The following is a 57,671-nucleotide window of genomic DNA, read 5'->3' as shown; positions in this document are numbered from 1 at the left end:
ACCCAGCTCGTACCCGTCGACCTCATACCCCTCCGCCTTCTTCACCACATACTGCGTCCCCGTCCGCTCCGGCCGCACCCACGCCGAGACGGTGAACGCCTCGGAGACGTCCAGCTGGTCCTCGGGGGCGACGGTCACCCGGCCCCCGGCACCATCGAGCCGCACCGCTCCTCCCTGGAAACCGGCACCCCACGAAGCGCCAGCGGTCAGCTCGGCGTGCGCACCGTGACCAGACCCGTCGTGCGCCGTCGTCCCCGATGACTCGTCGAGGCTCCAGTAGCCACGGACATCGGCGGCCATCAGCACCTCGATCGTGACGGTGGCGGGCGCGGACCAGGCACCGCCGAGCCCGGCACGGTAGGTGAACGCCGCCGTCCCGACGGCGCCCTCGTCCGGCGTGTACCGGAACTCGCCCTGGGACGGGTCCAGCAGCTCGACGGTCCCGGTGCTCGGGTCGTCGAGCACCTCGATCTGGACCTCGGCACCCCCGGGTTCGACCGGGAGCGTGCCGTCGACCGGCGTCCCTGCGAACGTGCTGAACTCCGCGTCCGACGCCGTGGGGGCCACGGGCCCCGGCGACGGCGTGGGCGTCGGTTCCGGCGACGGCGTGGGCGTCGGCGTCGGTTCAGGGGTCGGTTCCGGAGTGGGCGTGGGCGACGGCTCCGGCGACGGCTCCGGCGTGGGCGACGGCTCCGGCGACGGCTCCGGGGCGGAAGCCCCCTCGGTGAGGGCGGTGACCTCCTGCGCGCTCAACGCCCGGTCGTACAACCTCACCCCGTCGACCGCCCCACGCAACGGATACCCCCCACCAGGCTGATCACCCATCACCAACGGCAACCCGTTCGTCGCCACCTCCGACGGCCCCGCCAACGACGCGACCTGCACCCCGTCGACGAACAACCGCACCCGGTCACCGTCGAACGTGCCCACCAGATGAGACCACCTCTGACCGTCCGCCGGCACCGCCGCCACCCCATCCGCCCGGTAGTCGTTGCCCGACGTCGCCTGGTTCACCCGGAAGAACGGCCGACCCGAGCTCGCCAGACCCAGCTCGTACCCATCGACCTCATACCCCTCCGCCTTCTTCACCACATACTGCGTCCCCGTCCGCTCCGGCCGCACCCACGCCGCCAACGTCATCTCCCCCGACACGTCCAACGCCACCGAGTCCGCCACCGACACCCGACCCGACACCCCGTCGAACCGCACCGCCGAACCATCCACCCCCGACACCCCCGACACCCACGACGCCCCACCCGAGACCACACCCCCGGACTCCCAGCCCGAACCATCACCCACCACCAGACCAGACCCCTCGTCCAGACCCCACAACCCCCGCACACCCGGCTCCGCCACCACCGCCACGCTCACCCGGGCGACGTTCGACCACACGCCCTCGGAGCCGACTCGGAACGTGAAGGAGTCACCTGTGACCCCACCGGTGGAGGGGGTGTAGGTGAAGGTCCCCGCCGCGTCGTCGAGCATCTCGAGAGCACCCGACGAGGGTGGGGACACGATCTCGAAGCGGTCCTCCTGTCGCGCTCCCTCGGCCTCGAGCATCCCCGAGACGGGCGTGCCGACGACCGTCGCGACCGCTCCGTCGACCGCCGTCGGTGCACCGGGCCGGGTCCACGCCAGGCGTGCCGTCCCCGTCGTGCTGCTCGACGCCGCCATCGCGAGCACCTCGCCCGACACGTTCGCCTTGGCGCTGGTCACGTTGTTGTAGGCGCCGTCGAGCACGACGTCCGCACCGTTGGAGAAGTCGATGTCGTCCAGCGGCACGACCTTCTCCAGGATGTCGTCGAGCTGTTCGCTCGCCGTGTAGAGGACTCGGAGCGCCGCCACCTCCTCGTCGAGCACGACGACGGGCCGGGTGCCCCGCCGGTCCACCTCGTACAGCGGGTCCCACGAGCCGGACGGACGGCGGACGAGCAGCCCGATCGTGGTCGCCGACGAGGAGTCGTAGGACGTCTTCACCGCGGCGTACAGCGTCCCGTCCGCACCGACGGCCACGTTGAGGTGATCGTCCGCCATCCCGTCGCCGACGGCGAGCGCCGAGTCCTCGGCGGGTCGCTCGTCAGCGGTCCACGACTGCGGGTTCGTCCCGTCGACATGCGTCCTGAACCCGAAGCGCTCCGTGCTCTGGTTCGACCAGAGCACACCGATCCGCCCACTTGGCATCGCGGTGACCACCGCGAGGTCGTCGTCGGTGATCCCGGACGCGATGGTGATCGGTGCGGAGAAGGTCTCGTAGGGCGCGTCGGACCACCGGACCTGGACGGTGCTGGTGGTGTCCGAGGCCAGCCACAGACGTCCGGCGGAGTCGACGTCGATCGTCGCTGTCTCGCTGGTGGGCAGCGACAGTTGCGTCGCGTCGGGCCGCTGCGACCAGGGCACGTAGGTGTTCGACGAGGCGTCGTGCTCCAAGGACACGAGCGAGCTGGACGGACCATGAAGGACGGCGTGGACGACGTCGCCGACCTTCTTGACGTCGGCGCGAACGTCCGAGCGCGAGGCGACCAGGGTGACGTTCGTCCAGGTCCCGTGGTCGTAGCGCCATACCCAGGTGCCGGCCGGTGTGGTGCTCGCGGACGCCAGCACCGCCCACCAGGTTCCGTGGGCGTACCAGAGCTTGGACTGCGGCTTCTCCCCGGTGTTGCCCGTGATCGGGACCTCCTGGACCTCCAGGGCGGTCGCGCCCGGGGGGGCCTCCGGCTCGACGTCCGGCTCGGCGTCGGGCAGCGTGCTCGGCGACGACGGCTGCCACGACAGCGTGACGGAACCGTCCGTGTCCTGCGGCGCCTCGACCTCGACGAGGTAGCGGCGGCCGTCCTCGGCCTCGAGGGTGGCAGCCGACGTCGTCACGTCGCCGTCGTCGTCGTTCGATGCGACGACGCTGCCCTGGGCGGAGCCTGCACGGATCCGTAGAACGGTGTCCAGCTCGCTCCCTGCGGTCGAGAACCTGACGGGACCCGACTCGGGTGCGGTCCACGACCACCACAACGACGTCGCGACGGCGTCCGGTTCCTCCGGTCCCCGGTGGGAGGACGGGAAGTTGGCCGCGACGTCCTGCCCGACGGCGCCGCCGATCTCCCGCGCCTCGTCCGGGACGTCTCCGACCACGTCCGGCACGGCGGCGACGGCGGTCCTGGGATCGGGCCCGACCCCGGGACCGGAGGACGTCACCAGGAAGCAGGTCGCCAGCACCGTCACGACCAGGCTCGCGGCGAGGCGGGTCAGCGGGCGGCGACGTTCCGGGCTGTTCATCGTCGGCCACCTCGGCAGGTCGGGGAATCAGGGCGTGGTGCCCGACGGGCACCGCTCCTTTGATCGAACCACCAGACGGGCCCCAGGACGACGCTCCTGGTGAAGATTCACCCTCACGAACGGACTCGGCGGGCGGTTCCTCGCCGTAGGTTTGATGTCTGCTGGTACCGACCGAGCCGACCCCGGTCGCTGGAGGATGAACGATGACCGAACGTCAGGTGCTGGACCGCCCTGCCACGGGCACGGTCCCGGTCACGGAGTTCGACCCGGCACAGCTCCGGTTCGCCTGGAGCCACGACCGGGAGGCGTTCGTGCATCAGTACGACCGCGACCTGCAGCTCCTCGTCGTCTGGTCCCGGGGACGGCAGCACGAAGAAGCGGTCCTGGAGCTCTTGCGCCGCGAGTTCCGGGTCCTCGCGCAGATCGAGGTCACGTGGTCCGCGGCCGAGGTCGTCACGAACTTCGAACGCCTCTACGGCCAGGGCCTCTACGGCACCTCGCCCAAGCCGCAGGAGGTCGGCGACGAGCCGTTCCTCCTGGTCGTCGTCGAGGACCTCGCACCGCGGTACGGGTACCGGCAGAACGTCTCGGGCTACGTCGAGCTGACCAACCTGCACATCGCCGAGGTGAAGTCCGCGGCCCGTGCCCTCACCGGGGGCTACCGCGTCCACTCGAGCAACAACCTGCGGGAGTTCTTCCGTGACGGGACGCTCCTGCTGGGCCCGGGCCGGCTGCGTGCGGTGGTCGCCCGCTCCGGGGCCGAGCCCGCCCGCGAGGAGCTCTGCGACGACATCGTGGGGAGCGCGGGGTGGCGCGACCTGTCCGAGCTGTTCGACACCCTCCGCCTCACGAGCGAGTACCTGGTTTTGCGCAACTTCGAGCTCCTGCCCGACGAGCTCGAGGACGACCGCGAGATCGACCTCCTCGCAGGTGACCAGACCGACCTCGCCGCGGTCGCGAACGCCCGCCCGCTCGACCCGGGGGGCGACGGCGCCCAGTTCGGCTGCACGGTGGCGGGGCAGGCCGTCGTCCTCGACGTCCGCAGCATCGGCGACGGGTACCTGGATCGGCGATGGCAGGACGCGGCGCTGGAGCGTCGTGCGTGGCGCGGAGGGGTGGCCGTACCCCGCGCGGACGACCACTTCTTCTCCCTGCTCTACCACGCGAAAGTCCAGAAGCCGCAGGTGAAGCCCCGGTACATACCTCGTCTGGGTGCCCTGGGCAGCGCCGTCGGCCTACCGGGCGGGACGGCTTCGCGGGTCACCGACGACGACGTCGCGGCCTCGGTCCTCGACGGCTTCCTGTCCGCCCACGGCTACGGACTGCCACGTCCCAGCGACGCCGGCGTGCACCGCAACGAGGCGTTCGTCTCCCGGCTGCGTCTGACTCCGGCGGAGCCGACGAGCATCGCTGCTGCCCGTGCCGACCTGTGGCACTCCGTCCGCGGTTCCTGGCCCGCCCGGCTCGCCGCCCGTTCGACGCTGCTGCGCGGGGTGTACCGACGGGCCCGGGACAGGTTCAGGACGTCGACCGGGAGGTCCGCGTGACGGCCGAGCAGCACACAGGTGCGCCCGTGGGCCGGGACGTGCACGCCGGTGCGGGGGTGCGGCGTACGGTCGCCAGCCGGCTGACCGGACGCGTCAAGCTCGTCTACCTCTACGGTTGCCCGCCGCGCGCGACCTACGTGAAGAACACTGCCTATGCTGTCACGGTCTTCTCGCACACCCGAGGGCAGGAGACCGTCGGCAAGTACTTCTCCCGAGGCGACCTCGGTCGTCGAGGGTTCGCCGCCGAACGGCTCAGCAGCGAGTTGTTCGGCGACCGGCCGTGGCGGATGCCCGTGACCCGGTGGCACCGTCGCGGGTTCTCCGTCCCCCGCCTCCCCGACGCAGCGCGGCTCGACCTGGCGTGCCGCTCGATGACCTCGGCCGAGCGGGGACGGATGGGCGCGTGGGCGCTCGACGTGCTGCTCGAGATCTACCTCGCCGGGTACCTGCACGGTGACCTGCAGCCGCACAACGTCTGGTTCCTCGACGGGCGGCCGGTGGTCACGGACTTCGAGACGTTCGGCCGCCGGACACCCGGCATCCCGTTCCTCGCCTCGGGGGACATCACCGGCGACGACCCGGCGCCGCGCGACCGGCCCCTCGACCCGGCCTTCGACCCGGACGACGACTGGTCGTTCCACCATGTCCTGGGCGTCACCCTCGACGATGCCGTGCAGCTGCTGCGCCGCGACCTGGCTGCGTCCTCCTCGGCTGCGGACCGCCGCAAGCTCGACGCGCTGGAAGGACGCCTGACGTGACACCTCTCGTCGTCCGTCGACGCGACATCGAGCAGGACGTGCCGCCCGCCGGGGCGTTCCGCGGCGTCGCCTACGCACGCGGCCGTGTCCCGGCGGCCCTCACCCGCGCTCTAGGCACCTTCTGCGTCGACACCGACGACAAGGTCTTCGCCCTGACGTACGACGACGGTCCGGACCCGCGCTCGACGCCGGCCGTCCTGGACACCTTGGCCCGGCACGGTGCCCGCGCCACCTTCTACGTGCTCTCCGCCGCGGTGCGGAGCCACCCCGGGCTGTTGCGACGCATCGTCGACGAGGGGCACGAGATCGCGCTGCACGGGCGGGACCACCGCTCCCTGCTGACGCTGTCCGACCGTGACGCGGTCTCCATGATCCGGGACGCCCGCGCCGAGGTCGAGGACGTCGCCGGCCGCGCCGTGCGGTCATACCGCCCGCCCTACGGGGAGCACACCTGGGGCCAGGCCCGCGGCGTCCGCGGGCTCGGGCTCGAGCTCGTGATCTGGTCCGGCGACGCCTTTGACTGGGTCGACGACGCGGCCAGCGCCGTCGCCGACCGGGCCCTGGCCGCCGTCTTCCCCGGAGCGATCCTGCTCCTGCACGACACCCGGGCGGACCCCGAGACGCTCGGTCCCGGTGAGCGTCTCCCGGCGTTCGACCGTGGGGAGGTCCTCGACAGGATCCTCACCGCGACCCGGGCCGACGGCTACACCGGGACCACGACCAACGCCCTGACCTCCCGCCACCGGGTCGTGAAGAGCGTCGCGCGCGAACGGATGGTGCGCCGATGACCGGAGGCGTGGACACGGTCCCCGAGCTGGCCGTCGTCATCCCCGCCTACGACGCCCGGACCACTCTGCCCACCCAGCTCGCGGCCCTGCTGGCTCAACGGCCCCCGTGGCCCTGGGAGGTGCTGGTGTGCGACAACGGCTCGACGGACGGCACCGCCGCCCTGGTGGACGACTGGGCGGCGACGCGCATGCCCGAGCTGCGGCTGGTCGACGCCTCGGCTCGGTGCGGGCCCAGCGCGGCCCGCAACATCGGGGTCGGGGAGGCGCGCGCCCCCCGGATCGCCTTCTGCGACGCGGACGACCAGGTCGGCGACGGGTGGGTCCTCGCCGTGCGGCACGCGCTCGACGAGCACGAGTTCGTCGCGGGCCCCTTCGAGGGCTCGGTGCTCAACGAGGGCGCCGGGTCCGCGGTGAGCTGGACCGCCCAGACGGAGGCGCTCACGGTCAAGCCGTTCCTGCCGCAGTTCGTCACGGCGGGGTCCGGAAACATGGGGGTGCTCCGCGCCGTCTTCGAGGAGGTGGGCGGCTTCGACGAGGGTGCCCGCACCGCCGAGGACGACGACTTCTGCCTGCGTGTCCAGCTCTGCGGGCACGAGCTCGTGTTCGTGCCGGAGATCCTCCTGCACGTGCGTCGCCGCGACGGGCTGTGGCGGGTGTGCCGGCAGGCCTACGCCTACGGCGCCGGTGAACGTCGTCTGCTGCACCGCTACCAGGAGTTCGTCGAGCAGGGAGCAGGGCAGGCCCCGACGACCGTGGCGGCGGACGGGGCGGCAGCCGTCGGTTCCGACCCTGTGCGGCGGGCTGCCCGCCGCCTGGCCCAGGTGCTGTCGCGAGGGGCCCGCCGGATCGGCCGTGCTCTGCGCAGGGCGGTCCGGGTACGGCGGCCCGGCGACCTCGCCGACGTCGGCTGGCGGGTCAGCTGGTCGCTGGGGTGGCGCCTGACGCGCATCGACCCGGCTCTGCCGCGGGTGAGCTCGACGGACCCGCGGACGTTGCACGCCGGCGCCGGTCGCTGACCTGCGCTAGCGGCGCACGAGACGTGCACGCAGCCACCACCAGGGTCCCCGCGGGGCGAAACCCACCGCCCACCCGAGGTCGGAGCGCGCAGCTCCCGGTCGATGCTCGCGCAGCGCCGCGCGTGCCGCCCGCGCCGCGCTCCACCAGGCGAACCGGTCGTTCGCCCGGAGCCGTTCGTCGTAGGCCTCGACGACATCGGCACGGGAGGCGTCGAGCGCCGACGCCCGGTGCCGCCGCAGGATCGTGCGGATGCTCATCGCAAGATCCCGGTACGAGCGCGTCGTGTTCGTGGCGTGGTACCGGTAGTCCACGAGCGTCTCCGGGACGAAGGTGAACGGCCCGAGCGCCGCTGCCCTGAGCACGAGGTCGAGGTCCTCGCCCTGCCGGTACGCCGGGTCGAAGCCGCCGACGGCGTCGAACGCCGCACGCCTCACCATCAGGTTCGGGAGCATGACGCCCGGCCCCCGGACGACGGCGGCCTCGTCGGTCGCGGGCCGCTGGTCGGCGGCGACGAGCTCGGCTCCGTCGGCGTCGACGGTCCGCATCCCGCAGTAGCTCACGACGGCGTCCGGTCGCGCGAGCATCGCGGCGACGGCCCGCTCGACGCGCTCGGGGTGCCACCGGTCGTCGTCGTCGAGGAACCCCAGCACCTCACCGCTCGTCGCCGCGACACCGTGGTTGCGGGCTGCGGAGACGCCCGAGGCCGCGATCCGGACCAGCCGAGCCCGCGGGACCTCGGAGACGATCGCCTCCAGGGCGTCCGGGTCGGGCGACCCGTCGTCGACCACGACCAGCTCGGCGACCGGCAGCGACTGTGCCGCGACCGAGGCGAGCGCCTCAGCGAGGAACGGACCACCCCGGTTGGTCGCCACGACCACGCTCACCCGCGGTGCCGACGAGGACTCGTCGTCGCTGCGCTGCACGGTGACCTCCGTCGTCGACCCACTGGTACGGCCGGGTGAGCGTGGGGTGAAATCGGCGCGATCCCGCAGGATTCGGGGGCCGCTGCGGGACAATCTTCCACATGAAGGTCCTCCGCGTCTCGCACAGCGCCGTCGTCGACGCGTGGCGCGAGCGCGAGCGCGAGCTGCGCGCGCGTGGGTTGGACGTCCGGCTGCTGGCGGCACGCTCCTGGGACGAGGGCGGGGCCGTCGTGCCGCTCGTCCCCCGGCCCGGCGAGCCGGTGCGCGGCGTGCGGACCTTCGGCGGGCACCCCGCGCTGTTCGTCTACGACCCCGTCGCGTTGTGGAGGGCACTGGGCGACGACTGGGACCTGATCGACGTCCACGAGGAGCCGTTCGCGCTGGCGACCGCCGAGGTCCTCGCCCTGCGCCGGCTGCGAGCGCTGCTGGGACGTCGTCCGGCGCCACCGTTCGTGCTCTACTCGGCGCAGAACCTGCGCAAGCGGTACCCGTGGCCGTTCCGGTGGTTCGAGCGACGCGCGCTGCGGGAGGCGGCGGGCGTCTCGGTCTGCAACGAGCAGGCCGGACGGATCTGCGCCGACAAGGGCGCGGCCGGACGCGTCGAGGTCATCCCGCTCGGGGTCGATCTCGAGCGCTTCTCCCCCGGCCCGGACGGCTCAGGGGGCCTGCGGCACGGTCGCCCGTGGCGCGTCGGCTACGCGGGCCGCCTCGCCGACCACAAGGGCGTCGACGTCCTGCTCCGCGCGGTCGCCGCCGAGCCGGGCCTGCAGCTCGACCTCGCGGGTGACGGCCCGGCCCGTCGACGACTCGAGGCCGAGGCGCGCGGGGCAGGGAGCTCCGTCCGTTTCGTCGGCGCCCTCGGTGATGACGCCCTCGTGGCGTTCTACCGCTCGCTCGACGTCCTCGCGGTCCCGTCCCGGGCAACACCAGGGTGGGTCGAGCAGTTCGGCCGGGTCGCCGTCGAAGCCATGGCGTGCGGTGTGCCGGTCGTCGCCACGGACACCGGGGCCCTGCCCGACGTCGTCGGCGGCGCCGGGCTCCTCGTCCCGGCCGACGACCCCGCCGCCCTGCGCGACGCCCTCCTGCGGGTGCGTGACGAGCCCGGGCTCGCCGAGCGGCTCCGTGACGCCGGCGCTGCCCGCGCGGCGTCGTGCTCGTGGCAGGCGGTGGCCCGTCGGCACCACGAGCTGTACACGTCCGCGCTCGGACTCTTGACGCCGGCGCCGCCCATCGCGCCCGCCCCCGCGCTGCCGGAGGTGGTCATGGTCGCCTACGGTGCGCCCGACCTCGTGCGGGCGGCGCTCGAGCCGCTGTCCGGGAAGTTCACGCTCACCGTCGTCGACAACTCCTCGATGCCACAGATCCGGGAGATCACCGAGCATGCCGGCGGGCGCTACCTCGATCCCGGGCGCAACGGCGGTTTCGCCGCGGGGGTCAACCACGCTCTCGCTCACCGGCAGGAGCCGGGCGCCGACGTGCTCCTGCTCAACCCGGATGCCGTGGTCAGCCCCGACGATGTCGTCACGCTGCAGACGGCGCTGCACGCTCGGCCACGGACGGCGAGCGTCGGCCCGTCGCAGGTGGACGACGACGGCACCCCGGCCCGCGTCGTCTGGCCGTACCCGTCACCGGCTGCGACCTGGGTCGAGGCCCTCGGTCTCGGAGCCTTGCGGCGCGTGCCGGCCACGCGGTCGTTCGTCGTGGGATCGGTGCTCCTGCTCCGTGCCGAGGCGCTGGCCGAGGTGGGGGGATTCGACGAACGGTTCTTCCTTTACGCCGAGGAGACCGACTGGGCGTTCCGGGCCAACCGTGCCGGATGGCGGCACGTCGTCGTGCCGGAGGCGCGGGCGGTGCACGCCGGTGGTGCCACGAGCACGGACCCAGGGCGCCGCGACGTGCACTTCCACGCGTCGCAGGAGCACTTCCTGCGCAAGCATCACGGCAGCCTCGGTTGGCGGATCGCTCGGGTCGGCGCCGTCGTGGGCGCCGCGCCGCGCACGCTGCTGCTGCGCGGTGCGCGTGGCGCCGCCGCGCAGCGCAGGCTGCGGTCCTACCTGCGCGGCCCGGCACGCACCGAGGCGAGGCTCCGCGCGTCGTCGCACCCGACGGTCAGGGCCTCGTGATCCGGCGTTCCGCGGCGTGGCTCGCCGGCGTCCTCGTGGTCGCGGGGGTGCTCGCCCTGATCGGGTACCTCGTGCCCGGCTACACGCTGTTCGCCGTGGCCGGGGCGGCGCTGGTGCTCGTCGTCGGCCTGACCGTCTACGAACCCGTGGCGCTCCCCGTCCTCGCGATGCCCGCACTCGTCGTCGTCGAGCGGGTCGGCGGGGGCGGGCTCGACCTGTCGATGTCCGACTTCGCCCTCTTCGGCGCCTTCTGGCTCGCCCTGGTCCTCGCACCGCGCCCCTACTCGCGGCCCATGCGCTCCATGCTGTGGCTGGCAGCCGCCTACCAGGTCGCGACGCTCTTCACCGTGCTGGTCAACCCGTACCTCGCCAACACGGTCGAATGGTTCCACGCCTGGCTGTCGGTCGGTGGCGCGCTGGTGGTCGGCTGGGCCGTGGGGCGAGCGGGGCGAGCGCGCATCGGGCTGACCCTCTTCCTCGCGGTGTGCCTCGCCATCTCGGTGCTGACCTGCCTCACCGCGCTGCAACAGCTCGCCGCGGGCCAGACGGGACCGGTCTACCTCGAGTGGCCCTACGCCATGCACAAGAACCTCATCGGGTCGGTGGTGGCCTTTGCGGCGCTCGTGGCCTACGCCCGACCCTGGTGGGTGGGTTGGCCGCCGTGGTTCGCCCAGGCCTCCTTCTGGATCTGTGCGCTGGCGGTGCTCGCGTCCCAGGCACGGCAGGCGCTGGTCGGGCTCGCCGTGGGTGTCATCCTCATCACGTTGCGGGCCGACCCGGACCGCCGACGGTCCAAGATCATCCTGCTCGCGGCGATCCCGGCGATCTACTTCGTGTGGGGCGCCGTCCAGGAGCAGCTCTCCGAGGACAACGAGTTCAACTCCGCCAACCAACGGCTGACCTGGTACGAGGACGCGATCGACGTCTGGCAGCGCAGCCCCTGGTTCGGCATGGGACTGCGCTGGTGGACGACAGATCGGACCGAGTTCGTCTTCCAGCCCCCCAACGCCGAGCTCGAGATGCTCTCGTCAGCAGGCGTCGTCGGTCTCGCCGGCTTCCTGGTGCTGTTCCTCGGCGGTCTCGTCGTGCTGTGGCGGATCGACCCGCGGTTCGGCACGCTGGCGTTCTCGATCCTGCTCATGCGGTTGATCCAGGGACAGTTCGACCTGTTCTGGGCCGCCGTGGTCGTCTCGGTCCCGTTCGCCGTGATCGGGGTGTGCCTCGGGGCCGAGGACTACGCCCGCGCCCGGCAGGAGGCACGGCAGCGGACCGGCACGTCCTTGCCCGTCGACGAGCTCCGCTCGGTGCAGGAGATGGTGGCCCGATGAAGATCCTCCAGATCGTCCCGACGATCGGCCCGGGGACGGGCGTCGCCGCGGTGGCCCACCACCTGGAGCAGGAGTGGCGTGCAGCGGGCGTCGACGTCGGACAGTTCACCCTGGACGACGCGCACGGCGGCTGGCTGCCGGAGCCGGGACCCGGCGTGCTCGGCAAGCTGACCCTGCTCGCCCGCGTGGTCTGGTTCTCGACCGTCGGATCGGTGCTGGCCCGTCGGAGGCTCGCCGAGGAGCCGGGCACCGTGGGGGTGTGCCACAACGACGCGCTGGCCGGGGACGTCTACGTCAACCACGGGATCCTCCGCGTCGCCATGGCCTCACGGGGAGGCTACGTCTGGCGCATGCTCCGCAACCCGCTGCACCTCTTCACCGCGCTGCGGGACATGTGGCGCTACCAGCACGGGACCCACCGGGCGGTGGTCAACCTGACCGCGGAGGAGAGCCGCGCGCTCGCCGCCGTCTACCCCCGGATGACGACGCGAGCCGTGGTCATCGGCAACGGGATCGACGTCGAGCGGTACCGGCCCCCCTCCGCGGAGGAACGGTCGGCGGCACGGAGGTCCCTCGGCCTCGGACCCGACGACGTCGCCCTGGTCTTCATCGGCCACGAGTACGATCGCAAAGGTCTCCCCCTGGTCCTGGACGCACTCACCCTGCTGCCCCCGCAGGTGCGGCTCGTCGTCGTCGGCGGGTCTACGGACATGGTCGCGGCGCTGGACCAGCGTGTCCGCGCGCTAGGGGTCGGCGAGCGGGTCCGTGCCGTCGGCCGCCGAGCGGACCCGCGACCGATCCTGCACGCGGCGGACGCCCTCGTCACGCCGAGCGCCTACGAGTCGTACGGCCTGGTGGTGCTGGAGGCGCTCGCCTGCGGGGTGCCGGTCATCGCGACGCCGGTGGGGTGCGTGCCGGACGTGGTCGACGACGGCGGCTGCGGCTACGTCGTCGAACCGACCCCCGCCGCGATCGCCCGGGCCGTCCACCGACTGCGCGACGCCGACCGCGCCTCGCTCGCCCTCGCGGCGCGGGCGACGGCTGAGCGCAACTCCTGGGGTGACGTGGCCCGCAGCTACCTGGACCTCGTCACGACGATGGCGGCGGCCCGAGCGGGCGACGCCCGGCCGGCACCCCGGAGGGCGCGATGAGGATCGTCCACGCCATCCGCTCCGACGGTTTCGCCGGGGTCGAGCGGCACGTCGCACGGCTCGCCGCGACGCAGTCCGCCGCGGGGGACGAGGTGTGCGTCATCGGGGGCGACCCCGCTCGGATGCGTGCAGCGCTGGCCGACCCCTCGATCCGGCTGGTCCCCGCGGCGACGACACGGGCGGTGGTGCGCGCGCTCCGGAGGGTCGGCGAGCACGTCGACGTCGTCCACACCCACATGACTGCCGCGGAGGCTGCCGCCTCGATCGCGGCGCGGACGATCCGTCCGGGGCGCTTCCCGCCCGTGGTCACGACCCGCCACTTCGGGCGCCCCCGTGGTTCCGGACCTCTGGGCGCGCTGACCGCGATGCTGGCGCGCCATGCCGTGCGGGCGCAGGTCTCGATCAGCGAGTACGTCGCTGCGCACGTCGACGGCGACAGCGTCGTCGTCCCCCCGGGCATCGACGGCCGCCCCGACGGACCGTCCGCGGCCGACCGGCCCCGGGTCGTGCTCATGGCCCAGCGGCTCGAACCGGAGAAGCGCACCGACCTCGGCCTGGAGGCCTTCGCCGCCTCCGGGCTCGCGGCAGGCGGGTGGGAGCTGCACGTGGCCGGTGAGGGCTCGCAGCGACCGCACCTGACGCAGCAGGCCGACGCGCTCGGGCTGACCGGTTCGGTCCGGTTCCTCGGCGACCGCTCGGACGTCGACGAGCTCATGGTGCACGCCGGGCTGTTCCTGGCGCCGTGCACCGTGGAGGGCCTCGGTCTGAGCGTCCTCGAGGCGATGGCGAGCGGCCTGCCGGTCGTCGCCGCGGGAGCCGGTGGACACCTGGAGCTCCTCGACGGCCTGGATCCGCTCGCGTGCTACCCGCCGCAGGACGCCACCGTCGCGGGCAAGCACCTCTCCGAGCTTGCCGCCGACCCGCGCCGACGCGACGCCTACGGCGTCGCCGCACGGGAGAGGCAGCGCCGGCGGTACACACCCGAGGCCCAACGGTCCGCGACCGACGCCGTGTACCGCAGCCTGGTGGGCGGACCCGCCGACCACGACGCCTCGAACGATCTCGTGGTGATCTCCCTCGAGGACTGGGACCTCGTACGACGCCGCAACCAGTATCTCGTCACCGAGCTCATGCGGGCCGATACGAGCCTGCGCGTGCTGTTCGTCGAGCCACCGGCCGATCCTCTGCACCAGCTCAGCCGGCGCGTTCGACCCCGGCCCGGGCGCGGCTTGCACCGGCCGCCGTCCGAGGACGCGGGTGCCGACCGGCTGTGGCTCTACCAGCCGACCAAGCTGCTGCCGCGCCGGATCGACCCCCACGTCGACGCCCGCCTGGCTCGCGGCGTGCGCCGCGCCGCACGGTCCATCGGCGCCGACGCACCGGTCCTCTGGGTCAACGACCCGGCGGCCGCCTCCCTGGTCGCCTCGAGCGCGTGGCCCGCCCTCTACGACGTCACGGACGACTGGACCGCTGCCGAACGGACGCCCGCCGAGCGGGCACGACTGGATGCTGACGAGGCCCTGCTGCTCGAGCGGTGCGCCGCCGTGACCGTCTGCTCCCCCGACCTGTTCCGTACCAAGGGCAAGCGGCGACGACGCGCCGGGGCCGGGGACGTCACGCTCCTGACCAACGCGGTGGACGTCGACCGGTACCGGGCGCCCGCCCGGCGACCGCCGGACCTGCCCGCCGGACCGGTCGCGCTCTATCTCGGCACCGTCCACCCGGACAGGTTCGACGTGCCTCTCCTGACCAGGACGGTGCAGGCCCTCGCCGGACGTGCGACCGCCGTCGTCGTCGGCCCCGTCGTCGACGTCTCGGAACAGGATCGAGAGCTCCTGCGGGACGCGGGTGTCGTCCTGCTCGGCGCGCGGCCCTGGACCGACGTCCCCGCCTACCTCCAGCACGCCACGGTGCTGCTGGTCCCGCACCTCGTCAACGACTTCACGGCGAGCCTGGACCCGCTCAAGCTCTACGAGTACCGGGCGGTGGGTCGGCCGGTGGTGTCCACCCCCGTCGCCGGCTTCCACGACTGCCCGGACCCGGCGGTGACGAGCGTGGATGCGGCGGGGTTCCCGGCGGCGGTCCTCGCCGCGGTGGTCCGCACCCCCGACGAGCCCCGGGGTCTCGCGGCGGACATCCCGACCTGGCGGCGTCAGGCAGCGCGCATGGCGGACGTCATCGCCGACGTCCGGCGGCACGGCGCCACACGTCGCTGACCACGGCGGCTGTCTGCTCGACGGAGAACCGTTCGAGGGCGTCGACACGTGCCCGCCGGGCCCGGACCACCGCTGCGGCGCGATCGTCCAGGACGCTCAGGATGCCGGCCCGGAGAGCCCGCACGTCACCCGGCTCCACGAGGACGCCCAGGTCTCCGTCGGGCCGCGAGAGGATCTCGGTCACCCCGCCGGCACGCGTGGCGACGACGGGCACCTCACGGACCATCGCCTCGACGACCACCTGCCCGAACGGCTCCGGCAGGGGCGAGGCATGGACGCAGACGTCGAGCCGGTCCAGCTCGTCCGCCGTGCGCTCGACGTGGCCCGTCCACTCGACGTGCTGCGCGACACCGAGCCGACTCGCCTCGGCACGTACCAGCCGGTCGTAGTCCTCCGCGCCGAACATCACGCCGCCCACGATCCGGACGGTCAGGCCCGGGTAGCGTGCCAGCAGCTCCGGGATGGTCCGGACGAGCTCGAGCTGGCCCTTCGTCGGGCTGATCCGGCCGATGATCCCGACGACCGGGGCGCCGGACGGAGCGCCGGCTCCTCGGGGCGCCACCTGGTCGGCCGAGAAACCGGGATAGGCGACGACCGACCGTCGGGGCAGCGTCCGGGCGGTCGCCGCGGAGTTCGCGATCACCGCACGCGGCACACGGGACGCGGCACGGACCAGCCCGACGAGGGGGCGCGGGAGATAGTCGGCGGCGATCCTGTCGTGGACGTACCACACGAGCCGACGGCCCGTGAGGAGGCAGGCCATCGTGCCGAGCAGGTCGGCCTTGAGCGAGGTCGTGTGCACGACGTCGGGCCGCAGCCGTCGCAGGTGACGGGCGACGCGGACGAGGAAGCCCGTCGTGCGGAGCACCCGGCGCAGAACGTCCGGGCCGGCCCGGAGTGCTGCCCTCCGATCAAGGCCGGCGACACCGGGATCCAGCTCGACCACGTCGACCGGTACCCCGACCGCCTCGAGAGCGGGGCGCAGCGGTCCATCCGTGAAGAGCACCGCCCGGACACTGACGTCCGGGCCGAGCGCGGCGCACAGTCGGACGAGTGCGAGCTCGGCACCACCCGGCTCTGCCGTGTGGTCGAGGACGAGCACCCGCAGCGCCCCGGGCAGCGGTCCGGCGAGCGGGTTCCCCGTCATCGAGACGCCGGTGGCCGACGCCCGTCCACCGGTGCAGGTTCCCGCCTGACCGGACCAGGGCCCCGAGTGTCCGCGGACAGCTCGGGCGGACTCGCTCCGGAGGCGTCACGCGAGGCCGGGATCGCGTCCCACACGGGCACGGCCTGCGCGCGACCCGATCGGTCCGCCACCGGCTCGGCGGCGGCGACGTCCAGGTTCTCGGGAGGCGGCGCTTCCGACCGGCGTACCAGCGAACGCAGCCGCGACTCCCCGCCGCCGTCGTCCTCGCCGTACGTCGACGCGTACAGCATCCGCCGATCGCTCTTGACTCCCTCGAGCGCGATGCCGGAGAGCTTGACGTTCGTCGTGCGGAGCCTCTCGGCCGCTTCCTTCAGCACGGCCGCGTCCGTCCGGCCCGCCGAGGCGATGAGCACGACGCCGTCCGCGTACCGTCCGAGGATCGTCGCGTCCGCCGCCGCGAGGACCGGTGGCGCGTCGATCACGATCACCTCCGCACGCTCACGCAGCCCGCCGATGAGCGCGGTGGCACGTGCGGTCGCGAGGAAGTCTGCGGGGTCCATCGCGTCCTCGGTGATCGTCAGGACGCCCAGGTTCGGCACGTTCGTACCCCGCACTCCCGTGCGCCCCCCGTGCCACCCGTCGGGGAAGGGAAGCATCCGGTCGAGCTGCGGGCGCCGCAGGTCGGCGGAGACGGCGATCGTCCGGCGACCGCTCAGGGCGAACGACGCCGCGAGGTTCGCGGTGATGAACGACCGCGGCGCGTGCGGGTCTGCCGCAGTCACCGCGATGATGACCGAGCTCGACGTGTCGAGCGAGACCTGGACGGAGGTGCGCAGCTCCCGGATCGACTCGGTGAACGGGGTGGCGACCTTGCTCGAGACGGGTAGCACGTGCGTGTGCGCGAAGTCGCGGCGCGAGTCCCGCACCGCATAGAGCTCGGCGAGCACCGGGGACTCGGCGAGCCGCGCCGCCTCCGCCGTCGTCCGCACCCGCACGTCGAGGCCCCGCTTGCCGAAGGCCACCCCGACCCCGGCGACCAGGCCGACCAGGACGGCGACCGCGACCACGACCGCCGGCGAGACCCCGAGCTCTGTTGCGCCGTCGGCGGGTGCGACGAGCTCGGCAGGTTCGGCGATCGAGCCCAGGGTGTTGACCCGCTCGGTCAGGGACGTGTATTCGCCGACGATCGTCTCCTGCTCGGCCAGGGCGAGGGGATCGTCCGCGTCCCGTTCGAGCTGCCGCGTGACGTCCTCAAGCTGGTCGGCGAGGACGTCGCGCCGCTCGTCGAGCGTCGCGAGCTGCTGCTCCTGGAGCTCCGGGACGTAGTCGACGTAAGCCGCTGCGACGGCGTTCGCGATCGCCTCGGAGCGCTCCGGGTCGCTCGTCTCCGCACTGACCGTGACGAGCGACCCGTCCTCCTCGCTCCCGCCGGAGCTGACGACCGCCGTCAGGTCGGAGGCCGACTCGTCACCCAGCTCCTGAGCTGCGGCCTCCAGCACGGGCTCGGCGGTGACGTCGTCGTTCGTCGTGTCCACCGTGACCTCGACGAGCTCCTCACCGCCTTGAGCGGTCTGCACCCCGAGGAGCCGCACCTCGGCCGTCGCGCTGTACATCGTCACCTGGCGGTCCAGGTAGAACAGCGACGCGGCCACCACGACCACGATCGAGGTGAGGACGAGATACTTCGCCGACCAGACCGTGCGCACGAACTCTCGGATCGTCATGAGCCAACCTCTCCGTCAGGCCTCATCGGCCCGCACCGTCCAGAGCACGCTGCTCGGCGACGACTGCCCGCATCCTCGCGACGAAGCGCGGGAGCGAGAAGCGGTCGACATGAGCGGCCAGACCAGAATCGTCCCAGCGCACGTCCGCGGCCACCTGGACGGCCTCGGCCACCAGGTCGCTCCGAGGAGCGTCGAAGAACACGCCGTTGACACCCTCGACGACGGTGTCGAGGTAGCCGCCGTCTCGCAGCACGACGCTGGGGTGCCCGAACGCCCCCGCCTCGAGCGGCGACAGTCCGTAGTCCTCGTGGGAGGCTGCCACGAGCATGGCCGCGTTTCGGTAGAGCCAGCGCAGGGACTCGTCGTCCACCCGGCCGAGCAGGTGTGCCCTGGCCGGGCCACGGCCGCCACGGGCGGCGAGGGCGGCGAGGGCGGCGAGCCTGGCGCGGTCCGGGCCCGCCCCGACGACGACGAGCTCTCGGCCGGCGGCCTGCGCTGCCTCGATGACGACGTCGACGTTCTTGTACGGCAGCAACCGTGCCACGCAGAGGAGGAAGCCGGGGCCGACTCCCGGCACCTCGCGTTCAGGTCCGGCAGGCATCATCGCCGGCGGTGGCGGCACGACCTCGGCCTCGATGCCGTAGGCCTCGCGGACGGCGCGCTGCGTGACGGTGGAGTTCGCGAGGTAGACGTCCGCACGCGCGGCGGCGGCCGCGTCCCAGCGCCGCAGCCCGGGGGCGACGGTGGCGAGGCCGCCCGCGACGACGGCCCGTCGTGCCCGGTGCGCCACGCCCCCGTCGGCGGGGCCCAGGTAGCGGTCCCGCTGGTAGAGCCAGCGCGCCGGGGCGTGGCAGTACACGACCGTCCGACGGGCACCCCGGTAGCCGTGCGCCCAGCCCGTGGACGAGGCCACCAGGACGTCGGCGTCGACCTGCTGCCCGTCGACCGCGCGCGAGAGCACGGGCAGCGCCAGCCGGTGGTTCCGGCGCAGTACGCCCACCCGGTCAAGACGGGACGTACGCAGCTCGAGCCCGGCGAACTCCGGGAACGTCCCCGCAGCGTCGTACAGCGTCGTGTACATCGGCGAGCCCGGGAACGCCTGGGCCAGCAGCAGCGCCACCCGCTCGGCACCGCCGCGCTGGGTCGCATAGTCGTGCGCGAGCGCGACACCTTCCGTCATGCGTCCTCCCTCGCGGACCGACGACCAGCGTATGCAGGAGACGTCCGGATGAGGCCCGCGACGGGGGGTGAAGACGAGCGCCGGTGCGGGTGAAACTGGCGCTCGCGGCACTCGTCATGCTCTCGGGTGGTACTTCCCCTGCGCGGCCAGGAGCCCCTCGGTGACGACCATCTCGACGGCGTCGGCAGCGTCGTCGACGAGCATCGGCAGGTCCTTGCGCTCCGTGGCCGAGAAGTCCCGCAGCACGTGGTCCGCCGTGTCCATCCGGCCCGGCGGGCGCCCGACGCCGACCCGGACCCGGGTGTAGTCGCGCGTCCCCAACGCCTTGGAGATGTCGCGCAGGCCGTTGTGCCCGCCCTCTCCCCCGCTCGCCTTGAGCTTCACGGTGTCGAACGGGATGTCCACCTCGTCGTGGACGGCCAGCACGTGGTCGGCGTCGATCCCGTAGTACTGCGCCAGCGCCGAGACGGGTCCGCCGGAGGTGTTCATGTAGGTGGTCGGCTTGGCCAGGACCACGCGCGGTCCGGGGGCCCCGCCGGGCAGCGTCCCGAGGCGGGCCTCGGCGACCACGGCCTGCGCCCGGGGGTGCTTCGCGAACCGGCTGCCGGTCCGCCCGGCCAGCAGGTCGAGCACCATCTGACCCACGTTGTGCCGGTTGCCGGCGTACTTCGGTCCGGGGTTGCCGAGCCCGATCACGAGCCAGGGCGTGTCCGACATGCTCTCCATCCTTCCGCCGGGTGCACTGTAGCCCGGCAAGCAGAACGCCCGACGGCGGCGCGGGGCCGCCGTCGGGCGTTCGGGTGCTGCTGCCTCGTCAGACGAGGGTCACGCGGGGGACGAGCCGCTCTCCGGGGAGGCGGACGCGGCCGACTCCTCGTCCGCGGACTCCTCGCCGCGCGGCTCGGTGATCGTCACGACGGTGTAGGAGCCGTCCGTGAGGAGCTCGACGCCCTCCGGCAGCTCGACGTCGCCCGCGACGATGTGGTCGCCGGCCTCGCGGCCCTCGATGGAGACCTCGACGTACTCCGGGATGTTCGTGGCGTCGGCCTCGACGGAGAGCGTCTGCTCCTCGACCAGGTGGATCGAACCCGGGGCGGACTCGCCCACGACGTGCACCGTGATGTCGACGGCGATCTTCTCGCCCTTGTTCACCAGGAGCAGGTCGACGTGCTCGATGTCGGCGCGCACGGGGTGGCGCTGGACGTCCTTGACGACCGCCAGGTAACCCTCGCCGTCGACGTCGAGGCCGATCAGCGCGTTGGTGTGGCGGACGGCGAGCATCGTCTCGTGGCCCGGCAGGTTGATGTGCAGCGGGTCGGCGCCGTGGCCGTAGAGGACGGCGGGGATCTTGCCGGCGCGGCGGGCGCGGCGGGCGGCCCCCTTGCCGAACTCGGTGCGGGCCTCGGCGGCGAGCTTGATCTCGGCCATGTGGATCACTCCTGCTAAAGGTCTGTGCGTGCCGACGACCAGAGGGAGCCATCGGCTGTCCGCGATGGGGAACCGGCGCGGACGGGCGGCTGCGTCGGCGTGGGACACGTGACGGACGCGATCGTGGGCGCCGCACGGTCGGCGCGGGTGCGCGCCCTACCGGCAGCCGCCCAGTCGATCACGGAAGTCCGACGGATCCTGCTCTGCGGGCGATTCTTGCGAAAAGCCGGCGCCCGTCAGGCGTCCCTCGCCGAGGCAACCTGGCTACTGTACCCGGAGGGACGGGACGGAGGGAAGTCGGCGAGGGCCGCGGCCCTGTCGTGCGCGTCTCAGCTGTTGCCGTCGAACAGCGAGGTGACCGACCCGTCGTCGAACACCTCACGGATCGCCCGCCCGATGAGCGGCGCGATGGACAGGACGGTCAGCCGGTCGAACCTCTTCTCCGCCGAGATCGGCAGCGTGTTGGTGACCACGACCTCCGAGGCGCCGCACTCGCTGAGCCGCTGCCCCGCCGGGTCGGAGAGCACGCCGTGCGTCGCCGCCACCACGACGGACTTCGCCCCGGCGTCCATGATCACCTTGACCGCCTCGGCGATCGTGCCGCCGGTGTCGATCAGATCGTCGACGAGCACGCACTCGCGCCCCTCGACGTCGCCGACGACGCGGTTCGCGACGGCCTGGTTGGGCCGGGTGACGTCGCGGGTCTTGTGGACGAAGGCCAGCGGGCCGCCGCCCAGCTTCTCGGCCCACTGCTCGGCGACGCGGATGCGACCGGCGTCCGGGGACACCACCGTCACGTTGGAGGTGTCGACGCGGGTGCGCACGTACTCGGTGAGCAGCGGCATCGCCCACAGGTGGTCGACCGGCCCGTTGAAGAACCCCTGGATCTGCGCGGTGTGGAGATCGACGCTCATGATCCGGTCCGCACCCGCGGTGCGCAGCAGGTCGGCGACGAGCCGCGCCGAGATCGGCTCACGCCCCCGCGACTTCTTGTCCTGGCGGGCGTACCCGTAGAACGGCGTCACGGCGGTCACCGTGCGCGCCGACGCGCGCTTCGCGGCGTCGACCATGAGCAGGTGCTCCATCAACCACTGGTTGACCGGAGCGGTGTGGCTCTGCAGCAGGAAGATGTCCGCGCCACGCACCGACTCGCCGAAGCGCACGTACGTCTCGCTGTTCGCGAAGTCGTACGCCGAGACCGGCAGCAGGCCGATGCCGAGCTCGTCGGCGACGGCTTCGGCCAGCTCAGGATGTGCCCTGCCCGCCGCGAGGACGAGGTTGCGCTCTCCGGTACCGGGGATCGAGGTGTTCATGTGGGGGTTGCTTCCTTCGGTGCGAGGCTCGGGGCGGGCGGTCAGGCGGACTCGGAGGACTCCGGCGTCCCGGCGGCGCCGGGCCGGTTCGTCGGGGCGGCCCCGGTGAGGGCATTGTGCTCGGCCAGCTCGCGCTGCGCCTGCGCGCCGAGCCCGTCGGCACCCGCCTCGGTGCGCGCCCGGAGGGCGGCCTCCGCGGCGGCGGTCCCCGGACGGCGGCGCTCGACCCAGCCGTCGACGTTCTTCTGCTGGGAGCGGCTGACGCCGAGCGCGCCGGACGGCACGTCACGCGTGATGACGCTGCCGGCGGCCGTGTACGCGCCGTCACCCACCGTCACCGGGGCGACGAACATGTTGTCCGCGCCCGTCCGGGCGTGCGAGCCGATGACCGTGCGGTGCTTGTGCACGCCGTCGTAGTTGACGGTGACGGACGCCGCGCCGATGTTGCTCTGCTCGCCGATGGTCGCGTCCCCGACGTAGGACAGGTGCGGGATCTTCGAGCCCTCGCCGATCTCGCTGTTCTTCGTCTCGACGAACGTGCCGATCTTGCCGCGGGCACCGAGCACCGTGTTGGGTCGCAGGTAGGCGAACGGCCCGACGCTCGCCCCGGCCCCGATCACGGCCAGGGAGCCGTGGGTGCGCACGACGGTCGCGTCCGCACCGACCTCGACGTCGGTCAGCGTGGTGTCCGGGCCGACGGTGGCGCCGGCCTCGACGCGGGTCGCCCCGTGGAGCTGCGTCCCGGGCAGCAGCGTGACGTCCTGGGCGAGCTCGACGTCCGCGTCCACCCACGTGGTGGCCGGGTCGACGACGGTCACGCCGGCGCGCATCCAGTCCGCCAGGAGGCGGCGGTTGAGCTCGGCACCCAACGTGGCCAGCGCGAGGCGGTCGTTGACGCCCTCGACGAGCATGGGGTCGTCGCTGAGCAGCGCACGCACGGCGCCGCCCTCGGCCCGGGCCGAGGCGATGACGTCGGTCAGGTACACCTCGCCCTGCGCGTTGTCGTCGCCGAGACCGCCGAGACCGCGGCGCAGCACCGCGGCGTCGAACACGTAGACCGAGGAGTTGATCTCGCGGATCTCGCGCTGCTCGGCCGTGGCGTCGGCGTGCTCGACGATGGCCACGACGTCGCCGGTGCCCTGCTCGCGCTCGATCCGACCGTAGCCGGTGGCGTCGTCGAGCTCGGTGGTCAGGACCGTCACGGCGTTGCCGTCGGCGTGGTGGGCGGCCAGCAGCTCGCCGAGCGCGGCGCCGTCGAGCAGCGGGATGTCACCGGCGAGGACCACGACGGAGCCCTGCAGCCCGTCGCCGAGCGAGCTCTCGGCGTCGTCGCCCGCGTCCGCGAGGCGGGCGGCCGCGGCGGCGTGCGCCCTGGCGTCGAGCGCGTCGAGCGCGCACTGGACGGCGCGTCCCGTGCCGGGGATCTCGTCCTGGTCCACGACCACTGCCGCCTCGTCGAGCTCGCGCGCCGCGGCGGCGACCTGCTCGCGCTCGTGGCGGACGACGACGGCGAGGTGCGCCGGGTCGAGCTCGCGCGCGGCGGTCATCGCGTGCCCGAGCATCGAGCGACCGCCGAGGGCGTGCAGCACCTTGGGCGTCGCGGACCTCATGCGGGTGCCCTGCCCGGCGGCGAGGACGACGACGGCGGCAGGTCGCGGCAGGTCGTCCGGTGCGGGCGTCGGACCGTGAGCTGCGTCCTGGTTGACCTGGGGGGCCGTGGGAACCACCGGTGCTCCGTCTCTGTCGGGGTGTCGCGAGCGCTCCGCCCCCAGGGCTCGAACCTGGACCATGGGCACCAAAAACCCGTGTGCTGCCGATTACACCAAGGCGGATCGGTGCGCCACGGCGGCCCGGGATGCTCCCCGCAGCACGCGGTACCGCCCACCTGCTGCGCACCGCCGTCGCGCGTCCGTGCCCCAGTCTGCCAGGTCGCCCGGGGTGCCCCGCGCACATCCGGGCGAACCGGACGAGGGGCCGGCGTGGCGCGGACCACACGGTGGGCGGCCCGGAGCAGGCATGATGGACTCATGCCTGCCGACTCCCGCGCGTCCAAGCGTGTCCCGCGTGCCCGGATGACCGCGAGCCAGCGCCGGGAGCAGCTCCTCGCGGTGAGCCGGGGCCTGTTCGCCGCCAAGGGGTTCGAGGGCACCAGCGTCGAGGAGATCGCCGCCACCGCCGAGGTCTCCAAGCCCGTGGTCTACGAGCACTTCGGCGGCAAGGAGGGTATCTACGCCGTCATCGTCGACCGCGAGGTGCAGGCCCTGACCTCCGCGCTGACGGGCGCCCTGGCCGAGGGCGGGCACCCCAAGCTCATGGTGGAGCGCACCGCGCTGGCGCTGCTCGGCTACATCGAGGCGTCCGAGGACGGGTTCCGCATCCTGGTGCGCGACTCTCCCGTGGCCCAGGCGACCGGCACGTTCTCCTCGCTGATCGGCGACGTCGCGGCGCAGGTCGAGCACATCCTCGCGGACCAGTTCAAGGGCAACGGGCTGGATCCCCGGATCGCGCCGCTCTACGCGCAGATGCTGGTCGGCATGGTGGCGCTCACCGGTCAGTACTGGCTGGACGCGCGCCGGCCGAAGAAGTCCGACGTCGCCGCGCACCTGGTGAACCTGGCCTGGAACGGTCTGGCAGGCATGGAGCGCAAGCCCGGCCTCATCGACAGCTGACCCCATCGCTGTGGGTGCACGACGCGCCGTCTGACCGGTCGCCGCCACGGCGTGTCGTCCACCCACAGGCGACGGGTGGCGGAGTTGTCCACAGATGCTTGGTCGGCACTCCCCGCCACGCCGGCCCCCCGGGCACCGTGTGCCCATGCCTCGCCCACCGCTCGACCGACGCCTCCCCCTCGACCGACCGTTCCGGGTGTCCGACGCCGTCCGTCGCGGCGTGCCGCGCCACCGGCTCCGCTCCTCGCGGCTGGCGACCCCGTTCCGCGGGGTCCGGTCCGCCGCGGCGCCGCAGACCCTGGCCGAGACCTGCCGCGCCCTCGCCGAACGCCTCGGCCCCGGCGTGGCGTTCTCGCACACGACGGCGCTCGACCTGCTCGGCGTCGAACGACCCTGGACGCTGGAGCACGACGACGCCGTCCATGTGGTCACCGCCAGGCAGGAGGACCGGCCCCGGTACGACGGCGTGGTCGCGCACCGCTCACGGCAGCCGTACCTGGAGGTCGTCGAGCACGAGGGACTGCTCGTGACGACGGCAGCCCAGACGTTCGTGCACGTCGGCGTCGGGCTGCGCCGCCCCGACGACGTCGTCGTCCTCGGTGACGCGATGATGCGCCGGGAGCGTTCGCTCACCACCGTCGCAGGCCTGACCGACCTCGCCGAGAGGACGCGGAAGGTCAAGGGCATCGCCCAGGTGCGCGAGCAGATCCCGCGGATGCGGCCGGGCACCGACTCCAGCCCGGAGACCGTGACGCGGCTCGGCCTCGTGGCCGGCGGTCTGCCGTGCCCGCGGGTGAACGAGGTCGTCACCGACCCTGAGGGCCGCTACGTCAAGCGCGTCGACCTGGTCTATCCCGCCGAGCGGATCATCATCGAGTACGACGGCGACCAGCACCGCACCGACCGGGCTCAGTGGCGTGAGGACGTCCGCGCCCGGCGACGGCTGGAAGAGCTCGGCTGGGTGGTGATCGTCGTCGTGGGCGACGACCTGCGCGATCTCGGGCGCGTCGTCGATCGTGTCCGTGCCGCCCGGCGCCGCCGTTAGCTCCTTCCGCCCTCGCCGCTGTGGGTGGACGACGCGCCGTTCGTCGGTATGTCGCGACGGCGAGTCGTGCACCCACAGCGTTCGGTTGCATCAAGAGTCTTGACGTCGAGAGACCCGCGTTACCCTGGACGGATGGACAGCACGCAGCGGGGGGACGAGGTCGACCGGATCGTCGACGCGTGGCAGCGGGAGCGACCCGACCTGGACGTCGAGCCGCTCACCGTCTTCTCCCGCATCAGCCGCCTGGCGCGCCATCTCGACCGCGCCCGCCGCGGCGCCTTCGCCGGCCACGACCTCGAGACCTGGGAGTTCGACGTCCTGTCCGCGCTGCGCCGCTCGGGCGCCCCCTACCGGCTCTCCCCCGGCACGCTCGTGGCCCAGACCCTCGTCACGAGCGGCACCATGACCAACCGGATCGACCGGCTCGAACGCCGCGGACTCGTCGAGCGGCATCGCTCGCCCGACGACCGCCGCGGGGTGCTCGTCCAGCTCACGGCGTCCGGTCGCCGCCGCGTCGATGCCGCGATGAGCGACCTGCTCGACGTCGAGGCCCGCGTGCTGGACGCCCTTCCGATGACCGAACGTCCCCGCCTGGCCGGTCTTCTGCGCGCCCTCGGTGCGCAGTTCGACGAGTGAGCGCCACGAGCAGCGGTCAAGGGGACGACGACGGCGCACGACCGGGTCCGGCGCTGGCCGCCGGCGCCGGTGGCCTGGCGCTGGCCGCGCTGCTGCTCGTAGCGGTCAACCTGCGCGCGCCGCTGACCGCGCTCGCCCCCGTGGCCGACGAGGTCGCCGCCGGACTGGGGCTGACCTCTGCCGGGGTCGGCCTGCTGACCTCGATCCCCGTGCTGACCTTCGCCCTGTGCACCCCCGGGGCGGCCGTCCTCGTCGGACGCTGGGGTCCCGAACGGGCGATCGCGCTCGGGCTGCTGGCCATCGTCGGCGGGACCCTGCTGCGATCGAGCGGGTCGATCGGCACCGCCCTGGTCGGCACCGCGGTGCTCGGCGCCGGCATCACCGTCGGCAACGTCGCCGTGCCCGTGGTGATCACCCGCGACTTCCGTCGCCGGGCCGCCGGGGTGACCGGCGCCTACACCGCCACGATGAACGCCGGTTCCACGGTGACCACGCTCTGCACCGTGCCGCTGGCCGTGGCCTTCGGGTGGCAGTGGGCGCTGGCCGGCTGGGCCGTCCTGGCGGTCGTCGCACTGATCGCGTGGGTCCCCGCCGGACGTTCGCTCGCGCGCCGACACGCCGGTGTGCACACGCCACGCCCTGGTGACCCCGCAACGGCAGGACCGCCGCCCGTGCAGCGCGGCCTGGCGGTGCTGCTCATGATCGCCTTCGCCGGGCAGACCTCCGGGTACTACGCGATGTCCACGTGGTTGCCGACGATCCTGGCGGACCGGATCGGGTTCGAGGCGGCGGCCGCGGGCGGCGCTGCCGCGCCGTTCCAGCTCGCGGCGGTCGCCGGGGCGTTCCTCGTGCCGCTCGGCCTCGCCGGACGGTTGTCCGAGCGCACGGTCGCCACCGTGCTGTGCGCCTTCTGGCTCACCCTCCCGGCAGCCCTGCTGCTCGCCCCGCAGGCCTGGTGGGTCGGCGTCTGCCTGGCCGGAGCGGCCCAGGGCGGCATCTTCACGGTGATCTTCACGCTGATCGCCCGGCGGTCGCCGTCGGTGGCCGCGGCCCGTCGCACCTCGGCGGTCGTGCAGACCGGCGGGTACGCCTGCGGGGCCGCCGTGCCGACCGTGCTCGGCGCCGTGCACGAGTCGAGCGGCGGGTGGACCGCACCGCTGCTGGGGGTCGTCGCCCTGCTGGTCGCGATGACGGCGGCGCTGTGGGTAGCGGCGCGTCCGACCTCCGCCCGCTGAGGCGTTCTCAGCCGCGGGCGACCTCGAGGTTCGCCTCGCCCAGCAGGTCGAGGAGCCGACCGGCGGTGGGCTCGGCCCCGGCGGACGAGACCGCGGAGACCACCCACTCGGGGCGCCCCTCGGCAGGCAGCTCCAGCACGGCCAGCCCGGCGGCCTGCGGCTTGCCGGCGACGTGCTGCGGCACGACGGCGATCCCGAGCCCGCGCTGCACGAAGTCCAGCAGGGTGTGGACGTCGTCCACGCTCATCCGGACCCGCCGGTCGAGATGCCGGTCGGTGAACGCACCGTCGACGAGGTGCCGGATTCCCCACGGCGCGCGGAAGTCGACGAAGTCGCGGCTCGCGAGGTCCTCCCACGAGACCTCCGTGGAGCCCGCGAGCACGTCGGTGGGGTGGGCGAGCACCACGACGGGGCGCCGGCCCAGCTCGAGGCGCCGCAGAGTGCCCAGGTGCTCCGTCGTCGCGACGAACGCGATGTCGAGGTCGCCCGCGCGCAGCTGGGCGGCGAGCTCGTGCGAGCCGGCCTGCGCGAACTGGATGTCGACGAGCGGGTAGCGGAGCTGGAAGCGTTCCAGCAGCGGACCGACGTCGACCACGCCGAGGCACTGCTCGGACCCCACCCGGAGGCGCCCGGAGAGCTGCTGGCTCGCCCGGACGACGGCGTCCCGGCCGGCGGAAGCCTGCGCCAGCATCCGGCGGGCGAACGGCACGAGCGCACGTCCGGCGTCGGTGAGGCTCACCCGGCGTGTCGTGCGCAGGAAGAGCGGCGCGCCGAGCTCGTTCTCCAGGGACCGGATCGCGGCGGACAGCCCCGACTGGCTCACGCCGCACAGGGCTGCCGCCCGGGTGAAGTGGCCTTCGTCGGCCACCGCGACCACGTACTCCATCTGCCGCAGCTCCATCGATCACTCCTGGTTCTGAATCTCATGAGTCTCAGTCGTTGGACTTCTCATCATGCGCCTCCCTATCGTCGAACGCACACCACCGTCGTCACGAGGGAGAACCGTGGAACTCCGCACCATCGGAAACCGCAGCGTCAGCGCGATCGGCCTCGGCGGCATGCCGATGTCCATCGAGGGACGCCCCGACGAGGCACGCTCCGTCGCCACCGTCCACGCCGCGCTCGACGCCGGTGTCACGCTGATCGACACCGCCGACGCCTACCACCGCGACGCCGCCGAGGTGGGCCACAACGAGGAGCTGGTCGCCCGCGCCCTGCGCGGCTGGGGAGGTGACGCGTCTCAGGTGCTCGTCGCGACCAAGGGCGGTCACCTGCGCCCCGGCGACGGCACCTGGACCCAGGACGGGCGCCCCGAGCACCTCAAGCAGGCAGCCAAGGCGTCCGCGCAGCGGCTCGGCGTCGAGGCGATCGGTCTCTACCAGTTCCACCGCCCCGACCCGTCCGTACCGTACGCCGACTCGATCGGCGCCCTCGTCGAGCTGCTCGACGAGGGCGTCATCCAGCAGGCCGGCATCTCCAACGCGGACGTCGACCAGATCGACGAGGCGAACGAGGTCCTGGGCGGACGGCTCGCCTCGGTGCAGAACCAGTTCTCCCCCAGGTTCCGCTCCAGCCTCGACGAGCTGCGGCACTGCGCCGAGATCGGCGTCGCGTTCCTGCCCTGGTCCCCCCTCGGCGGCATCGCCCGGGCCGCCGAGCTGGGCTCCGCGCACGGCGCCTTCGGCCGTGTCGCGGAGCGCCACGGCGTGAGCCCGCAGCAGGTCACGCTCGCCTGGGAGCTCGCGCTCGCCCCCGTCGTCGTCCCCATCCCGGGTGCGTCGCGTCCTGCGAGCATCGCGGACTCGGCCCGTTCCGCGGAGCTCGAGCTGACCGCCGACGAGCTCGCCGAGCTCTCGGCCTCCTGACCGCCGAAAGACCGAGGAGAACCCCATGAAGACCGTCCCCCTGGGCCTCACCGGGCGCCAGGTTCCCAACGTCGTCCTCGGACTCATGCGCATCGCGCAGATGGACGACGACGCCGTCCGCGAGCTCGTGCGCACCGCCCGCGACGCCGGCATCGACTTCATCGACCACGCCGACGTGTACGGCGCGGAGCTGCACGGCTGCGAGCGCCGGTTCGCCGAAGCCATGCAGCTCACGCCGTCGCAGCGCGCGGAGCTGACCATCCAGTCGAAGGCCGGGATCGTGCCGGACGGCCCGTACTTCGACTACTCGTACGACCACCTGGTGGAGTCGGTCGAGGGGTCCCTCCGGGCGCTGGACACGGACTACCTGGACGTCCTGCTGCTGCACCGTCCCGACGCGCTGGTGGAGCCCGACGAGGTGGCTCGGGCCTTCGACCACCTGGAGTCGTCCGGCAAGGTGCGCGCCTTCGGCGTCTCCAACCACACGCCGGGCCAGATCGAGCTGCTCAAGAAGTCGGTGCGCCAGCCGCTCGTGGCGAACCAGCTCCAGCTGTCGGTCACGCACGCGCCGATCGTCGCGCAGGGCGTGGCGGCCAACATGGCGGGCCTGGACCAGTCGACCGAGCGCGACGGCGGCATCCTCGACTACTGCCGCCTGCACGACATCACCGTCCAGGCCTGGTCACCGTTCCAGGCCGGGTTCTTCACCGGCGTGTTCCTGGGCCACGAGGACTACCCGGAGCTGAACGCCGTCATCGACCGGCTGGCCGCGACGTACGACGTGCCCGCCATCGCGATCGCGACGGCCTGGATCACGCGCCACCCCGCCGGCATGCAGGTGGTGCTCGGTACGACGACGCCGGAGCGCGTCGCCGGTGCGGCGCAGGGATCGGACGTCCCGCTCACCCGTGCCGAGTGGTACGAGCTGTTCCGCGCGGCGGGCTACACAGTGCCGTGACCGGGGACGACGGCGTCCCGGCGCCGTCTCCACCGCTGTGGGTGCACGACACGCCGCCGGCCTCAACTGGCCGACGGCGTGTCGTGCACCCACAGCGAGAACAGAGGGTCACTCGGCGAGCTCGGCGGCCTCCAGCCACTCCATCTCGACCTCGTCCTTCTCGGCGAGCAGGGCCCGCAGCCGAGCGTCGAGCTTCGCCGTCGCCTCGAAGTCGGTCGGGTCGGCCGCCATCTGGTCGTGCAGCCGCGCCTCCTCCTCCGCCAGCCGGGTCAGGCGCTTCTCCAGCCGCTGGACAGCCTTCTTCGCCTGCCGCTGCTCCGCCGCCGACACCTTCCCCGCTCCGTCACCCGACGGCGCCGCGCTGCCCGCCGAGGCGGGGGTGGGGGATCCCTCCGGACCAGGGCCGGCAGCAGCACGGCGCAAGGACAGGTACTGCTCCACTCCCCCGGGCAGGTCCCGCAGCGTCCCGTCGCCGAGCAGCGCCCACTGCCGGTCGCACACCCGCTCCAGCAGGTACCGGTCGTGGGAGACCACGATGAGGGTGCCGGGCCAGCCGTCGAGCAGGTCCTCCACTGCGGCGAGGGTGTCCGTGTCCAGGTCGTTGGTGGGCTCGTCGAGCAGCAGCACGTTCGGCTCGGAGACCAGCAGCCGCAGGAGCTGCAGCCGGCGGCGCTCCCCGCCGGACAGGTCGCGCACCGGCGTGTGCGCCCGCTCGCGCGTGAAGCCGAGCCGCTCGGTGAGCTGGCCCGCCGTCATCTCCTTGCCGTCGACGACGACGGTCCGCTTCTCGGCGTCCACCACCTGCACGGCCGTCCGGTCACCGACCTCGTCGAGCTCGGTCACCTCCTGGGTGAGCTCGGCGACCTCGACCGTCCTGCCGCGACGCACGTGCCCGCCGTCGGGCTCCCGCCGGCCGGCGAGGAGGGCGAGCACCGTCGTCTTGCCGGCGCCGTTGACGCCCACCAGCCCGTAACGGTCGCCGGGCCCGAGCCGCCAGGTGACGTCGTCGAGCAGGGTGCGTTCGCCGCCGTCCGGCTGCGGGACGGTGACGGTGACGTCCTCGAGGTCGAGCACGTCCTTGCCGAGCCGCTTGGTGGCCATCTGGGTGAGCTCGAGCGTGTCGCGCGGCGGCGGCTCGTCATCGATGAGCGCGGCGGCGGCGTCGAGCCGGAACTTCGGCTTGGACGTCCGGGCGGGAGCACCGCGCTTGAGCCAGGCGAGCTCCTTGCGCAGCAGGTTGTTGCGCTTCTCGGCGGCGGCGGCCGCCTGCCGGGACCGCTCGGCACGCGCGAGGATGTAGGCGGCGTACCCGCCCTCGTAGCCGTCGACGGCGCCGGTCCCGTCGCCGCGCACCTCCCACATGCGCGAGCAGACGGCGTCGAGGAACCACCGGTCGTGCGTCACGACGACCAGTGCACCGGTCGCTCCGGGACGTCCGTACCGGTCGCGCAGGTGCTCGGCCAGCCAGGCCACCCCCTCGACGTCGAGGTGGTTCGTGGGCTCGTCGAGCAGCAGCACGTCGGGGTCGGTGACCAGCAGCGCGGCCAGCGCCGCCCGGCGACGCTGCCCGCCGGAGAGGGTCGACACCGGCTGGTCCAGGTCGAGGTCCGCGAGCAGCCCGGCGTGCACGGCGCGGATGCGGGAGTCCGACGCCCACTCGTGCGTGGCGTCGTCACCGTGCACGAGGTCCAGCACCGTGGCACCGGGCCGGGCGTCGTCACGCTGGTCGAGCATCCCCAGGCGGGAGCCGCCCACCCGGGTGACCCGTCCGCCGTCGGGCGTCGCGGTCCCCGCGAGCAGCCGCAGGAGGGTGGACTTGCCGGCGCCGTTGGGGCCGACGACGCCGATGCGGTCGCCGTCGTCCAGCCCGAGGGAGACGCCGTCGAGCAGGGTGCGGGTACCGATGGTCAGGGAGATGCCGTCCGCACCGAGGAGATGAGCCACCGCAACAGCGTAGTGGCGAGCTAGCCTCGGACCGACGCCGACGTCCGCAGCCGCCCGAAGGAGATCTGCATGGCCCAGTTCGACCTGCCCCTGGCCGAGCTCGAGCAGTACACGCCCGAGATCGACGAACCCGCCGACTTCGACACGTTCTGGTCCGGCACGGTGGCGGAGGCCCGCGGCCACGGCGGCGAGGTACGCGTGGAGCGGATCGACAGCGGGCTGACCGAGCTCACCGTCGACGACGTCACGTTCCCGGGGTTCGGCGGCCACCCGATCAAGGCGTGGCTCGTCCGCCCGGCACGCACGGACGGCCCGCTGCCGGCCGTCGTCGAGTTCGTCGGCTACGGCGGCGGGCGGGGGCTGCCGCACGAGCAGCTCGGTCTCGCGGCGGCAGGGTTCGCCCACCTGGTGATGGACACCCGGGGCCAGGGTTCCGTCTGGGGCTCGGGCGGGGACACCCCCGACCCGGTGGGGCACGCCCCCGCGTCCCCCGGCTTCCTGACCCGCGGCATCCTCGACCCGGCCGAGCACTACTACCGCCGGGTCTTCACGGACGGGGTGCGCGCCGTCGACGCCGTCCGGCGGGTCGACGGGATCGACCCGGCCCGGGTCGCGGTCGCCGGGACGAGCCAGGGCGGCGGCATCGCGACCGCCGTGGCGGGGCTGCTCCCGGACGTCGCCGCCGCGGCCCCGAACGTGCCGTTCCTCAGCCACTTCCGGCGGGCGGTCCGGGTCACCGACGCCTTCCCGTACGGCGAGATCACGCAGTACCTGTCCGTGCACCGCGAGCACGAGGACGCGGTGTGGCGCACGCTGTCCTACCTGGACGGTGTGTCGTTCGCGCGCCGGGCGCACGCCGCCGGGCTGTTCTCGGTCGCACTCATGGACGACGTCTGCCCGCCCTCGACGGTCTACGCCGCGTACAACGCGTGGGGCGCTGCGGACAAGCAGATCGACGTCTACCCGTACAACGGGCACGAAGGTGGCCAGCACTACCGGTTCGCGCCCACCCTGGCGTTCCTGCGCAAGCACCTCGACCAGGCCTGAGCCGGCACTGCCTCGGCACCGCCGGCGCTACCTCGGCGCGTCAGAGGACGCGGGCGCCGGCGGCCGGGCCGGTGGTGCACCACACCGCGTCGGCGGCGTCCTCGGCGGTCCACGTCGCGGCGAGCGCGAGAGCGTGCTGGCGCGAGCGCGCCAGCGCCGCGACCGTCGGCCCGGACCCGGACACCATCACCCCGAGCGCGCCACCGTCGCGGGCGACCTGCAGGGTGCGCTCCAGCTCGGGACGCAGGTCGAGCGCCGCGGCCTCGAGGTCGTTCTGCAGCGCCGCCCCGAGCGCCGTCGGGTCCCCGGCACGCAGAGCCTGCATGAGCCCGTTGTCGTCGGCGTCTTCGACGGAGGGTGCGGTGGGACCGGTGAGCTCGTCGAACCGGCGGTAGACCGCCGGGGTGGAGAGCCCGTCGTCACGCGTGGCGAAGGCCCAGTGGAACTCGCCGCGGGTCATCGCCGGCGTGAGCAGGTGCCCGCGGCCGGTGCCGACGGCGGTGTGCCCCAGCAGCGCGAACGGCACGTCCGAGCCGAGGGTCGCCGCCAGACCGGCGAGCTCGTCGCGGGGCAGCGCGGTCCCCCACAGCGCGTCGCAGGCCAGCAGCGTCGCGGCGGCGTCGGCGGAGCCCCCGGCCATCCCGCCGGCCACCGGGACCCCCTTGGCGATGTGCAGCGCCACGCTGGGGTCCAGCCCGACGTGCCGGGCGATCACCTCGACGGCCCGCCAGGCCAGGTTGGTGCCGTCCAGCGGGACGCGGTCGGCCTGCGGCCCCTCGACGGTCAGCGAGATGCCGGCGCCCTCCGGCACCTCCGTCGCGGTGACCTCCTCGAACAGCGACACCGCCTGGAAGACGGTCACCAGCGGGTGGTAGCCGTCGTCGGCCACGGGCCCGACGCGCAGCGTGAGGTTGATCTTCCCCGGGGCGCGCACGCGGACGGACGGCGCAGGGGCGGCGGCGAGGTGGCTCACGCGTCCACCGTGCCAGCACCGGCGCCCAGGCGCTCGGCGATGCGCGCGAAGTCGGTGATCGCCAGGCGCTCACCACGCAACGACGGGTCGATGCCGGCGGCGCGCAGCGCCTCCTCGGCGACGGCACCGGAGCCGAACAGGCCGGACAGCGCCGCACGGAGCGTCTTGCGTCGCTGGGCGAACGCGGCGTCGACCACGGTGAAGACCTCCTGGCGGGTCGCGGTGGTCGTCGGCGGCTCGTGCCGCACGATCTCCACCAGCGCCGAGTCCACGTTCGGCACGGGCCAGAACACGTGCCGGCTGATCGTCAGGGAGCGCCGGGCGGTTCCGTACCAGGCGGCCTTCGCGGACGGCACGCCGTAGGTGCGGGAGCCGGGGGGCGCCGCGAGACGGTCCGCCACCTCGGCCTGCACCATGACGAGCACCGACCGCAGCGACTCGAAGCGCTGGAGGAACGTGAGCAGCACGGGCACGGCGACGTTGTAGGGCAGGTTCGCCACGAGGGCCGTGGGCGGCGCACCGGGCAGGTCGGTGACGGTCATCGCGTCGGCGGTCACCAGCTCGAGGTCGGCGTCGGGCAGGTGGCGGTGCACGGTGGTCGCGAGCTGGCCGGCCAGGACCGGGTCGATCTCGACGGCGACCACGGAGGCGCCGGCCTCCAGCAGCCCGAGGGTCAGTGACCCGAGGCCGGGGCCCACCTCCACGACCCGGTCGCCGGGCTGCACCCCGGCCGCACGGACGATCTTGCGGACGGTACCGCCGTCGTGCACGAAGTTCTGCCCGAGCGTCTTGGTGGGCCGGACGCCGAGACGCCCTGCCAGCTCGCGGATCTCCGCGGGGCCGAGCAGGGCGCCAGGGGTGTCAGTCATGGGGCTGAGTATCGCCCGTCGGGGCGGCTCAGTACCAGTTGTTGGCCTGCGAGTGGCCCCAGGCCCCGCACGGGGAGCCGTAGCGGCCGGCGATGTAGTCCAGGCCCCAGGCGATCTGCGTGGCCGGGTTGGACTGCCAGTCGGCACCGGCGGTCGCCATCTTGCTGCCCGGCAGCGACTGCGGGATGCCGTAGGCACCCGACGACGGGTTGGCGGCCGTGTGCGACCAGCCGGACTCCTTGGTCCACAGGCTCTCCAGGCACGTCCACTCGCTGCCGGTCCAGCCGCGGTCCGCGGCCATCTGCTGACCGATCTGGCGGTTCGACCCGGAGTAACCGGACGACGAGCCGGACGACGAGCCCGACGACGAGCTCGCCGGCTCGGGCTCCGGCTCCGGCTCCGGCTCGGGCTCCGGCTCGGGGCGCTCCCTGGTGCCCTGGATGAGCACCTCGGTGACCGGCTCCGCGGTCACCATCGAGGTGATCTTCTTGTTCGAGACCTCCTTGCCGTCGACCGTGGTGATCTCCCGGACGACGCTGCGCGAGCCGGGCTCGCCCTTCTTCTCGACCTTCGGGTCGAGGTCCTCGTAGCGCTTCGAGCTCTCCTTGGTCCGGGTGTCGAAGGCGATCTCCTTGACCTTCGTGACCTGCTCGACCTCGACGCGCTCGACGACGACGGCGACCTGCGGCAGCTCGGCGTCCTCGGGCACGTCGGCGGCCTCCACCCCGGCGTCGTGGGTCGTGGACAGGGTGACGGAGTCGTCCTCGTCCACCTCCACGTCGGCCGCGGCCAGCACGGCGTCCACGTCGTCGGAGCCGTCGACCACGTCGACGGCCTCGTCGTGGACCACGGCGACCTCGTCGCCGTCGTGGACCTCCAGGGGCAGCTCGACGCGGTCGTCGGTGCGGGAGGCCACGAGCGCGATGTCATTGCCTCGCTGGGAGAGCAGGCCGAGGGCCTCGTGGGCGTCGGCGGCGGTCACCCACGTGGAGGTGGGCTCGCCGTCGATCTCGACGTCGATCTGCTTGCCGGTGCGCACGACGACGTCGCTCGCGTCGGTCAGCGGGTCGGCGAGGGCGGGCGAGACCAGGTCGCGGTCGGTCACGGCGACGTCCTCGGCGGCGAGCAGCCCCTCGACGTCGCCGGCGAAGCTGCTGACGGTGCGGGACTCGCCGTCGACGTCGAGCGTGACGGTCTTGTGAGCCTGGGACACGGCGACGGCGGAGCCGCCACCGACGACGAGGGCGCCACCGGCGACGGTGGCGACCAGCGCCCGACGGCGCCGGGTGCGGCGCGTCCGGGTGACGGCGCGGGTCTCGGCCGTGGCGGGCCGGGGCTCGTGGTTCTCCGGTGCGGAGCTCATGGATCTCCTGAAAGACGGGGGGCGTGGCCCCCTCAAGGGCCAGGGCTTATACAGCAGATGTCGACTGTCGAGCGCGAACGACACCCGACCGTAACTGATTCGTTATGGAGCGCAACACGGTCTGGGTCACAGTCCGCGGCTCGGCACGATGACTTCACCTGGCTTCACAGGCCGGGCACACGAAGGCCGCCGGGGCGGCTCAGCACCCCGGCGGCCTCCGGTGGGTCAGAGCAGACCGAGCTTGCTGGCGCAGTGCGGCCACTGCCCCCAGCCCGAGCGCTCCTGCAGGATCTGCGCGCGCTTCGTCTGCTCGGCAGCAGAGGCGTCCGAGGGCAGCCCGGAACCGCCCACCGCCTGCCACGTCGGCAGCGAGAACTGGTAGAGCCCGTAGTAGCCGTTGCCGGTGTTGGTGGACGGGTTGCCGCCGGACTCGCACTGGGCGAGCTGGGACCACACGCCCGCGGGGGCGCTGTCACCGGAGGAGCTGCCACCGGAGGAGCTGGTCGAGCCGGAATCGCCCGAGGAGCTGCTGGACGACGAGCCGGACGAGGAACCGGACGACGTCGCGGGCTCCGGCTCCGGCTCCGGCTCGGGCTCCGGCTCGGGCCGCTCCTTGGTGCCGACGACGACGATCTCGTCGACCGGCTTCTTCGTGACCTCGTTCGAGACCCTCTCGCGCGACTCGACCTCACCGTCGACGCGCGTCACGCGCTTGACGATGGTCCGTTCGCCCTTCGAGCCCTCCTGCGAGACGAACGACCCCTCGTCGCTGTAGCGGTCCGGGTCCTTCTCCGTGACGGTGTCGAAGTCGATCTTCTTCGTCTTGGTGACCTTCTTGACGTCCACGACCTGCACGACGACGCGCACGGTCGGCTCGCCGGCGGCGCCGGGCTCGACGCGGTCGACGTGGACGCGGTCGTCGTCGTCGATCTCGACCGACTCCGCCTCGAAGAGATCCGTGAGCGTGCGGGCACCGTCGTCGACCACGGTCTCCTCGCCGCCCACGACGAGGGCGACCGGCTGGTCGGCGTCGAGGCGGATCGGCAGGGACGCGCGGTCGGCGGACCGCGAGGGCAGCAGGCGGACCTGCTCGTCGCGGGTGGCGAGCTGCTCGAGAGCGTCGTCGGCGTCGAGGGCGGCGACCCAGACCTCCTCCTGCTCGCCGTCCGCCTCGACCGTCAGCTCGCGGCCGTAGCGGACCTCGACCACGGCGCCGTCCCGCAGCGCGTCGCCGGCCGCGGGGGTGACCTCGTCGTTGTCGCCGACGCGGACCCCTTCCTCGGCGAGGACGTCGTCGACGGTGTCGGCGTACGTCGTGACGGTGACGAGGTTGCCGTCGACGTCGAGAGTGACGTCCTTGCGGAGCTGCTCCACCACGGCGAAGCTCACGCCGCCGGCGACCACGAGGCTCAGCGCGACCACCATGGCGACCAGCGGCCACCGGCGGCGGCGCCGGGCCGTCGCGGCGGCGGGCGCCTCACCGGCCGCGGCCGTGGGCTCGGCACTGACGGGTACGGGGGCGGTCGGCGGCGTGACGGAGTCGTCGGGCCAGTCGTTCAAGATGGTTCCAGACGTCGGCGGTACCGGCCACGACGGCGGCTCTCGACGGGCGGTCGAGCACGCGGTCGATCCGGTGGCTCCGACGACCGTAACCGCATCGTGATGTTCATCCAAGAGCACCTGTGGTAGGTATGCCCGGCTACGACGCGGTATGCCGGAAAAAATCTCCCGGTTGCGGGACGGAGATCACACCTCCCGGGGCGTGCTCAGTACCAGCCGACCGACATCGAGTGGTTCCAGGCACCGCACGGCGTGCCGTACCGGCCCGAGATGTAGCCCAGCCCCCACGAGATCTGCGTGGCAGGGTTCGTCCGCCAGTCCGAACCGGCCGACGCCATCTTCGAGCCCGGCAGGGCCTGCGGGATGCCGTACGCACCGCTCGAGGAGTTCTCCGCGTTCCAGCGCCAGTTGGACTCCTTGGTCCACAGCTTGTCGAGGCAGACGAACTGGTCGTCCCCCCAGCCGCGCTCCGCGGCGAGCGACCGGGCGACCGCCTTGGCGGAACCGGGGTCCACCTGCACCTGCGAGACGTCGAGCGTGCCGACCACCACCACCTCGTCGACCGGCTCGACCGTGACCGCACGGTCGACGACCGTCCGGCTCACCTCCGCGCCGTCGAGGGTGTGCACCTCGTAGGTGGTCACCCGCTCCCCCGGCACGCCGCGGGTCTGCACGGACTCGTACCCCAGGGGCAGGTCGTCCGAATCGACGCGCTCGGTGTCGAACGGCATCACCTCGGTGACGATGTCCGACGCCGTCTCGCCCCGGTTCACGACCACGACCATGCCGTCGACGGCGGCCGCACCGAGCGGGACCGAGGTCCTGTCGTCGTCCCCGAGCGAGATCTCGACCTCCGCGAGGACGTCCCGCACCGTGGCCTCCGTGGTGCGCAGCGGCAGCACGGACCCGTCCACGGAGACGTGCACCGTCTTGAGCGTCGAGACCCGCACCGGGCCGCGGCCCAGCGGGTCGCTGCGGGACGCCGTCGTCACCGCACCGTCGCCGCGCGGCCCCAGGGCGGCGAGCAGCTCGCCCACCGTGTGCGCCGTCGTCGTGAAGGTGGTGGTCTCGCCGTCGACCTCGAGCGTGACGTCCTTGCTGGTGCGCACCACCACCTCCCCGCCGTCCGGGGCCGGTGCCGAGGCGGCCGGCTGGACCAGGTCGTCCGGGCCGGGCCGGATGTCGTGGAACGCGAGGACGTCGCCCACCGTCCGGCCGTAGCCGTCGAGGGTCTGCACCCGCCCGTCCACGTCGACCACGACCTGGCTGTGGGTGTCGACCACGCCGTACGCCCCGACCGCCACCGCGGTCACCACGAGCGTCCGCAGCGCGCCACGGACCACGCCGCCGAGCGGGCCCCGGCGCCCGACGTAGCGCCCCGGGGGTCGACGACCGGAGGTGGCGTCACGCCGGTCCCGCCGTCGTCCCTGCTCACGCCTCGTCACGATCACCAGACCGTAGTCGAACCAGCGTCTCAGCGACAGGGTCACCACGCCCCGTAGACGCGCTCGGCGTTCTGCGAGACCGCCCGGCAGAGCTCGTCGAGCGGGCGCTCCAGCGTGTCCGCCATCGCGCGCACCGTGTGCGCGACGACGTACGGGGCGCTGGGACGGCCACGGAACGGGTGCGGCGGCAGGTACGGCGCATCGGTCTCGACCAGCACCAGGTCGAGGGGCACGGTCCGCAGCGCCTCGCGCAGGTGGTCGTTCTTCGGGTAGGTCACCGGGCCCGCGAAGGACAGGAACCAGCCGTGCTCGGCGGCCAGCGCGGCCATCTCGGCGTCCCCGCTGTAGCAGTGGAACACCGTGCGCTCCGGGGCTCCGTCGGCCAGCAGGACGTCGATCACCTGCTGGTGGGCGTCGCGGTCGTGGATCTGCATCGCCAGCCCGAGCTCCTTGGCCAGCGCGACGTGCGCCCGGAAGGCATCACGCTGCACCGCCTCACCCTGCGGCCCGGTCCGGAACAGGTCCATCCCGGTCTCGCCGACGGCCCGGACGCGGGGGTTGTCCCGGGCGACCTGGGCGACGCGCGCGATCGCGTCGTCGATCCCGACGGCGTGGTGCTCGCGCGGGGACGGTTCGAGGCCGTCGGGCCCCACCTCACGCACGCCGGCGTGCAGCACCGCCTCGTTGGGATGGATCGCCACCGCGCCCAGCAACGCACCGGTGCCGAACAGGAGCTTGCGCCCGCTTTCGTGTGCGAAACCGGGCCCATGCTCCTGTTCGGCACCGGTGGTGCGCAGCAGGGCGTCGGTCCACTCGATCGACGGCAGGTCGCAGCCCACCTGCACCAGCCGGTCGACGCCGACGGCGGCCGCCCGGGCGAGATGGTCCGCCACGGTCGGCACCGGCTCGCCGGGCGACGCGTCGCGCACCAGCGCACCGATCGCGTCCAGGTGCGTGTGGTTGTCGACGACGGCGACCGGCAGCTGCTCCGGGTCGGGCGGGAAGCCCCGCTCGCGCTTCGACCGTCCCATCAGGCCTTCTCGCGCAGGCGTTCCAGCTCCTCCTCGACGATCGAGTCGTCGAGCTTGGTGAACACCGGGGTCGGCTTGACGATCGGGGTGCCCGGCGTGACGGGGCGGGACTCCCACGCCGGGAACCGGTACGCGCCGTCGTGGTCGCCCGTGATGACCGGGTAGTGCCGGGAGTCGTCGTCGAGGTCGGTGACCTCCTCGATCACCGGCTGCGGGGCGAACTCCCCCGACCCGCCCAGCACCTCGTGCACCGACTGGGCCGAGTGCGGCAGGAACGGCGCGAGCAGGGTGTTGCAGTCGCTCACCGCCTGCGTGGTGGTGTGCAGCACGGTGGCGAGCCGGTCCGGGTCCGCCTTGAGCTTCCACGGCTCCGTCTCCGAGACGTACCGGTTGACGTCGCCGACGACGCGCATCGCCTCGGCGATGGCCGCGCGCTGCCGGTTGGACCCGATGAGGGCACCGATGTCGTCGAACGCCTTGCGTGTCGCAGCCAGCACGTCGCGGTCCGCGTCGGCGAGCTCCCCGGCGGCCGGGATCTGGCCGAAGTTCTTGTGCACCATGCTCGCCGTGCGGTTGACGAGGTTGCCCCAGCCCGCGACGAGCTCGTCGTTGGTGCGCCGCAGGAAGCCCTCCCACGTGAAGTCGACGTCCTGGTTCTCCGGCCCGGCCGCCGCGACGTAGTAGCGGAAGGCGTCGGGCTGGTACCGGGCGAGCATGTCGCGCACGTAGATGACGACGCCGCGCGAGGAGGAGAACTTCTGCCCCTCGACGTTGAGGAACTCGCTGGAGACCACCTCCGTCGGGAGCTGGAGCGACCCGAACCGGCCCGGTCCTCCCCCGCGCGACCCACCGCCGTCGTACGCCAGGAGCTCCGCCGGCCAGATCTGGGAGTGGAACGTGATGTTGTCCTTGCCCATGAAGTAGTACGACCGGGCGTCCGGGTTCGTCCACCACTCGCGCCACGCCTCGGGCGTGCCCCGGCGGCGGGACCACTCGATCGAGCTGGACAGGTAGCCGATCACGGCGTCGAACCACACGTACAGGCGCTTGGAGGGGTTGTCCTCCCAGCCCTCGAGCGGCACGGGGATGCCCCAGTCGATGTCGCGCGTCATGGCACGCGGACGGACGTCGTCGAGCAGGTTGCGGCTGAAGTTCAGCACGTTGGGGCGCCACCCGCTGCGGGTCTCGAGCCAGGAGGACAGCGTGTCGACGAGGGCCGGCAGGTCGAGGAAGAAGTGGTTCGACTCGACGAACTTCGGCGTCTCGCCGTTGATGCGGCTGCGCGGGTTCTTCAGGTCGATCGGGTCGAGCTGGTTGCCGCAGTTGTCGCACTGGTCGCCGCGCGCGCCGTCGTACCCGCAGATCGGGCAGGTGCCCTCGATGAAGCGGTCCGGCAGCGTGCGGCCCGTGGACGGCGAGATCGCGCCCATGGTCGACTTCTCGACCATGTAGCCGTTCTGGTGCACCGTGCGGAACATCTCCTGCACGACGGCGTAGTGGTTGCGCGTCGTGGTGCGCGTGAACAGGTCGTAGCTGAGGCCCAGGTCCGCAAGATCCTTGGTGATCACGCGGTTGTAGCGGTCCGCGAGCTCCTGCGGCGTGACGCCCTCCTGCTCCGCCTGGACGAGGATCGGCGTGCCGTGCTCGTCGGTGCCGGAGACCATCAGGACGTCGTGACCCGCCATCCGCATGTGCCGGCTGAAGACGTCGGAGGGAACGCCGAAGCCGGCGACGTGGCCGATGTGCCGCGGGCCGTTGGCATAGGGCCATGCCACGGCCGAGAGGATGTGGGTCATGCCCCGAATCCTAGTGGTCGACGCCGGGGGCCGGCCGAGGCGTCTCACCTCCCCGTCGCCTCCCACCCCCGCCCCACGACTGCCGAGAGGTGTCGACAGCGGCAGCGGAAGACTGCCGGGTCTCGGCAGCAGCGACGCGAAGTGGCACAGTGGAGGGATGAGGACGCGTGCACTTCTCGTCGTGGACGTCCAGCCGACCTTCTGCGAGGGCGGCGAGCTCCCGGTGGACGGGGGCGACCAGGTGGCCCGGGACGTGGCCGCGTACGTCGCCGCGCACCGCGACCGCTACGGGATCGTCGTGACCACCCAGGACTGGCACATCGACCCGGGCGAGCACTTCAGCGACGACCCGGACTTCGTGAGCTCCTGGCCCGTCCACGGGGTGGCGGAGTCAGCGAACGCCCAGCTGCACCCGGCGCTGGCGGACCTCGCGGCGGACGTCGCGATCCGCAAGGGCCAGTACGACCACGGGTACTCCGGCTTCGACGGCGAGGACGCCGTCGGGCGGTCCCTGGACCAGGTCCTGCGCGAGGCCGACGTCTCGGCGGTGGACGTCGTCGGGCTGGCGGAGTCGCACTGCGTCAAGCACACCGCGCTGGACTCCGTGCACTCCGGGTTCGCCACGACCGTGCTGACCGACCTGACCGCGCCGGTCTCCGTGGAGCAGGGCGAGCGGGCCCGCGCCGAGATGGCGGCCGTGGGCGTCACGCTGACGCCGTCCATCCCCTGACCGTGCGACGCCGGCCGCCGCTCAGACGGGTGCGCTCGGCGGGACGTCGTTCCCACCGGTCGTGAGCTCTGGCACGATCCGCCAGTCCCTCTGGAAGACGAGGTTGTGCATGTCGGCCTCGGCGATGGCACGGAGCGTGGGAGCCAGCTCCTCGGCGTGTTCCTTCGTGGCGACGTTCAGAGGCCACTCACCGACGGTGGCGCCCCGCAGATGAGGGTGGTGGAACCCGGCGCCGAACGTGGCGATGATGCTGATCGGGGAGATGCCCGCGTCGCGCTGTTCGGGCCACGTGAGCTGCCAGGCGGCCAGCAGGCCGCCGCGCTCCTCACGGCACGTGCCCACAGCGTCGATCTCACCCGTCGAACGCAGGAGTCCGGCGTCGAGCTCGACCAGGATCGTGCGTACCGGTCCGTCGAGGAGCTCGACCGCGTGGGCGAACGCCTCTTCCTTGGCACCGCGGGTGACGTGTCCGAAGTGGTTCCCGTCGCGCAGGTCGGTGAAGTGGCGGACGAGTGCATCGGTGGACGAGGTCGTCACGGTGCGGTCCTTTCGTCGTGGGCGATGGTCGTGGAACCCTCGGCGGCGGCCTCGATCAGCGCGGCGGTCAGATCGGCGAACAGGCCGCTGTGCGAGCCGAGGAGGTCCGCATGCGTGGCACCAGGCACGATGCTGAGGCTCGTGGGGACGTCTGCGGCACACAGGAGCCCGGCGTACTCGACAACGTCGTCGAGCACGGGGTCGAGGTCACCGACGGCGAGGAAGGCGGGCGCGAGCCCGGACAGGCTGGCGGCGTCGAGAGGCGAGCGCCGCAGTTCTCCACGAGCGACGCCGCCGTCGCCGTCCAGCCAGACCCGCCAGGCGCGGCGCAGCTCAGCAGGCCGCGGGAACACCGTGGGGTCGCGGTGGTAGGACGGACGACCGCAGCCGGGGTCGAGCGGTGGATAGGCGAGGAACTGGGACGGGACCCTCTCGCCGCGATCGCGGCGCGCGAGGGCGACGAGGGCGGCTATCGTGCCGCCGGCGCTGTCGCCGCCCACGGCGAGGGGCATCTCCACGTCGTCGACGTGGCCGAGGACGTCGAGCACGTCGCAGACCGCGGCGGGGAACCGGGCGGCGTCGGCGAGACGGTAGTCGACGGACGTGACGGCCCAGCCGGAGCAGGCGGCGAGGCGACGGGTCATCGGTGCCCACTGAGCCGCGGACCCGTGCTGCCACGAGCCGCCGTGCGCCCACACCAGCTGGCCGCGCGCAGGGATGCCGGGTTCGTGGACGAGGACGTGGACGACTCCACCGTCCTCCGTGGTCACGGTCGTCCAGCGGTCGCCCACCATCGTCATGCGGTCTGCGCTCACAGCTGGCGCAGCGCGCCGCCGTCGACCGCCCACTCCGCGCCCGTGACCTGACGCGCCCGCGGGGACAGCAGGTAGGCGACGACGTCGGCCACCTCCTGCGGACGGCCGATCCGCCCGGTGGGCAGGCGGCGTTCCTCGCGCACGAAGCGCTCCACGGCCGAGTCGGGGTCGGTGCCGAACCGCTCGGCGAGCTGGTCGGCGAATCCGCCCGGGGCGTCGAACAGCGCCGTGCGGGTCGGTCCCGGCGACACGACGTTGGACCGGACCCCCGTGCGGCCGGTGTCGGCGGCCAGAGACTTGGAGATCGACAGGAGCGCGGCCTTGGACGCGGCGTACGGCGCCATGGTCGGATCGGGCATGCGGGCCGCCTCGCTGGCCACGTGGACGAGGCTGCCGCCGTCGGGGTCGCCCTGCATCGCTGCGGTCGCACGACGAGACAGCCGGGCCGGGGCGATCACGTTCAGCTCGAACGTCCTGCGCCACAGCTCGTCGTCGAGATCCGCGAAACCGGGCCGGGTGTCGAAATAGGCGGCGTTGTTGACGAGTCCGTCGAGGCGGCCGTACCGCTCCACGGCCTGTCCGACGACGTCGCTCGCCACGGTGTCGTCGGACAGGTCGGCGGTCATCAGTCCGGCACCGGGAGGAAGGACGCCGTCGTCGGGAGCGTGGCGGGCCACCGCGACCGCTCGGGCCCCCTCCTGGGCGAGCGCTCGGACGACCGCGAGTCCGATCCCCCGGGTCCCGCCGGTGACGACGACGACCTTGTCGACGAGCTCCAGATCCATCAGATACCTCCGAACGTCGACACGCCCTGCGGTCGTCCGCAGCTGTCGATCCATCGTCGGGATCGGATCCGGAAGCAGCCAGGCCCTCTTCTGCCTATCACCGACAGTGTCACCCTCGAGGCCTGGACGACTCCGACATGGGCCGCTCGGACCAGTTCGCATGAATTGGCCCATATACCTTCCCCGTCCGAGGTCGTCAACCGGTATCTCCATCCCGAGACAGATTCATCCTGTCCCTGCTAATGTGTGGCTCACCGGTCACCGGCCTGATGGAATGCGCATGACTGATCCAGGCCGAGCGCAAGGGATCCATCAATGACCATCGCACGCCGCACGAATTTCGACTGCAAAATCGCACGAGCTCTCGTCCTGCAAGACGCCGTGAAAGAATCCGTGGCCGAACGTAGCGTGATCGTCAACCTCTCGATGACCGATGCCTTCACCGGCACCGCACAGCAGTCCGGTGCTGCTGAAGTCCGGACAGGACACGGTGGGCACCGTCCAGCTCGATCGCCGGACCGCCCTGCGCTGGTCGAGAGACCGGCGATGGACAGGTTCGCCCGCCCGCGCCGACGGACGGCGAACAGGTCCTCGGACGGTGAACTGGTCACAGAACCCACCTGACGGGTCTGGCGGTGGGCCGGCATCCCGGCCCACCGTCAGAGCCACCGTTCAACGGCCGCTCTCGCGGGCGGCGTCCGGCTCTCGCTCCGGACTCACGGTGACGACGCTCTGCGTCGCCTCGCGCGCCAGGAGAGCGAGGGTGCTCGCCGCCTCGGACGACGCGGCGGTGTACATCAGAATCCGGTGCTCGGAGTCGTCCGGGGGCGTCAGGACCTCGAACTCGAGGTCGAGGTCACCCACTTCCGGGTGCCGGAACCGCTTCACCCCCGACACGCAGCGATGGACAGGGTGCCGTCCCCACAGGCTGCAGAATTCCGGGCTCTTGACCGTGAGCTCCCCGATGAGCGCGGTCAGCTCCGGATCGTCCCTGTTCTTTCCGCTGAGCACACGCAACGAGGCGACGGCTCGTTCCGCTTCTCCGCCCCAGTCCTTGTACAGCTCTTTCGTGTGCTCGTCGAGAAACAGCATGCGCGTCATGTTCGGCCGGTCCCGCCAGAGCTCCGGACCGTCGAACGCGAGATGACCGCCCACCAGGCGGTGGCCCAGGCTGTTCCAGCCCAGCACCTCGCTGCGCCGTCCGAGGATCACCGCCGGCGTATCGGGTATCGACCGCACCAACCGGAGCATGCCCTCCCGTGCACGATCGGGCTTCGCCGCCGCCCGACGCCTCGGGGACCGCTTGGGGCGGGCCAGCTCGAACAGGTGTGCCTGCTCGTCAGGCCCGAGCTCCAGCGCCTTGGCGAGCGACCCGATCACCGACTCGGAGGCGTTGGTGCTCAGACCCTGCTCCAGCCGGGCGTAGTACGTCGGGCTCACACCCGCCAGCATGGCCAGCTCTTCACGTCTCAGCCCGGGCACGCGCCGGGCTCCGTAGCCGCGGATCCCGACGTCTTCGGGTCGTAGCGCCGCACGCCGGGAACGCAGGAAGTCACCGAGGTCACTGGAGCTCATACACCCATGCTCCATGATCGGGCCGCGTTCTGTCCTGTCCCTGGCAGTGACAGTTTCGCGGACCGCACGAATGTGCCTGTCACTCGTGATGACAGGAAGCGGGGGGTGTGGTTGCCCTCTCCCTTGCACCGCATGGTGGAGACGGCCAGAAGAATGCCGGACATCCATGACGCGAAAGAGGAACCGTGACTACGGAACAGATATCGGGAACGGAATCCACCGGGGAGCCTGCGCGGACCGGGAGCACTCGCATGACCGGCCGCCAGCGCACGGCCCTGGCCGTGCTGCTGACCGCGAGCTTCACGCTCGCCGTCGACTTCTCCATCCTCAACGTCGCCCTGCCCACCATCGGCGCCGACGTCGGCTTCTCCCTCGCGAACCTGCAGTGGGTCGCGACGGCGTTCGCCCTGTGCGCGGCCGGGTTCACGCTGCTGATGGGCCGTGTCGCCGACGTGGCGGGCCGCCGTCGCATGTTCCTCGTCGGCATGGTGCTCCTGGGCGCTGGTTCGCTCGCTGGCGGCCTCGCCACCACACCCGCCGTCCTTCTCGTGGCGCGGGTCGCGCAGGGTCTCGCCACGGCGATCGTCGTGCCCGCCGCGCTCGCCCTGCTCATCGGGACCTTTGCCGAGGGGGCGGCGCGGGACAAGGCCCTCGGCCTCAACGGATCGCTGATGGCCGCCGGCTTCACCACCGGCGCCGTCCTCGGCGGGCTGCTGACGGACCTGTTGTCCTGGAGGTGGGCCTTCTTCATCAACGTGCCCATCGCCGTCGCCGTGCTCGTCGTCGCACCCATCGTCCTGAAGGAGGACCGTGCCAGGGACCGCACGCGACTCGACGTCCCGGGCGCCGTGCTGGTCACCCTGGGACTTCTTGCCCTCGTCCTCGGGCTGACCACCGCGGCCGAGACCTCGTGGACGGATCCCGTCACGGTGGTCTCGCTCGCCGCTGCTGCGGTCCTTCTCGCGCTCTTCGTGGCGGTGGAGAGGTTCGTGTCCCAGCCGCTGGTTCCGCTGAGCATGCTCACCCGACCCACGGTGGCCTGGGGCAATATCGCCGGCTTCCTCGCCTTCGCCACCGAGACGTCGCTCGTCTTCCTCCTGACGATCTATCTGCAGGAGGTTCTCGACTATTCGCCGCTGGCGGCGGGCCTGTCCTTCGCCGTCCTCGGGATCGGCACCGTGCTCGGCGGGCTGCTCGGTCCTCGGATCATCGGCCGCTTCGGCGCCAAGGCCGCGATCGTCGGCGGCTTCCTCGTCCAGGCTGCGGCGACCATCCCCCTCGTCCTCATCGGTCAGACGGGCACGTCCATCTGGCTCGTCCTCGTGGCGACCTTCGTCGGTGGCGTCGCGAACCTGGTGATCATCGTCGGATTCATGGTCACGGCCACCAGCGACGTCCCCGCGAGTGAGCACGGTCTCGCCACCGGTCTGACCACGATGAGTCAGCAGGTCGGCATCACCATGGGCACTCCTGTGATGAGCGCCGTCCTGGCTGCCTCGGTGGTCGCGGCCTCCGCGGCCTCCGAGACCGAGGCGATCCTCGACGGCGTGCATGCCGCCATCTGGGTCAACGGCGGGCTCTGCCTCCTGGGATCCGCCGCCGTGGCGGCGTTCCTCCGGCGGCGCGTGCAGGGTTGATCACCGGCCTCCGACCGGCCGCCGTCCCGGGGACGACCGGCGGCTGGTCGGGGGCGGCTCGCGCGCGTGGACCGACCGTCCGAGGGCGGCGGAGGCGTCCTACCGTGCGGGCCGTGCCGCGAGCGCCGCCTCGTAGAGCTCGCGCTTGGACGTCCCGGCGGCCGTCGCGACGTCGGCCACCACCGACTTGAGGCGTTCGCCGGCCGCGACACGTGCCAGGACGTCGGGCACCAGGTCCTCGGCCCGGGGCGCCGCGGCCGCGGGGGCCCCACCGACGACGACGCAGATCTCGCCGCGCAGCCCGGTCCCGGTCTCGGCACGCTCGCCCGCGAGCGCCGCGAGCTCCCCGAGGGTGCCGCGCAGCACCTCCTCGTACGTCTTCGTCAGCTCCCGGCAGACGGCGGCGGGCCGATCGGCGCCCAGGGCGTCCGCCATCGCGGCCAGCGTCTCGACGACGCGGTGCGGCGCCTCGAAGAAGACCATGGTGCGCGGCTCGGTCGCGAGCGCGTCGAGGAACCGGCTCCGGTCCCCCGCCTTGCGGGGCACGAACCCGTCGAACGTGAAGCGGTCGGTCGGCAGCCCGGACAGCGCGAGCGCTGTGAGCACGGCCGAGGCGCCCGGCGCCGCCGTCACGGGCAGGCCGCGCTCGACGGCGCGCTCGACGAGCCGGAACCCGGGGTCGGAGACGGCCGGCATCCCGGCGTCCGTGACGACGACGACGGTCCCGCCGTCGCCGACCACGTCCAGGAGGTCGTCGGCCCGGTCGCGCTCGTTGTGCTCGTGGTACGACACGACACGGCCACCGACCTTGATCCCGAGCCGGCCGGCCAGGCCATGCAGGCGGCGCGTGTCCTCGGCGGCGACGACGTCGGCGTCCTGCAGCAGACGCACCAGCCGTGGCGAGGCGTCCTCGACGTTGCCGATGGGGGTGGCGGCCAGCACGACGGACCCGGCCTCGGCGTCACGACTCATGTGGACCACTGTCCCACGGCGACGTCACGACCCTCTAAAGTGGCCGAGGTGAGCGCCCCCGATGCCGACGCCCCGACCACCGGTGAGAACTCCGCTGCCGACGCCCCGTCGGAGAACCGCCAGCAGTACCCCTCGCGACGCGACATCCACGGGCACCGCCGCACGGACACCCGCGGCATCCCCCTCGTGACCGGTGCGATCCGTGCCGTGACCGGGTCGATCCCGAGCGTACGGTCGAACGGCCCGGCCGACGCCCCGCCGTCGGACGCGGCACCGGCACCGGCACCGGCACCGGCACCGGCACCGGCACCGGATCAAGGCCGCGTCCCGCCGTCCAGGTCGGCCCCTGGCTCGCCGTCGGACGCGGACCCGGCACCGGGCACGGACGTCGGGACGCCGCGGCCCGCCGACGGGCCGGAGGAGCCCGCCCTGACCGAGCAGTCGCTCCTGGTCCGGCTGCTGGGCGAGCGACGCCTCGCCCTCGGCGCGACGTGGCAGGCCCGCGCGCTGGGATGGCTCGGCGCCGTCCTCGTCACGCTCGTCGCGGCCGCCACCCGGCTGTGGGAGCTCGGCAAGCCCGGGACCCTCGTCTTCGACGAGACGTACTACGTCAAGGACGCCTACACCCTGGGCCGCGAGGGCGCCGAGAGGCAGTGGCCCGACGACCCCAACCCGGCGTTCGAGGCGGGCGACGTCGACACCTACCTCGACCAGGCCGCCTACGTGGTCCACCCCCCGGTGGGCAAGTGGATGATCTGGCTCGGCATGGAGGCGGGCGGCGGGGCGACCGACCCGTTCGCCTGGCGGCTGGCGAGCGCCGTCGTCGGCATCCTCGCGGTGCTGCTGCTGGCACGCATCGCGCGACGGCTGTTCTCGAGCACCGTGATGGGCCTCGCGGCGGGCTTCCTCCTGGCGATCGACGGTCAGGCGATCGTCCACTCGCGGACCGCGCTGCTGGACCAGTTCCTCATGTTCTGGGTGCTGGTGGCGTTCGGGTGCCTGCTGCTGGACCGGGAGCAGACCCGACGGCGGCTGGCTGCCCGCGTGGGAGCGATCTCCCCGGCGGGCGGTCCCGTCACCGGGTGGTCCCCGGCCTGGTTGGGCGTGCGGTGGTGGCGGCTCGCCGCGGGCGTCTCGCTCGGGCTCGCGTGCGGGGTCAAGTGGTCCGGGCTGTGGTTCGTCGCCGTGTTCGGGCTGCTCACGGTGCTGTGGGACATGACCGCCCGCCACCGGGCGGGCCTCCCCGGGGGCGCCGCCAGGTCGCTGCTCCTCGACGCCCCGTACGCCTTCGTCCAGATCGTGCCGGTCGCGCTGGTCACCTACGTGGCGTCGTGGTGGCGGTGGATCGCCAGCGCCGGTTCGTCCGTCCCCGCGTACAACCGCACGTGGGCGCAGGACAACCCCGACCAGGCGTCGTGGGTCCCGGACTGGCTGGAGAGCCTCTGGCACTACCACCAGCAGGTGTACGGCTTCCACCGGGATCTCGACTCCGAGCACGCCTACGCGGCGCACCCGCTGGGCTGGATCGTGCAGTGGCGGCCCACGTCGTTCTTCTGGGAGCGCTCGGCCGCCGGGGAGAGCGGCTGCCCCGCGGACGCCGACGGCGCGTGCGCGGTCGCGGTGACGGCGCTCGGCAACCCGCTGCTGTGGTTCCTCGCGGCGATCGCGATCGTGGTGACGATCGTGCTCGGTGCGTGGTGGCGGGACTGGCGGGCGATCGCCGTGCTGTCCGGCACGGTCGCCGGCTGGCTGCCCTGGTTCCTGTACACCGACCGGACGATCTTCGCGTTCTACTCGATCGTGTTCACGCCGTGGGTGATCCTCACGCTGCTGTACCCGATGGTGGTGGCGCTGGAACGCAGCGCACGAGGTCGCGGGCGGGGCGGCACGGTCGGGGTGGTCGTGGGCGTCCTGCTGGCCGTCACGGCCGTGTCGGTGGCGTTCTACCCGTTCTGGTCGGCGATGCAGGTGCCGTACGACTACTGGCGCGAGATCATCCGCTTCCAGAACTGGATCTGAGCCGGCAGGCCGCCAGGGGCGAGGAGACCCGCGCACGGCCGCGTCCACGCGCCCCAGGGGGCGCTCCACTTCGGGATCGACGGTCGTGCGCGGGCGTCCTCGCCCCCGGCTGCTTTCAGTCCGGCTCGCCTCAGCTCACCAGGCGACCTGCGGGGTCTGGTGGAACGCCCAGCCCGCGGACCGCCACGCCGGTGCGGCGGCGGCGGTGCGGGCGGCGAACCCGTCGAAGTCCTTGTGCTCCGGCGCGGACCAGGCCACCTCGGCGACGGCGCCGAGGCGCGGCAGGAGCATCGAGAACAGCTCGTCGCGCGTGGTGAGGGTCTCGGTCCAGACGGCGGCGGACACCCCTTCGACAGCCGCGGGCGGCAGGCCGTCGATGACGGCGCTCGGCTCCCACGCGTAGGAGTCGCGCAGCTCGACGTGACCCGCCCACTCCAGGCCCAGCGGGTGCTCGGGGGTGTACTTCATGTCGAGGTAGGCGTGGTTCCCCGGAGACATGACGAACCGCGCCCCGCTCTCGGCCGCGGCGACGAACCGGTCGAACTCCTCGCCCTTCGGCTCCCAGTACTGCAGCAGCGTCCCGGCCTCGACCGGCCCGCGGGCACCCTCCTGCCAGAAGATCGGCGTCTTGCCGTGCTCGCGGACGATCCGCTGCGCCAGGTCGACGAACCGCGCGAACTCGGCGTGGTCCATCGTCAGGACCTCGTCACCGCCGACGTGCACCCACTCGCCGTGCGTCATGCGGGCGAGGTCGCCGATCACGTCCCGCAGGAACGGTTCGGTCGCCGGGTTGTCGAACCACAGCCGGGAGAACCCGACCTCGATGCCGTCGTAGGCGTCGGTCGCGAGGCCGTCGGCGGTGAGCGCGCCGTAGACGTGCGTGGCGGCGTTGACGTGGCCCGGCATGTCGAACTCGGGCACGATCGTGACGAACCGGGCCGCGGCGTACTCCTGGAGGGCCGCGTAGTCGGCCGAGGTGAGGTGACCGGCGGACCCGCCACCGACCTGGTTGTCCGAGGCCTTCTCCAGCTCGGGCCGCGACGGGATCTCGATCCGCCAGCCCTGGTCGTCCGTCAGGTGCAGGTGCAGCACGCGCAGCTTGAACGCGCCCACCAGGTCGACCACCGCCCGGATGTCGTCCGGCCCGAACCAGTGGCGCACCACGTCGAAGCTGAGCCCGCGCCAGGCGTAGCGCGGGGCGTCGTGCACGACGACGAGGGGCACGCTCGCGCCGTCGGTCACGAGCTGCCGCAGCGTCCGGGCGGCGTGCAGCAGCCCGACCGGCGCGGCCGCCGTCGCCTCGACGCCCGCCTCCGTGACCCGCAGCGTGTAGCGCTCCGGGCTGTCCGAGGCGGCGGGGCCGGCGTCCGGGTCGAGACGCAGGGCGAACGGCACGGCGTCGGCAGCACCGGCGGGGGGCTCGGCCGTCTCGGCACCGGCACCGGTACTGGCACCGACGACGGGCACGCCGGCGGCGGCGAGCTGCTCGGCGACGACGGCGGTGAGGTCGGCGGGCGCGTCGAGCTGCACGGCCGGCAGCGGCAGGCGCGCGGCGCCGCGATCGGAGGCGTCGGTGGCCTCGATGACCTCGGTGGGCCACGGGATGAGGGGGAGCATGGGTTCTCCTGGTCAGGGCCCGGCGACGAGCAGCGGCGCCGGGTCTGTCGGGACGAGGTCGGCCGCCGGGCCCGGGAGGTAGGTCGGTCCCGCCCAGCCGGCGTGCACCCCGTCGGGGACGTCGTCGATCACACGGCCCCACACCCACTCCGTGGTGGTCGGTCCGCCGGTGCGGTCCGCGGCGAGGACGATCTCGACCGCGTCCGTGGCGGCGGCCACGTCGGCGAGGTGCTCACGGTCGACGACGGACTCGGGACGTGTCTGGTGCACGACCACCGTCGTCGGGGGCAGACCGTGATTAGTAACCACCCCTTCAATATAGGTGATCACGGCCTCCACCTCCTCCACCGCCACCTGTCCTGGCGGCAGCCCCTCGCCCCGGCGCTGCTCCGGGTGCAGCGCGACCCCCACGCCCGGTCGCTCCAGGAGCTCGCCGAGCGGTTCGACGCCCTCGATCAGCGTCGACTCCCCCGCCCCGACGTCCAGCAGCACGTACTGGTCCGCCGCGAGCGCCGCGTCGACCAGCGGCTCCAGCTCGGCGAGCGGTTCCACGGCGCTGCCCTCGACGACGACGGTCGGCACGACCGGCCCGCCCTCCAGGTCGGCGTACGCCTCCGCCGTCGCCGCGGCGCGGGCCACGACGTCGGAGGGCTCGTCGTACCGGCTCCCCGCGGTGGTGACGTAGCGGGCCGGGAGCAGGTGCTGGGTGCCCGTCGGCAGCAGCTCGCCCCGTTCGGCCGCCGCCACGCGCCACGCGAACTCGGTCGCGTCCCCGAACGTGGGACCGACACCGACCACGGCGAGCGCCTGGGCCATGTCGATCTGCTCGATGGACTCCGGCGAGGCGCCGATGTCCCCGTCCGGCACCTCGTGGTCGACCGCGCCGGCCGCACGCAGCGTCGCGATCGCGGCCTCCTGGCCGGGCTGCGGGTCGGTCAGCGCGAGCACCTCGCGCAGGCCGGTCTGCGCGGCCTCACCGCTGTCCGCCGTCGCTCCGCTCGCGAGGGCCGCGGCCACCTCGTCCTGCAGGCGGGACGCCTCGGTGGTGCTCAGCGCCCCCTGATCCTCGGAGCGGCCCGGCAGCGCGTCCGCGCGCAGGTGCACGACGGCGGCACCTGCGGTCGTGGCCGCCCGCTCCGCGTCGCTCGTCCCGTCCGCGGTGCCGCCGTCGGACGGGGTCGCCTCCCCCGGCGGGGCGCCCGGGCTCTGCGAGGACCCGGTGTCCGCCGAGCTGGGGGGGGACGTCGCCGGGCTCACCACCACCGCCACCTGCACGCCCAGCCGCTCCAGCTCGTCGGCGACGCCATGGGGCGAGACAGCGCCGCCGACCACGAGGGCGGGGGCGCCGAGCAGCTCGGCGGCCGCGGCCTGCGCTCCTCGCACCGCCGCGCCGTCGGACGTGGGGTCCGAGGCCGGGTCAGGCGCCGGACCGTCGGACGTGCCGTCGTCAGGCGCACCGTCGGAACCGTCGGGCCCGTCCGCGGCCGGGTACCCGGCGGCCACGACCGCGACCGGCGAGCGCTCGAAGACCTGCTGGCTCGTCGTCAGGGCGAGCTCGGCCGGGTCCGTCGCCGGCAGCAGCAGGGTGTGGCTCGTCGGAGCAGCGACGACCGTGTCGACGGCCGGGCCGTCTGGCTCGGGCGGTGGGTCGTCAGCAGCGCAGCCGGCGACGAGCGCGGCCAGGCAGATGGTCAGGACGAATCGGGCGTTCCGTACACGCACGTACCCATCCTCGCGCATTCTGGGCACCAGGTCGATGCCGCGTCCCATGCTCAGCCCTTCGGCTCCCACGGGTTCTCGATCACGATGCCCCATGGCGCGAAGTCCTTCCCGTTGCGCGTCGCGACAACCAGCCGATGGACCACGGCCGCCGCAGCGATCAGCGCATCGTGCGCCGGTCGGGATACGGGGACGTGCAAGAGCGCGGCCGCCTCCGCCGCCTCCTGGTCCACGTCCATGAGGCGTCAGCCATGGTCCGGTGCGAAGTCGGTCTCGTCGTCGAGGGGGTCAGCCGACCCGGCGCAGCGGGAGGGCAGCGGCGTCCGGGGGCCGCTGCGCAGGCGCCGCGGGCTGCGGAGCCGGTGCTGCCGGATCGAGCGGCACCTCCGGACGGGCCGGCCGCTCGGCCTGACCAGCGCTCCGCGTCAGGCGGGACTCGGCCTCGCGCACCAGCTCCTCGGACGAGGCCGAACCTGCCACGGACCACACCACCGAGGAGCGCAGCTCCGGCCACACGAGGGCGTCGACCGCGCCGGAGGGCCCGGCGAGGTTCGCCAGCACGTGCCGACGCAGGTGGTCGGCCGACGCCGCGGCCTGGATGTCGTCCATCGGCGGAAGGGTCGCGAGCACCGCGAAGCGGTCGCCGTCCACCCGACCTGCCTCGCACCCGCGCGGCAGCCCGCCGGACATCCGTGCGGCCAGCTCGACGAGCACCGTGTCCCCCACCGTGAAGCCGTGGCGGGCGTTGAGCGCCGCCATGCCGCGCACGTCCAGCAGCACGACCACGACCCGCGTGCCGGTGCCTCGCACGAGCTCGCACCGCCGGGCCAACGAGTGCCAGGTCGCCGCCCGCGTGGGCAACCGCGTCTGCGGGTCGTGCGTGGACCGGTCCGCGAGCGCCGCCACGAGCGAGCGCATCAGGTCCGCGGTGCTGGCGCTCGCCCAGCGGTCGCCGGCGACGAGCACGTCGTCGTAGCGGTGGTCGTCGGCGCGCTCCATGGCCCGGGTGGCGACGGCGGACACGGCGTCGTGCGGGTGCACCACCATCGGGTTCCAGTCGGTGACGGCGGAGGTGGGCCTGCGCTCGAGCACCGCGCGCCCGTAGCCGAGCCGCCCGGTCAGCGCGGCCGTGAGGCCGGACCGCATGATGACACCGGTGCGCGTCCCGCCGTCCTCGACCACGACGACGCACGTCACCTCCGGGTTGCGGAACATCACCTCGAGCTGGCCGACGGGCATCGACGACCCGACGACGTCGACGGGTCGCGCCAGGTCGGTGACGATCCCGGCGAGCCGGGCACCGCCGCGGACCTGACGATGCCGGGCCACCTCGGAGATCTCGTCATGCACGCGGCCAAGGATGACGCGACCGCCTCGCGCACTTCCAGACATATCGGGCAGCACGCGCAGTGTTCGGCCATTGTTCACGGTCGTTCATGCTGAGGTCACGCAGGAGGGCGTGCGCGTGCGGCCGCGTCCGACCCGTCCGGTCGGCACCGGCACCGGCACCGGCACCGGCACCGGCACGTAGTCAACAAGTGACCATTGCTGCGTCTCACGGGCCGCTCCTACCGTCTTGGGGTCCGACAGTCCCTGGAGAGAGCCGCCATGCACATTTCTCGATGCCCCGACGTCCGACCGGCCCGCTGGGCCCTCGGTGCGGCCGCGCTCGTCCTGCTCCTCCCCGCCCTGGCCACCTCTGCTGCGGCCGCCGACACCGTCGATCTCGACGGAGTCGGCTACGAGCTCCGGTCCCCCGCGAGCCCGAGCCTCGGCGCTGCGGCGACGTCCTACGACCCGGTCGGCAACGACGAGCACCCCGCCGTCACCCTGCCCCCGTCGGTGACGATCGACGGTCGGAGCGTCCCGGTCCGCGCGGTCGGTGCGGGCGCGTTCCAGGACGAGGGGCTCGAGGCGGTCGCGCTGCCCGACGGGCTGACCACTATCGGCAACCGTGCCTTCGAGGGCAACCGGCTCACCGAGCTCGTGCTGCCCCCGTCGGTCACGGGGATCAACGGCGTCCGCGCGTTCGGCGGGAACGCCCTGGCCTCGATCGACCTGCCCGGGTCGATGACGCACCTGGGCAACAGCGTGTTCAGCGAGAACGAGCTGACCTCGATCGACCTGCCGGCCGGGCTGGAGTACCTGGGCCACGGCGTGTTCAGCGACAACGCCCTCGCACAGGTCGACCTGCCCCCCGCACTCGCGACCATGGGCCAGGACGTCTTCCAGGACAACCCCACCCTCGGGACGATCCGGTTCCTCGGGCCGGCGCCCGAGATCATCGGTGGGCCGGAGAACTCGCCCGTCGCGCGGGACGACGCCACGACGCCGCGCGTCGAGCACCTCTGGCGGCACGGTGAGACGAGCGGCCTCCCGCAGGCCTTCACCTGGCCGACCTGGTACGGGCTGGCGACCGAACCGTTGATCGAGGTCGACTTCGTCGCCGGCGCCGCCACCGGCGCGCACCTGCCGGAGAGCCGGCTCGTCCCCCTCGACCTCGGCACGCCGCAGGACGACGCGCCCTGGGGCACCATCGTCCCGGACGACGCCCCGCCGACGCCGACCGCCCCCGGACTGCTCTTCGCCGGCTGGACGACCGTCGGCGACGACCCTTCACCGTGGACCTATGGCCAGCCGCTGCGCGCCGACACGACCCTGTCGGCGCTGTGGCGGGACGACTCCCCGCGCGTCGCGGCCATCGAGGTGACGGCGTCGGCCGCCCGGGTGGACGTCGGCGGGACGGTCACGCTGGCCGCCGAGGGCTTCGACGCCGCCGGGACCTCGCTCGGCGACGTCACCGACGACACGTTGTTCGCCTCGGACGTCGCCACCGACGTCGTCGCGGGCGACCAGGTCACCTTCCCCACCGCCAGCTCCCACACGATCACGGGCACGCACGAGGCCAGCGAGGCGCGA

At 73.0% G+C, this 57,671-nt stretch carries 47 protein-coding genes and 1 tRNA gene (2 of these 48 cut by a window edge); 20 read left to right on the top strand and 28 right to left on the bottom strand.

All coding sequences use genetic code 11. From position 1 onward, the window contains the following. Positions 1-3,267: the 5' portion of a LamG-like jellyroll fold domain-containing protein gene (locus UQW22_RS09725; protein ID WP_407316560.1), read on the bottom strand. It extends 336 nt beyond the left edge of the window; the window shows 3,267 of its 3,603 coding nt (coding positions 1-3,267); it begins with the start codon at positions 3,265-3,267; its stop codon lies beyond the left edge, outside the window. A 203-nt stretch (positions 3,268-3,470) separates the two neighbouring features. Between UQW22_RS09725 and UQW22_RS09720 the strand changes: the two genes are divergently transcribed. The 4 genes from UQW22_RS09720 to UQW22_RS09705 are packed head-to-tail and all read left to right on the top strand — an operon-like array spanning position 3,471 to position 7,376. Then, positions 3,471-4,814 carry a hypothetical protein gene (locus tag UQW22_RS09720; protein WP_407316558.1) on the top strand — a complete coding sequence of 448 codons (1,344 nt, stop codon included), beginning with the start codon at positions 3,471-3,473 and terminating at the stop codon, positions 4,812-4,814. After that, on the top strand, positions 4,811-5,572 hold the full coding sequence (locus UQW22_RS09715; RefSeq protein WP_407316556.1) for a hypothetical protein: 762 nt from the start codon (positions 4,811-4,813) through the stop codon (positions 5,570-5,572). Before UQW22_RS09720 ends, UQW22_RS09715 begins: the two co-directional genes overlap by 4 nt. Beyond that, positions 5,569-6,360: a polysaccharide deacetylase family protein gene (locus tag UQW22_RS09710; RefSeq protein ID WP_407316554.1), complete on the top strand. Its 792-nt coding sequence runs from the start codon at positions 5,569-5,571 to the stop codon at positions 6,358-6,360. Before UQW22_RS09715 ends, UQW22_RS09710 begins: the two co-directional genes overlap by 4 nt. Then, the gene (locus UQW22_RS09705) at positions 6,357-7,376 is read left to right on the top strand and encodes a glycosyltransferase (protein ID WP_407316552.1); all 1,020 of its coding nucleotides are present in this window, start codon (positions 6,357-6,359) and stop codon (positions 7,374-7,376) included. Before UQW22_RS09710 ends, UQW22_RS09705 begins: the two co-directional genes overlap by 4 nt. A 6-nt stretch (positions 7,377-7,382) precedes the next feature. Here UQW22_RS09705 and UQW22_RS09700 read toward each other — a convergent pair whose 3' ends face one another. Continuing rightward, positions 7,383-8,300 (bottom strand): glycosyltransferase family 2 protein, encoded by a 918-nt coding sequence (locus UQW22_RS09700; protein ID WP_407316550.1) that lies wholly within the window; start codon positions 8,298-8,300, stop codon positions 7,383-7,385. Between the two features lie 101 nt (positions 8,301-8,401). Between UQW22_RS09700 and UQW22_RS09695 the strand changes: the two genes are divergently transcribed. Genes UQW22_RS09695 through UQW22_RS09680 form a run of 4 tightly spaced genes read left to right on the top strand, consistent with a single transcriptional unit; the run spans position 8,402 to position 15,118 of the window. Next, positions 8,402-10,423, top strand: a complete 2,022-nt coding sequence (locus UQW22_RS09695; protein ID WP_407316548.1) for a glycosyltransferase — start codon at positions 8,402-8,404, stop codon at positions 10,421-10,423. Beyond that, positions 10,420-11,751: an O-antigen ligase family protein gene (locus tag UQW22_RS09690; protein ID WP_407316546.1), complete on the top strand. Its 1,332-nt coding sequence runs from the start codon at positions 10,420-10,422 to the stop codon at positions 11,749-11,751. The genes UQW22_RS09695 and UQW22_RS09690 overlap by 4 nt, the downstream gene beginning before the upstream one ends. Continuing rightward, positions 11,748-12,902 (top strand): glycosyltransferase family 4 protein, encoded by a 1,155-nt coding sequence (locus UQW22_RS09685; RefSeq protein ID WP_407316544.1) that lies wholly within the window; start codon positions 11,748-11,750, stop codon positions 12,900-12,902. Before UQW22_RS09690 ends, UQW22_RS09685 begins: the two co-directional genes overlap by 4 nt. After that, positions 12,899-15,118 (top strand): glycosyltransferase family 4 protein, encoded by a 2,220-nt coding sequence (locus UQW22_RS09680; protein WP_407316542.1) that lies wholly within the window; start codon positions 12,899-12,901, stop codon positions 15,116-15,118. Before UQW22_RS09685 ends, UQW22_RS09680 begins: the two co-directional genes overlap by 4 nt. Here the strand turns inward: UQW22_RS09680 and UQW22_RS09675 are convergent. The 8 genes from UQW22_RS09675 to UQW22_RS09640 all read right to left on the bottom strand — a co-directional run bounded on the left by UQW22_RS09675 (position 15,078) and on the right by UQW22_RS09640 (position 23,742). Then, positions 15,078-16,265 (bottom strand): glycosyltransferase family 4 protein, encoded by a 1,188-nt coding sequence (locus UQW22_RS09675; protein WP_407316540.1) that lies wholly within the window; start codon positions 16,263-16,265, stop codon positions 15,078-15,080. The two genes, UQW22_RS09680 and UQW22_RS09675, sit on opposite strands and share 41 nt — an antisense overlap. After that, positions 16,262-17,989 carry a hypothetical protein gene (locus UQW22_RS09670; RefSeq protein WP_407316538.1) on the bottom strand — a complete coding sequence of 576 codons (1,728 nt, stop codon included), beginning with the start codon at positions 17,987-17,989 and terminating at the stop codon, positions 16,262-16,264. The genes UQW22_RS09675 and UQW22_RS09670 overlap by 4 nt, the downstream gene beginning before the upstream one ends. A 22-nt stretch (positions 17,990-18,011) precedes the next feature. Next, a complete protein-coding gene (locus UQW22_RS09665) occupies positions 18,012-19,169 on the bottom strand; it encodes a glycosyltransferase (protein WP_407316536.1) in 1,158 nt (385 codons plus the stop codon). A gap of 114 nt (positions 19,170-19,283) precedes the next feature. Then, positions 19,284-19,886 (bottom strand): aminoacyl-tRNA hydrolase, encoded by a 603-nt coding sequence (gene pth, locus UQW22_RS09660; protein WP_407316534.1) that lies wholly within the window; start codon positions 19,884-19,886, stop codon positions 19,284-19,286. A gap of 108 nt (positions 19,887-19,994) precedes the next feature. Continuing rightward, entirely contained in the window at positions 19,995-20,597 is a 603-nt protein-coding gene (locus UQW22_RS09655; RefSeq protein ID WP_407316532.1) for a 50S ribosomal protein L25/general stress protein Ctc, read from the bottom strand. A gap of 329 nt (positions 20,598-20,926) precedes the next feature. Beyond that, on the bottom strand, positions 20,927-21,910 hold the full coding sequence (locus UQW22_RS09650) for a ribose-phosphate diphosphokinase (RefSeq protein ID WP_407316530.1): 984 nt from the start codon (positions 21,908-21,910) through the stop codon (positions 20,927-20,929). A 41-nt stretch (positions 21,911-21,951) separates the two neighbouring features. After that, on the bottom strand, positions 21,952-23,520 hold the full coding sequence (glmU, locus tag UQW22_RS09645; protein ID WP_407320769.1) for a bifunctional UDP-N-acetylglucosamine diphosphorylase/glucosamine-1-phosphate N-acetyltransferase GlmU: 1,569 nt from the start codon (positions 23,518-23,520) through the stop codon (positions 21,952-21,954). Between the two features lie 150 nt (positions 23,521-23,670). After that, positions 23,671-23,742, bottom strand: a tRNA-Gln gene (locus UQW22_RS09640). Positions 23,743-23,982: 240 nt separating this feature from the next. Here UQW22_RS09640 and UQW22_RS09635 point away from each other — a divergent pair. From UQW22_RS09635 to UQW22_RS09620, 4 genes are all read left to right on the top strand, one after another. Then, positions 23,983-24,579, top strand: a complete 597-nt coding sequence (locus UQW22_RS09635) for a TetR/AcrR family transcriptional regulator (protein WP_407320768.1) — start codon at positions 23,983-23,985, stop codon at positions 24,577-24,579. Between the two features lie 145 nt (positions 24,580-24,724). After that, on the top strand, positions 24,725-25,624 hold the full coding sequence (locus UQW22_RS09630; RefSeq protein ID WP_407316528.1) for a DUF559 domain-containing protein: 900 nt from the start codon (positions 24,725-24,727) through the stop codon (positions 25,622-25,624). 132 nt (positions 25,625-25,756) lie between these two features. Further along, entirely contained in the window at positions 25,757-26,260 is a 504-nt protein-coding gene (locus UQW22_RS09625; RefSeq protein WP_407316526.1) for a MarR family winged helix-turn-helix transcriptional regulator, read from the top strand. Continuing rightward, on the top strand, positions 26,257-27,495 hold the full coding sequence (locus tag UQW22_RS09620) for a CynX/NimT family MFS transporter (protein ID WP_407316524.1): 1,239 nt from the start codon (positions 26,257-26,259) through the stop codon (positions 27,493-27,495). The genes UQW22_RS09625 and UQW22_RS09620 overlap by 4 nt, the downstream gene beginning before the upstream one ends. Positions 27,496-27,502: 7 nt before the next feature. Here the strand turns inward: UQW22_RS09620 and UQW22_RS09615 are convergent, their stop codons facing one another. Then, a complete protein-coding gene (locus UQW22_RS09615; protein ID WP_407316522.1) occupies positions 27,503-28,396 on the bottom strand; it encodes a LysR family transcriptional regulator in 894 nt (297 codons plus the stop codon). A 103-nt stretch (positions 28,397-28,499) separates the two neighbouring features. Between UQW22_RS09615 and UQW22_RS09610 the strand changes: the two genes are divergently transcribed. Both UQW22_RS09610 and UQW22_RS09605 read left to right on the top strand, forming a co-directional pair. Further along, the gene (locus UQW22_RS09610; protein WP_407316520.1) at positions 28,500-29,360 is read left to right on the top strand and encodes an aldo/keto reductase; all 861 of its coding nucleotides are present in this window, start codon (positions 28,500-28,502) and stop codon (positions 29,358-29,360) included. Between the two features lie 25 nt (positions 29,361-29,385). Further along, positions 29,386-30,318, top strand: a complete 933-nt coding sequence (locus UQW22_RS09605; RefSeq protein ID WP_407316518.1) for an aldo/keto reductase family oxidoreductase — start codon at positions 29,386-29,388, stop codon at positions 30,316-30,318. Positions 30,319-30,426: 108 nt separating this feature from the next. Here UQW22_RS09605 and UQW22_RS09600 read toward each other — a convergent pair whose 3' ends face one another. Then, positions 30,427-32,262, bottom strand: coding sequence for an ABC-F family ATP-binding cassette domain-containing protein (locus tag UQW22_RS09600; RefSeq protein WP_407316516.1), 1,836 nt, complete (start codon positions 32,260-32,262; stop codon positions 30,427-30,429). Positions 32,263-32,331: 69 nt separating this feature from the next. Here UQW22_RS09600 and UQW22_RS09595 point away from each other — a divergent pair, with 69 nt between their 5' ends. Then, positions 32,332-33,309: an acetylxylan esterase gene (locus UQW22_RS09595; protein WP_407316514.1), complete on the top strand. Its 978-nt coding sequence runs from the start codon at positions 32,332-32,334 to the stop codon at positions 33,307-33,309. A 40-nt stretch (positions 33,310-33,349) separates the two neighbouring features. On the opposite strand, the gene UQW22_RS09590 is transcribed toward UQW22_RS09595, so the two are convergent. From UQW22_RS09590 to metG, 7 genes are all read right to left on the bottom strand, one after another. Next, on the bottom strand, positions 33,350-34,282 hold the full coding sequence (locus UQW22_RS09590) for a 4-(cytidine 5'-diphospho)-2-C-methyl-D-erythritol kinase (RefSeq protein ID WP_407316512.1): 933 nt from the start codon (positions 34,280-34,282) through the stop codon (positions 33,350-33,352). Beyond that, positions 34,279-35,151 carry a 16S rRNA (adenine(1518)-N(6)/adenine(1519)-N(6))-dimethyltransferase RsmA gene (gene rsmA / locus UQW22_RS09585; RefSeq protein ID WP_407316510.1) on the bottom strand — a complete coding sequence of 291 codons (873 nt, stop codon included), beginning with the start codon at positions 35,149-35,151 and terminating at the stop codon, positions 34,279-34,281. Before rsmA ends, UQW22_RS09590 begins: the two co-directional genes overlap by 4 nt. Before the next feature lie 28 nt (positions 35,152-35,179). Beyond that, positions 35,180-36,514, bottom strand: coding sequence for a ubiquitin-like domain-containing protein (locus tag UQW22_RS09580; RefSeq protein ID WP_407316508.1), 1,335 nt, complete (start codon positions 36,512-36,514; stop codon positions 35,180-35,182). 225 nt (positions 36,515-36,739) lie between these two features. Continuing rightward, positions 36,740-38,074: a transglycosylase family protein gene (locus tag UQW22_RS09575; protein ID WP_407316506.1), complete on the bottom strand. Its 1,335-nt coding sequence runs from the start codon at positions 38,072-38,074 to the stop codon at positions 36,740-36,742. A gap of 206 nt (positions 38,075-38,280) precedes the next feature. After that, positions 38,281-39,564 carry a ubiquitin-like domain-containing protein gene (locus UQW22_RS09570; protein ID WP_407316504.1) on the bottom strand — a complete coding sequence of 428 codons (1,284 nt, stop codon included), beginning with the start codon at positions 39,562-39,564 and terminating at the stop codon, positions 38,281-38,283. Further along, complete coding sequence (locus UQW22_RS09565) at positions 39,561-40,550, bottom strand: TatD family hydrolase (protein ID WP_407316502.1); 990 nt, start codon at positions 40,548-40,550, stop codon at positions 39,561-39,563. Before UQW22_RS09565 ends, UQW22_RS09570 begins: the two co-directional genes overlap by 4 nt. Further along, entirely contained in the window at positions 40,550-42,346 is a 1,797-nt protein-coding gene (gene metG / locus UQW22_RS09560) for a methionine--tRNA ligase (RefSeq protein ID WP_407316500.1), read from the bottom strand. Before metG ends, UQW22_RS09565 begins: the two co-directional genes overlap by 1 nt. Before the next feature lie 157 nt (positions 42,347-42,503). On the opposite strand from metG, the gene UQW22_RS09555 reads away from it, so the two are divergent. Next, positions 42,504-43,076 carry an isochorismatase family protein gene (locus UQW22_RS09555; RefSeq protein ID WP_407316498.1) on the top strand — a complete coding sequence of 191 codons (573 nt, stop codon included), beginning with the start codon at positions 42,504-42,506 and terminating at the stop codon, positions 43,074-43,076. A 21-nt stretch (positions 43,077-43,097) separates the two neighbouring features. Here the strand turns inward: UQW22_RS09555 and UQW22_RS09550 are convergent, their stop codons facing one another. From UQW22_RS09550 to UQW22_RS09540, 3 genes are read right to left on the bottom strand one after another with little or no spacing between them, the layout of a single operon-like run. Further along, positions 43,098-43,613 (bottom strand): hypothetical protein, encoded by a 516-nt coding sequence (locus UQW22_RS09550; RefSeq protein WP_407316496.1) that lies wholly within the window; start codon positions 43,611-43,613, stop codon positions 43,098-43,100. Then, positions 43,610-44,413, bottom strand: a complete 804-nt coding sequence (locus UQW22_RS09545; protein WP_407316494.1) for an alpha/beta hydrolase fold domain-containing protein — start codon at positions 44,411-44,413, stop codon at positions 43,610-43,612. The genes UQW22_RS09550 and UQW22_RS09545 overlap by 4 nt, the downstream gene beginning before the upstream one ends. An 11-nt stretch (positions 44,414-44,424) precedes the next feature. Continuing rightward, complete coding sequence (locus UQW22_RS09540; protein WP_407316492.1) at positions 44,425-45,213, bottom strand: SDR family NAD(P)-dependent oxidoreductase; 789 nt, start codon at positions 45,211-45,213, stop codon at positions 44,425-44,427. A gap of 315 nt (positions 45,214-45,528) precedes the next feature. Between UQW22_RS09540 and UQW22_RS09535 the strand changes: the two genes are divergently transcribed. After that, entirely contained in the window at positions 45,529-45,837 is a 309-nt protein-coding gene (locus tag UQW22_RS09535) for a hypothetical protein (protein ID WP_407316490.1), read from the top strand. A gap of 48 nt (positions 45,838-45,885) precedes the next feature. Here UQW22_RS09535 and UQW22_RS09530 read toward each other — a convergent pair whose 3' ends face one another. After that, positions 45,886-46,788 carry a helix-turn-helix domain-containing protein gene (locus tag UQW22_RS09530; RefSeq protein ID WP_407316488.1) on the bottom strand — a complete coding sequence of 301 codons (903 nt, stop codon included), beginning with the start codon at positions 46,786-46,788 and terminating at the stop codon, positions 45,886-45,888. A gap of 251 nt (positions 46,789-47,039) precedes the next feature. On the opposite strand from UQW22_RS09530, the gene UQW22_RS09525 reads away from it, so the two are divergent. Beyond that, complete coding sequence (locus tag UQW22_RS09525) at positions 47,040-48,425, top strand: MFS transporter (protein ID WP_407316486.1); 1,386 nt, start codon at positions 47,040-47,042, stop codon at positions 48,423-48,425. 99 nt (positions 48,426-48,524) lie between these two features. On the opposite strand, the gene rsmI is transcribed toward UQW22_RS09525, so the two are convergent. Further along, on the bottom strand, positions 48,525-49,397 hold the full coding sequence (rsmI, locus tag UQW22_RS09520) for a 16S rRNA (cytidine(1402)-2'-O)-methyltransferase (RefSeq protein ID WP_407316484.1): 873 nt from the start codon (positions 49,395-49,397) through the stop codon (positions 48,525-48,527). Between the two features lie 48 nt (positions 49,398-49,445). Here rsmI and UQW22_RS09515 point away from each other — a divergent pair, with 48 nt between their 5' ends. Further along, positions 49,446-51,416: a dolichyl-phosphate-mannose--protein mannosyltransferase gene (locus UQW22_RS09515; RefSeq protein ID WP_407316482.1), complete on the top strand. Its 1,971-nt coding sequence runs from the start codon at positions 49,446-49,448 to the stop codon at positions 51,414-51,416. A 135-nt stretch (positions 51,417-51,551) separates the two neighbouring features. On the opposite strand, the gene UQW22_RS09510 is transcribed toward UQW22_RS09515, so the two are convergent. The 4 genes from UQW22_RS09510 to UQW22_RS09495 are packed head-to-tail and all read right to left on the bottom strand — an operon-like array spanning position 51,552 to position 56,102. After that, complete coding sequence (locus UQW22_RS09510) at positions 51,552-53,033, bottom strand: family 20 glycosylhydrolase (protein ID WP_407316480.1); 1,482 nt, start codon at positions 53,031-53,033, stop codon at positions 51,552-51,554. 12 nt (positions 53,034-53,045) lie between these two features. Next, positions 53,046-54,803, bottom strand: a complete 1,758-nt coding sequence (locus tag UQW22_RS09505) for a hypothetical protein (RefSeq protein WP_407316478.1) — start codon at positions 54,801-54,803, stop codon at positions 53,046-53,048. 2 nt (positions 54,804-54,805) lie between these two features. Continuing rightward, positions 54,806-54,991: a hypothetical protein gene (locus tag UQW22_RS09500; protein WP_407316476.1), complete on the bottom strand. Its 186-nt coding sequence runs from the start codon at positions 54,989-54,991 to the stop codon at positions 54,806-54,808. A 49-nt stretch (positions 54,992-55,040) separates the two neighbouring features. Beyond that, positions 55,041-56,102, bottom strand: a complete 1,062-nt coding sequence (locus UQW22_RS09495; protein ID WP_407316474.1) for a diguanylate cyclase domain-containing protein — start codon at positions 56,100-56,102, stop codon at positions 55,041-55,043. Positions 56,103-56,360: 258 nt separating this feature from the next. On the opposite strand from UQW22_RS09495, the gene UQW22_RS09490 reads away from it, so the two are divergent. Beyond that, positions 56,361-57,671 carry the 5' portion of a leucine-rich repeat domain-containing protein gene (locus UQW22_RS09490; protein ID WP_407316472.1) on the top strand. 306 nt of this gene lie beyond the right edge of the window, so the window shows 1,311 of its 1,617 coding nt (coding positions 1-1,311); its start codon is at positions 56,361-56,363; its stop codon lies off the right edge, out of view.

This window comes from Isoptericola halotolerans, from assembly GCF_045689585.1.
Taxonomy (GTDB): domain Bacteria; phylum Actinomycetota; class Actinomycetes; order Actinomycetales; family Cellulomonadaceae; genus Isoptericola; species Isoptericola halotolerans_B.
This window is presented reverse-complemented; position numbering and strand designations above follow the sequence as displayed.

Bases quoted from the DNA above. Each gene is read 5' to 3' on its own strand.
- UQW22_RS09720 (WP_407316558.1), top strand. From the start codon at position 3,471: ATGACCGAACGTCAGGTGCTGGACCGCCCTGCCACGGGCACGGTCCCG.
- UQW22_RS09705 (WP_407316552.1), top strand. From the start codon at position 6,357: ATGACCGGAGGCGTGGACACGGTCCCCGAGCTGGCCGTCGTCATCCCC.
- UQW22_RS09695 (WP_407316548.1), top strand. From the start codon at position 8,402: ATGAAGGTCCTCCGCGTCTCGCACAGCGCCGTCGTCGACGCGTGGCGC.
- UQW22_RS09685 (WP_407316544.1), top strand. From the start codon at position 11,748: ATGAAGATCCTCCAGATCGTCCCGACGATCGGCCCGGGGACGGGCGTC.
- UQW22_RS09680 (WP_407316542.1), top strand. From the start codon at position 12,899: ATGAGGATCGTCCACGCCATCCGCTCCGACGGTTTCGCCGGGGTCGAG.
- UQW22_RS09675 (WP_407316540.1), bottom strand. From the start codon at position 16,265: ATGACGGGGAACCCGCTCGCCGGACCGCTGCCCGGGGCGCTGCGGGTG.
- UQW22_RS09670 (WP_407316538.1), bottom strand. From the start codon at position 17,989: ATGACGATCCGAGAGTTCGTGCGCACGGTCTGGTCGGCGAAGTATCTC.
- UQW22_RS09665 (WP_407316536.1), bottom strand. From the start codon at position 19,169: ATGACGGAAGGTGTCGCGCTCGCGCACGACTATGCGACCCAGCGCGGC.
- pth (WP_407316534.1), bottom strand. From the start codon at position 19,886: ATGTCGGACACGCCCTGGCTCGTGATCGGGCTCGGCAACCCCGGACCG.
- UQW22_RS09655 (WP_407316532.1), bottom strand. From the start codon at position 20,597: ATGGCCGAGATCAAGCTCGCCGCCGAGGCCCGCACCGAGTTCGGCAAG.
- UQW22_RS09650 (WP_407316530.1), bottom strand. From the start codon at position 21,910: ATGAACACCTCGATCCCCGGTACCGGAGAGCGCAACCTCGTCCTCGCG.
- glmU (WP_407320769.1), bottom strand. From the start codon at position 23,520: ATGAGGTCCGCGACGCCCAAGGTGCTGCACGCCCTCGGCGGTCGCTCG.
- UQW22_RS09635 (WP_407320768.1), top strand. From the start codon at position 23,983: ATGACCGCGAGCCAGCGCCGGGAGCAGCTCCTCGCGGTGAGCCGGGGC.
- UQW22_RS09630 (WP_407316528.1), top strand. From the start codon at position 24,725: ATGCCTCGCCCACCGCTCGACCGACGCCTCCCCCTCGACCGACCGTTC.
- UQW22_RS09625 (WP_407316526.1), top strand. From the start codon at position 25,757: ATGGACAGCACGCAGCGGGGGGACGAGGTCGACCGGATCGTCGACGCG.
- UQW22_RS09615 (WP_407316522.1), bottom strand. From the start codon at position 28,396: ATGGAGCTGCGGCAGATGGAGTACGTGGTCGCGGTGGCCGACGAAGGC.
- UQW22_RS09605 (WP_407316518.1), top strand. From the start codon at position 29,386: ATGAAGACCGTCCCCCTGGGCCTCACCGGGCGCCAGGTTCCCAACGTC.
- UQW22_RS09595 (WP_407316514.1), top strand. From the start codon at position 32,332: ATGGCCCAGTTCGACCTGCCCCTGGCCGAGCTCGAGCAGTACACGCCC.
- rsmA (WP_407316510.1), bottom strand. From the start codon at position 35,151: ATGACTGACACCCCTGGCGCCCTGCTCGGCCCCGCGGAGATCCGCGAG.
- UQW22_RS09580 (WP_407316508.1), bottom strand. From the start codon at position 36,514: ATGAGCTCCGCACCGGAGAACCACGAGCCCCGGCCCGCCACGGCCGAG.
- UQW22_RS09565 (WP_407316502.1), bottom strand. From the start codon at position 40,550: ATGGGACGGTCGAAGCGCGAGCGGGGCTTCCCGCCCGACCCGGAGCAG.
- metG (WP_407316500.1), bottom strand. From the start codon at position 42,346: ATGACCCACATCCTCTCGGCCGTGGCATGGCCCTATGCCAACGGCCCG.
- UQW22_RS09555 (WP_407316498.1), top strand. From the start codon at position 42,504: ATGAGGACGCGTGCACTTCTCGTCGTGGACGTCCAGCCGACCTTCTGC.
- UQW22_RS09545 (WP_407316494.1), bottom strand. From the start codon at position 44,413: ATGACGATGGTGGGCGACCGCTGGACGACCGTGACCACGGAGGACGGT.
- UQW22_RS09540 (WP_407316492.1), bottom strand. From the start codon at position 45,213: ATGGATCTGGAGCTCGTCGACAAGGTCGTCGTCGTCACCGGCGGGACC.
- UQW22_RS09535 (WP_407316490.1), top strand. From the start codon at position 45,529: ATGACCATCGCACGCCGCACGAATTTCGACTGCAAAATCGCACGAGCT.
- UQW22_RS09530 (WP_407316488.1), bottom strand. From the start codon at position 46,788: ATGAGCTCCAGTGACCTCGGTGACTTCCTGCGTTCCCGGCGTGCGGCG.
- UQW22_RS09525 (WP_407316486.1), top strand. From the start codon at position 47,040: ATGACCGGCCGCCAGCGCACGGCCCTGGCCGTGCTGCTGACCGCGAGC.
- rsmI (WP_407316484.1), bottom strand. From the start codon at position 49,397: ATGAGTCGTGACGCCGAGGCCGGGTCCGTCGTGCTGGCCGCCACCCCC.
- UQW22_RS09510 (WP_407316480.1), bottom strand. From the start codon at position 53,033: ATGCTCCCCCTCATCCCGTGGCCCACCGAGGTCATCGAGGCCACCGAC.
- UQW22_RS09505 (WP_407316478.1), bottom strand. From the start codon at position 54,803: ATGGGACGCGGCATCGACCTGGTGCCCAGAATGCGCGAGGATGGGTAC.
- UQW22_RS09500 (WP_407316476.1), bottom strand. From the start codon at position 54,991: ATGGACGTGGACCAGGAGGCGGCGGAGGCGGCCGCGCTCTTGCACGTC.